At 68.3% G+C, this 53315-nt stretch carries 71 protein-coding genes and 1 tRNA gene (2 of these 72 running past the window's edge); 50 read left to right on the forward strand and 22 right to left on the reverse strand.

Translation table 11 applies throughout. The features are described 5' to 3' along the window. Positions 1-95, reverse strand: the 5' portion of a protein-coding gene (locus ACQEUU_RS37360; RefSeq protein WP_433075473.1) for a hypothetical protein. 85 nt of this gene lie to the left of the window's left edge; the window shows 95 of its 180 coding nt (coding positions 1-95); it begins with the start codon at positions 93-95; its stop codon lies beyond the left edge, outside the window. Positions 96-582: 487 nt separating this feature from the next. Between ACQEUU_RS37360 and ACQEUU_RS37365 the strand changes: the two genes are divergently transcribed. The 16 genes from ACQEUU_RS37365 (at position 583) to ACQEUU_RS37440 (ending at position 13283) form a co-directional block, all read left to right on the forward strand. Continuing rightward, a complete protein-coding gene (locus tag ACQEUU_RS37365) occupies positions 583-1131 on the forward strand; it encodes a 3'-5' exoribonuclease domain-containing protein (protein ID WP_433075475.1) in 549 nt (182 codons plus the stop codon). Continuing rightward, positions 1128-1394, forward strand: coding sequence for a hypothetical protein (locus ACQEUU_RS37370; protein WP_433075478.1), 267 nt, complete (start codon positions 1128-1130; stop codon positions 1392-1394). The genes ACQEUU_RS37365 and ACQEUU_RS37370 overlap by 4 nt, the downstream gene beginning before the upstream one ends. Continuing rightward, entirely contained in the window at positions 1381-1539 is a 159-nt protein-coding gene (locus ACQEUU_RS37375; RefSeq protein ID WP_433075481.1) for a hypothetical protein, read from the forward strand. The genes ACQEUU_RS37370 and ACQEUU_RS37375 overlap by 14 nt, the downstream gene beginning before the upstream one ends. Beyond that, entirely contained in the window at positions 1536-1724 is a 189-nt protein-coding gene (locus ACQEUU_RS37380) for a hypothetical protein (protein ID WP_433075484.1), read from the forward strand. The genes ACQEUU_RS37375 and ACQEUU_RS37380 overlap by 4 nt, the downstream gene beginning before the upstream one ends. A 174-nt stretch (positions 1725-1898) precedes the next feature. Continuing rightward, positions 1899-2861: a hypothetical protein gene (locus tag ACQEUU_RS37385; protein ID WP_433075487.1), complete on the forward strand. Its 963-nt coding sequence runs from the start codon at positions 1899-1901 to the stop codon at positions 2859-2861. Positions 2862-2924: 63 nt separating this feature from the next. Beyond that, complete coding sequence (locus tag ACQEUU_RS37390) at positions 2925-3134, forward strand: hypothetical protein (protein WP_433075490.1); 210 nt, start codon at positions 2925-2927, stop codon at positions 3132-3134. Positions 3135-3352: 218 nt separating this feature from the next. Further along, positions 3353-4168, forward strand: coding sequence for an HNH endonuclease (locus ACQEUU_RS37395; RefSeq protein ID WP_433075493.1), 816 nt, complete (start codon positions 3353-3355; stop codon positions 4166-4168). 148 nt (positions 4169-4316) lie between these two features. Further along, positions 4317-4751, forward strand: coding sequence for a hypothetical protein (locus tag ACQEUU_RS37400; protein ID WP_433075496.1), 435 nt, complete (start codon positions 4317-4319; stop codon positions 4749-4751). Continuing rightward, positions 4723-6372 carry a hypothetical protein gene (locus tag ACQEUU_RS37405; protein ID WP_433075498.1) on the forward strand — a complete coding sequence of 550 codons (1650 nt, stop codon included), beginning with the start codon at positions 4723-4725 and terminating at the stop codon, positions 6370-6372. Before ACQEUU_RS37400 ends, ACQEUU_RS37405 begins: the two co-directional genes overlap by 29 nt. A gap of 12 nt (positions 6373-6384) precedes the next feature. Further along, positions 6385-7824, forward strand: coding sequence for a phage portal protein (locus ACQEUU_RS37410; RefSeq protein ID WP_433075501.1), 1440 nt, complete (start codon positions 6385-6387; stop codon positions 7822-7824). Then, on the forward strand, positions 7799-9661 hold the full coding sequence (locus ACQEUU_RS37415) for a hypothetical protein (RefSeq protein WP_433075504.1): 1863 nt from the start codon (positions 7799-7801) through the stop codon (positions 9659-9661). Before ACQEUU_RS37410 ends, ACQEUU_RS37415 begins: the two co-directional genes overlap by 26 nt. A 125-nt stretch (positions 9662-9786) precedes the next feature. Further along, positions 9787-10428 (forward strand): hypothetical protein, encoded by a 642-nt coding sequence (locus ACQEUU_RS37420; RefSeq protein ID WP_433075507.1) that lies wholly within the window; start codon positions 9787-9789, stop codon positions 10426-10428. 9 nt (positions 10429-10437) lie between these two features. Then, on the forward strand, positions 10438-11394 hold the full coding sequence (locus ACQEUU_RS37425; protein WP_433075511.1) for a phage major capsid protein: 957 nt from the start codon (positions 10438-10440) through the stop codon (positions 11392-11394). Next, on the forward strand, positions 11394-12533 hold the full coding sequence (locus tag ACQEUU_RS37430; protein WP_433075514.1) for a glycosyltransferase family 4 protein: 1140 nt from the start codon (positions 11394-11396) through the stop codon (positions 12531-12533). Before ACQEUU_RS37425 ends, ACQEUU_RS37430 begins: the two co-directional genes overlap by 1 nt. Before the next feature lie 12 nt (positions 12534-12545). Continuing rightward, positions 12546-12941, forward strand: coding sequence for a hypothetical protein (locus ACQEUU_RS37435; protein ID WP_433075517.1), 396 nt, complete (start codon positions 12546-12548; stop codon positions 12939-12941). A 3-nt stretch (positions 12942-12944) separates the two neighbouring features. Beyond that, positions 12945-13283, forward strand: a complete 339-nt coding sequence (locus ACQEUU_RS37440; RefSeq protein ID WP_433075521.1) for a hypothetical protein — start codon at positions 12945-12947, stop codon at positions 13281-13283. On the opposite strand, the gene ACQEUU_RS37445 is transcribed toward ACQEUU_RS37440, so the two are convergent. Continuing rightward, complete coding sequence (locus ACQEUU_RS37445; RefSeq protein WP_433075524.1) at positions 13231-13830, reverse strand: PH domain-containing protein; 600 nt, start codon at positions 13828-13830, stop codon at positions 13231-13233. The two genes, ACQEUU_RS37440 and ACQEUU_RS37445, sit on opposite strands and share 53 nt — an antisense overlap. A gap of 44 nt (positions 13831-13874) precedes the next feature. On the opposite strand from ACQEUU_RS37445, the gene ACQEUU_RS37450 reads away from it, so the two are divergent. The 11 genes from ACQEUU_RS37450 to ACQEUU_RS37500 all read left to right on the forward strand — a co-directional run bounded on the left by ACQEUU_RS37450 (position 13875) and on the right by ACQEUU_RS37500 (position 22841). Continuing rightward, positions 13875-14180, forward strand: coding sequence for an HK97 gp10 family phage protein (locus ACQEUU_RS37450; RefSeq protein WP_433075527.1), 306 nt, complete (start codon positions 13875-13877; stop codon positions 14178-14180). Beyond that, entirely contained in the window at positions 14177-14554 is a 378-nt protein-coding gene (locus ACQEUU_RS37455) for a hypothetical protein (RefSeq protein ID WP_433075530.1), read from the forward strand. The genes ACQEUU_RS37450 and ACQEUU_RS37455 overlap by 4 nt, the downstream gene beginning before the upstream one ends. A gap of 78 nt (positions 14555-14632) precedes the next feature. After that, positions 14633-15217 carry a hypothetical protein gene (locus tag ACQEUU_RS37460; protein ID WP_433075533.1) on the forward strand — a complete coding sequence of 195 codons (585 nt, stop codon included), beginning with the start codon at positions 14633-14635 and terminating at the stop codon, positions 15215-15217. Further along, positions 15217-15543: a hypothetical protein gene (locus ACQEUU_RS37465; RefSeq protein ID WP_433075536.1), complete on the forward strand. Its 327-nt coding sequence runs from the start codon at positions 15217-15219 to the stop codon at positions 15541-15543. The genes ACQEUU_RS37460 and ACQEUU_RS37465 overlap by 1 nt, the downstream gene beginning before the upstream one ends. 116 nt (positions 15544-15659) lie before the next feature. Then, positions 15660-16061: a hypothetical protein gene (locus tag ACQEUU_RS37470; RefSeq protein ID WP_433075539.1), complete on the forward strand. Its 402-nt coding sequence runs from the start codon at positions 15660-15662 to the stop codon at positions 16059-16061. Positions 16062-16094: 33 nt separating this feature from the next. After that, on the forward strand, positions 16095-20441 hold the full coding sequence (locus tag ACQEUU_RS37475) for an NlpC/P60 family protein (RefSeq protein ID WP_433075542.1): 4347 nt from the start codon (positions 16095-16097) through the stop codon (positions 20439-20441). 30 nt (positions 20442-20471) lie between these two features. Beyond that, positions 20472-20723 (forward strand): hypothetical protein, encoded by a 252-nt coding sequence (locus ACQEUU_RS37480; protein ID WP_433075544.1) that lies wholly within the window; start codon positions 20472-20474, stop codon positions 20721-20723. A 10-nt stretch (positions 20724-20733) separates the two neighbouring features. After that, positions 20734-21201: a hypothetical protein gene (locus ACQEUU_RS37485; protein ID WP_433075547.1), complete on the forward strand. Its 468-nt coding sequence runs from the start codon at positions 20734-20736 to the stop codon at positions 21199-21201. Between the two features lie 63 nt (positions 21202-21264). Continuing rightward, a complete protein-coding gene (locus ACQEUU_RS37490) occupies positions 21265-21741 on the forward strand; it encodes a hypothetical protein (RefSeq protein WP_433075550.1) in 477 nt (158 codons plus the stop codon). Between the two features lie 171 nt (positions 21742-21912). Further along, positions 21913-22437 (forward strand): hypothetical protein, encoded by a 525-nt coding sequence (locus ACQEUU_RS37495; protein ID WP_433075553.1) that lies wholly within the window; start codon positions 21913-21915, stop codon positions 22435-22437. 86 nt (positions 22438-22523) lie between these two features. After that, the gene (locus ACQEUU_RS37500) at positions 22524-22841 is read left to right on the forward strand and encodes a hypothetical protein (protein WP_433075555.1); all 318 of its coding nucleotides are present in this window, start codon (positions 22524-22526) and stop codon (positions 22839-22841) included. Here the strand turns inward: ACQEUU_RS37500 and ACQEUU_RS37505 are convergent. Together ACQEUU_RS37505 and ACQEUU_RS37510 are read right to left on the reverse strand one after the other, a co-directional pair. Next, positions 22793-24037 (reverse strand): tyrosine-type recombinase/integrase, encoded by a 1245-nt coding sequence (locus tag ACQEUU_RS37505; RefSeq protein WP_433075558.1) that lies wholly within the window; start codon positions 24035-24037, stop codon positions 22793-22795. The genes ACQEUU_RS37500 and ACQEUU_RS37505 overlap by 49 nt on opposite strands. Further along, entirely contained in the window at positions 24037-24612 is a 576-nt protein-coding gene (locus ACQEUU_RS37510; RefSeq protein ID WP_433075561.1) for a helix-turn-helix domain-containing protein, read from the reverse strand. The genes ACQEUU_RS37505 and ACQEUU_RS37510 overlap by 1 nt, the downstream gene beginning before the upstream one ends. Before the next feature lie 77 nt (positions 24613-24689). Between ACQEUU_RS37510 and ACQEUU_RS37515 the strand changes: the two genes are divergently transcribed. The 10 genes from ACQEUU_RS37515 to ACQEUU_RS37560 all read left to right on the forward strand — a co-directional run bounded on the left by ACQEUU_RS37515 (position 24690) and on the right by ACQEUU_RS37560 (position 34648). Then, on the forward strand, positions 24690-24917 hold the full coding sequence (locus ACQEUU_RS37515; RefSeq protein WP_433075564.1) for a helix-turn-helix domain-containing protein: 228 nt from the start codon (positions 24690-24692) through the stop codon (positions 24915-24917). A 361-nt stretch (positions 24918-25278) separates the two neighbouring features. Continuing rightward, positions 25279-26055, forward strand: a complete 777-nt coding sequence (locus ACQEUU_RS37520; RefSeq protein WP_433075627.1) for a bifunctional DNA primase/polymerase — start codon at positions 25279-25281, stop codon at positions 26053-26055. After that, the gene (locus ACQEUU_RS37525) at positions 26052-27602 is read left to right on the forward strand and encodes a DUF3631 domain-containing protein (protein ID WP_433075567.1); all 1551 of its coding nucleotides are present in this window, start codon (positions 26052-26054) and stop codon (positions 27600-27602) included. Before ACQEUU_RS37520 ends, ACQEUU_RS37525 begins: the two co-directional genes overlap by 4 nt. Beyond that, positions 27599-27913, forward strand: coding sequence for a hypothetical protein (locus tag ACQEUU_RS37530; protein ID WP_433075570.1), 315 nt, complete (start codon positions 27599-27601; stop codon positions 27911-27913). The genes ACQEUU_RS37525 and ACQEUU_RS37530 overlap by 4 nt, the downstream gene beginning before the upstream one ends. Further along, a complete protein-coding gene (locus ACQEUU_RS37535) occupies positions 27910-28119 on the forward strand; it encodes a hypothetical protein (protein ID WP_433075573.1) in 210 nt (69 codons plus the stop codon). The genes ACQEUU_RS37530 and ACQEUU_RS37535 overlap by 4 nt, the downstream gene beginning before the upstream one ends. Further along, on the forward strand, positions 28116-28481 hold the full coding sequence (locus ACQEUU_RS37540) for a helix-turn-helix domain-containing protein (RefSeq protein WP_433075576.1): 366 nt from the start codon (positions 28116-28118) through the stop codon (positions 28479-28481). The genes ACQEUU_RS37535 and ACQEUU_RS37540 overlap by 4 nt, the downstream gene beginning before the upstream one ends. Before the next feature lie 79 nt (positions 28482-28560). Then, a complete protein-coding gene (locus tag ACQEUU_RS37545; protein ID WP_433075579.1) occupies positions 28561-29235 on the forward strand; it encodes a hypothetical protein in 675 nt (224 codons plus the stop codon). Then, positions 29235-30005, forward strand: a complete 771-nt coding sequence (locus tag ACQEUU_RS37550; protein WP_433075582.1) for a hypothetical protein — start codon at positions 29235-29237, stop codon at positions 30003-30005. Before ACQEUU_RS37545 ends, ACQEUU_RS37550 begins: the two co-directional genes overlap by 1 nt. Positions 30006-30112: 107 nt before the next feature. Continuing rightward, positions 30113-30448, forward strand: coding sequence for an HNH endonuclease signature motif containing protein (locus ACQEUU_RS37555; RefSeq protein ID WP_433075585.1), 336 nt, complete (start codon positions 30113-30115; stop codon positions 30446-30448). A 330-nt stretch (positions 30449-30778) separates the two neighbouring features. After that, a complete protein-coding gene (locus tag ACQEUU_RS37560; RefSeq protein WP_433075588.1) occupies positions 30779-34648 on the forward strand; it encodes an NlpC/P60 family protein in 3870 nt (1289 codons plus the stop codon). A 124-nt stretch (positions 34649-34772) separates the two neighbouring features. Here the strand turns inward: ACQEUU_RS37560 and ACQEUU_RS37565 are convergent, their stop codons facing one another. Together ACQEUU_RS37565 and ACQEUU_RS37570 are read right to left on the reverse strand one after the other, a co-directional pair. Continuing rightward, positions 34773-35015 carry a hypothetical protein gene (locus tag ACQEUU_RS37565; protein WP_433075591.1) on the reverse strand — a complete coding sequence of 81 codons (243 nt, stop codon included), beginning with the start codon at positions 35013-35015 and terminating at the stop codon, positions 34773-34775. Next, entirely contained in the window at positions 35012-35215 is a 204-nt protein-coding gene (locus tag ACQEUU_RS37570) for a hypothetical protein (RefSeq protein WP_433075594.1), read from the reverse strand. Before ACQEUU_RS37570 ends, ACQEUU_RS37565 begins: the two co-directional genes overlap by 4 nt. A gap of 182 nt (positions 35216-35397) precedes the next feature. Between ACQEUU_RS37570 and ACQEUU_RS37575 the strand changes: the two genes are divergently transcribed. Beyond that, positions 35398-35637, forward strand: coding sequence for a winged helix-turn-helix domain-containing protein (locus ACQEUU_RS37575; protein WP_433075596.1), 240 nt, complete (start codon positions 35398-35400; stop codon positions 35635-35637). A 1075-nt stretch (positions 35638-36712) separates the two neighbouring features. Here ACQEUU_RS37575 and ACQEUU_RS37580 read toward each other — a convergent pair. From ACQEUU_RS37580 to ACQEUU_RS37590, 3 genes are all read right to left on the reverse strand, one after another. After that, positions 36713-37342: a hypothetical protein gene (locus tag ACQEUU_RS37580; RefSeq protein ID WP_433075599.1), complete on the reverse strand. Its 630-nt coding sequence runs from the start codon at positions 37340-37342 to the stop codon at positions 36713-36715. Then, positions 37339-37938: a DUF6907 domain-containing protein gene (locus ACQEUU_RS37585; RefSeq protein ID WP_433075601.1), complete on the reverse strand. Its 600-nt coding sequence runs from the start codon at positions 37936-37938 to the stop codon at positions 37339-37341. The genes ACQEUU_RS37580 and ACQEUU_RS37585 overlap by 4 nt, the downstream gene beginning before the upstream one ends. Before the next feature lie 79 nt (positions 37939-38017). Beyond that, positions 38018-38152, reverse strand: coding sequence for a hypothetical protein (locus ACQEUU_RS37590; RefSeq protein WP_433075604.1), 135 nt, complete (start codon positions 38150-38152; stop codon positions 38018-38020). A gap of 297 nt (positions 38153-38449) precedes the next feature. On the opposite strand from ACQEUU_RS37590, the gene ACQEUU_RS37595 reads away from it, so the two are divergent. From ACQEUU_RS37595 to ACQEUU_RS37630, 8 genes are all read left to right on the forward strand, one after another. Further along, positions 38450-39163 (forward strand): phage distal tail protein, encoded by a 714-nt coding sequence (locus tag ACQEUU_RS37595; protein ID WP_433075607.1) that lies wholly within the window; start codon positions 38450-38452, stop codon positions 39161-39163. Positions 39164-39196: 33 nt separating this feature from the next. Further along, positions 39197-41014: a hypothetical protein gene (locus ACQEUU_RS37600; protein ID WP_433075610.1), complete on the forward strand. Its 1818-nt coding sequence runs from the start codon at positions 39197-39199 to the stop codon at positions 41012-41014. Beyond that, positions 41007-41420, forward strand: a complete 414-nt coding sequence (locus tag ACQEUU_RS37605; protein ID WP_433075613.1) for a hypothetical protein — start codon at positions 41007-41009, stop codon at positions 41418-41420. Before ACQEUU_RS37600 ends, ACQEUU_RS37605 begins: the two co-directional genes overlap by 8 nt. A 151-nt stretch (positions 41421-41571) precedes the next feature. Continuing rightward, positions 41572-41913 carry a hypothetical protein gene (locus ACQEUU_RS37610; RefSeq protein ID WP_433075616.1) on the forward strand — a complete coding sequence of 114 codons (342 nt, stop codon included), beginning with the start codon at positions 41572-41574 and terminating at the stop codon, positions 41911-41913. After that, on the forward strand, positions 41910-42119 hold the full coding sequence (locus tag ACQEUU_RS37615; RefSeq protein WP_433075619.1) for a DUF7620 family protein: 210 nt from the start codon (positions 41910-41912) through the stop codon (positions 42117-42119). The genes ACQEUU_RS37610 and ACQEUU_RS37615 overlap by 4 nt, the downstream gene beginning before the upstream one ends. Beyond that, entirely contained in the window at positions 42091-42432 is a 342-nt protein-coding gene (locus ACQEUU_RS37620) for a putative phage holin (protein ID WP_433075621.1), read from the forward strand. The genes ACQEUU_RS37615 and ACQEUU_RS37620 overlap by 29 nt, the downstream gene beginning before the upstream one ends. Position 42433: 1 nt before the next feature. Continuing rightward, the gene (locus tag ACQEUU_RS37625; RefSeq protein WP_433075624.1) at positions 42434-43156 is read left to right on the forward strand and encodes a peptidoglycan recognition protein family protein; all 723 of its coding nucleotides are present in this window, start codon (positions 42434-42436) and stop codon (positions 43154-43156) included. A 116-nt stretch (positions 43157-43272) separates the two neighbouring features. Further along, entirely contained in the window at positions 43273-43626 is a 354-nt protein-coding gene (locus ACQEUU_RS37630; RefSeq protein ID WP_433071679.1) for a hypothetical protein, read from the forward strand. Between the two features lie 305 nt (positions 43627-43931). On the opposite strand, the gene ACQEUU_RS37635 is transcribed toward ACQEUU_RS37630, so the two are convergent. The 4 genes from ACQEUU_RS37635 to ACQEUU_RS37650 form a co-directional block, all read right to left on the reverse strand. Next, positions 43932-44336: a helix-turn-helix domain-containing protein gene (locus tag ACQEUU_RS37635; RefSeq protein ID WP_433071677.1), complete on the reverse strand. Its 405-nt coding sequence runs from the start codon at positions 44334-44336 to the stop codon at positions 43932-43934. Between the two features lie 64 nt (positions 44337-44400). Beyond that, the gene (locus ACQEUU_RS37640) at positions 44401-44724 is read right to left on the reverse strand and encodes a hypothetical protein (protein WP_433071676.1); all 324 of its coding nucleotides are present in this window, start codon (positions 44722-44724) and stop codon (positions 44401-44403) included. A gap of 209 nt (positions 44725-44933) precedes the next feature. Next, positions 44934-45455 (reverse strand): class F sortase, encoded by a 522-nt coding sequence (locus ACQEUU_RS37645; RefSeq protein ID WP_433071674.1) that lies wholly within the window; start codon positions 45453-45455, stop codon positions 44934-44936. Between the two features lie 170 nt (positions 45456-45625). Continuing rightward, on the reverse strand, positions 45626-46504 hold the full coding sequence (locus ACQEUU_RS37650; protein ID WP_433071672.1) for a hypothetical protein: 879 nt from the start codon (positions 46502-46504) through the stop codon (positions 45626-45628). A gap of 397 nt (positions 46505-46901) precedes the next feature. On the opposite strand from ACQEUU_RS37650, the gene ACQEUU_RS37655 reads away from it, so the two are divergent. From ACQEUU_RS37655 to ACQEUU_RS37665, 3 genes are all read left to right on the forward strand, one after another. Further along, positions 46902-46976: transfer RNA gene (locus ACQEUU_RS37655), tRNA-Met, on the forward strand. Positions 46977-47218: 242 nt separating this feature from the next. Then, positions 47219-47479: a DUF2283 domain-containing protein gene (locus ACQEUU_RS37660; RefSeq protein ID WP_433071671.1), complete on the forward strand. Its 261-nt coding sequence runs from the start codon at positions 47219-47221 to the stop codon at positions 47477-47479. Between the two features lie 40 nt (positions 47480-47519). Further along, positions 47520-47729 (forward strand): hypothetical protein, encoded by a 210-nt coding sequence (locus ACQEUU_RS37665; RefSeq protein WP_433071669.1) that lies wholly within the window; start codon positions 47520-47522, stop codon positions 47727-47729. A 50-nt stretch (positions 47730-47779) separates the two neighbouring features. Here the strand turns inward: ACQEUU_RS37665 and ACQEUU_RS37670 are convergent, their stop codons facing one another. Then, positions 47780-48028 carry a hypothetical protein gene (locus tag ACQEUU_RS37670; RefSeq protein WP_433071667.1) on the reverse strand — a complete coding sequence of 83 codons (249 nt, stop codon included), beginning with the start codon at positions 48026-48028 and terminating at the stop codon, positions 47780-47782. Between the two features lie 146 nt (positions 48029-48174). Here ACQEUU_RS37670 and ACQEUU_RS37675 point away from each other — a divergent pair, with 146 nt between their 5' ends. After that, a complete protein-coding gene (locus ACQEUU_RS37675; protein WP_433071665.1) occupies positions 48175-48399 on the forward strand; it encodes a hypothetical protein in 225 nt (74 codons plus the stop codon). A 21-nt stretch (positions 48400-48420) separates the two neighbouring features. Here the strand turns inward: ACQEUU_RS37675 and ACQEUU_RS37680 are convergent, their stop codons facing one another. The 8 genes in view from ACQEUU_RS37680 to ACQEUU_RS37715 are tightly spaced (at most 4 nt apart) and all read right to left on the reverse strand, a layout consistent with a single transcriptional unit that may run on beyond the window. Then, entirely contained in the window at positions 48421-49194 is a 774-nt protein-coding gene (locus ACQEUU_RS37680; RefSeq protein WP_433071663.1) for a phosphoadenosine phosphosulfate reductase family protein, read from the reverse strand. Beyond that, on the reverse strand, positions 49184-50119 hold the full coding sequence (locus ACQEUU_RS37685; RefSeq protein WP_433071661.1) for a class I SAM-dependent methyltransferase: 936 nt from the start codon (positions 50117-50119) through the stop codon (positions 49184-49186). Before ACQEUU_RS37685 ends, ACQEUU_RS37680 begins: the two co-directional genes overlap by 11 nt. Further along, positions 50107-50808, reverse strand: coding sequence for a hypothetical protein (locus ACQEUU_RS37690; RefSeq protein WP_433071659.1), 702 nt, complete (start codon positions 50806-50808; stop codon positions 50107-50109). The genes ACQEUU_RS37685 and ACQEUU_RS37690 overlap by 13 nt, the downstream gene beginning before the upstream one ends. After that, entirely contained in the window at positions 50808-51728 is a 921-nt protein-coding gene (locus ACQEUU_RS37695; RefSeq protein WP_433071657.1) for a hypothetical protein, read from the reverse strand. The genes ACQEUU_RS37690 and ACQEUU_RS37695 overlap by 1 nt, the downstream gene beginning before the upstream one ends. Next, positions 51728-51958, reverse strand: a complete 231-nt coding sequence (locus ACQEUU_RS37700; protein WP_433071656.1) for a hypothetical protein — start codon at positions 51956-51958, stop codon at positions 51728-51730. The genes ACQEUU_RS37695 and ACQEUU_RS37700 overlap by 1 nt, the downstream gene beginning before the upstream one ends. A gap of 4 nt (positions 51959-51962) precedes the next feature. Then, complete coding sequence (locus tag ACQEUU_RS37705; RefSeq protein ID WP_433071654.1) at positions 51963-52856, reverse strand: hypothetical protein; 894 nt, start codon at positions 52854-52856, stop codon at positions 51963-51965. Further along, entirely contained in the window at positions 52853-53251 is a 399-nt protein-coding gene (locus ACQEUU_RS37710) for a response regulator transcription factor (RefSeq protein ID WP_433071652.1), read from the reverse strand. Before ACQEUU_RS37710 ends, ACQEUU_RS37705 begins: the two co-directional genes overlap by 4 nt. Continuing rightward, positions 53248-53315, reverse strand: the 3' portion of a protein-coding gene (locus ACQEUU_RS37715; RefSeq protein ID WP_433071650.1) for a type I-E CRISPR-associated protein Cas6/Cse3/CasE. The gene runs 544 nt beyond the window's last position; only the last 68 of its 612 coding nucleotides appear in the window; its start codon lies off the right edge, out of view; its stop codon occupies positions 53248-53250. Before ACQEUU_RS37715 ends, ACQEUU_RS37710 begins: the two co-directional genes overlap by 4 nt.

Genomic DNA, 53315 nt, shown 5'->3' on the forward strand with positions numbered 1-53315 from the left:
GTGAGGAACGTGATCTGGCCTGTGTCGCGTGCGTCGTTGGCGAGGTGGCCCAGGATTTTGCGGGCCTGTTCGACGCCGATCTCTTCGCCGTTCATGATGCAAGCTTAAGGCACCTTAAGGAATCTGTCTATAGGATCCTCCGGCTGATCCCCGGAGGTAGAGAGCCCGGCGTCCTCGTGCGCCGGGCTCTCGCCATACACGAGGAGAAAACATGCGAGTCCCTGGACGCTTGTGGATCTGGTGGCATCGAGCCCAGAACCGCTACGCTGACGCCCGCGCCGCCCTGTCCGGCTACTGCAACCATCGCCCGTGGTCGCCCCGCCCTGGCGCGGGTGGAGGTTACGCTCACTGGCGGTGCGCGCTGGACCGTGGTCACGAGGGCATGCATCGTGCCCGCAACTACGTCTGGTCCGACGATGGTCGTACGAGCTACATGCCGATCCCTGTCGGCCGCCCCATGCCCAGCCAGCCGTGGGAGCGCAACATGACGCCGACCCGCAGGCAAGAGCGCGAGCGGGCCGCGTGCGTGGAGGAGCAACTCGCGAAGCGACGGGCGGCGCGTCCGGCGGCAGGTGAGCGCTGATGCGGATCTTCTACGACACCGAGTTCATCGAGGACGGTCGCACGATCGACCTCATCTCGATCGGCATGGTCGCCGAGGACGGACGCGAACTGTACGCGGTCAACCGCGACATGCCGCACAAGCGGATTGCCAAGCATGAGTGGCTCAGGGCCAACGTCGTTCCGTCGCTGCCACGGATTCATGGCGACCGCCGCCACTACGTCAGTACTCGGCGCAACCCGCTCGCCCTGGACTTCGAACATCCCGACATGCTGAGCCGCGAGCGCATCGCCGCCAAGGTAGAGCGGTTCATCCTCGCCACACCCGATGTCGAACTGTGGGCCTGGTACGGCGCGTACGACCACGTCTGCTTGGCGCAACTCTGGGGCTGCATGATCGACCTGCCTGACGGGGTGCCGATGTGGACGAACGACCTCAAGCAGGAGTGCATGAGGCTCGGCAACCCGCAGATGCCCGAGCAGGCGAGCGGCGTCCACAATGCCCTCGCTGACGCCCGGCACAACAAAACGATGGGAGAGTTCCTCTCCAGCCTGGCGAGGCAGCAGTGAAAGTCTCCACCGACGCCCTCATCTCCGCCCTGCTGCATCCCCGCCTCTATCTGTGCGGCGACGAAGACGGCGGCGTGGCGCTCCAGTGCCGCGACCACTTCGACGGCGGCAGGCACCTCGCCTACATGCCCGGCCTCGGCGCGTACGAGGACCTGAAGGTCCCGACCGTGCCCACCATCGCCGCGCTTATCGCGGAAGCGGCCAAACACCTGTCCGCCCACCACCGCGACACCAGCGAAGGCGGCTCCGATGCCCGAGCCTGAAGACCCGATCACGCAGCTCGCCGCTGGAGCCGCCCAGCTCCACGAGCTGTACGCCAGCTTCGTCGCCGCGGGCTTCACCGAGAGCCAAGCCCTCTACCTTGTCGGCCAGGCGCTCGCAGCCTCCATCGGCGGCTCTGCGTCGTGACTCAGCCCGCCATGATCGTGCTCCGCCCCGGAGACAAGGTCCTCGTCGCCCTCACGGAGGACCCTGACGCGGACGCCTGCAAGGCCATGCTCACCGAACTCCGCAGGGCGTTCCGCGGCTGCGACTTCACGATCCTCACCGGCGTGTCCGCGGTTGCCGTTCAGCCCGGAGAACGCCCCGCATAGCCTCTCGCGCCGGGAATCGGTAACGCACAGTCAACCCCCATTCGGCTGCGGAAAGTCTCACTCTCCCGTAGGGCGGACACCGCAGAAACGCCCCATCGGACGCCCTGGCCATCACTCACCGTCACACCCACTAGGCCCACCCTCGGGCCGCGCAACCCCGAGGAGGAAGCCTTCGTGCGAACCCGCATCTTCCGCGAATCCGACGTCAACCGTGACCCCGAAGGCAAATTCGCCCGCAAAGGCTTCGCGGGCGCGAACAGCCCTACCGCAGACGTCCCTGACTCGCCCAGCCGGCACGGCACCGGCCGCGGCATGCCCAGCATCGTCGCCGGCGCCGACATCCGCACCCGCAAGGGCGACGAGATCGCGCTCGACATGCATCACGATGGCACCGTCACATTCGCGGTGAACGGCACGTCCGTCACCCATGACAAGGCGACTGCGTCCACCCTCATGGAGCGGATCGGGGAAGCGTCCGCCTACGAGGAAGACTTCGAAGCCTGGGTGAAGAGCACCCCCACCGGCCCGGACGGACGGCCCGGCACGCCGCAACTGGCAGCGCTCGTCCGAGCCGAAGGCGACGGCGCCGTCTCCGTACGTCTCGCCCCGACTCCCGGAATGTCCGCAGAAGCGCTCCGCAACACCCCGCCGATCAACCTGTCAGGGGACGACCAGAGGAAGCTCGGAGAGGGGTACGACCGCGCCCGAGCCGCGACCCGCCTCGACACCGGCCCCGGGGAACTGGACGTCTTCCTGGGCGACGGGAAGACGTTCGGGTTCCGGCACGTCGGCAACGACGGCGAACCGGTCGAGGTCGAGTTCAACGCCCGCTCCATGGCCCGCCTCCAGCGCGCCATCAACGTCGTCTATGAAGGGTTCGACGAGGACGACCCGGACGGCCCCGACGACGGCGTCACCGAAGTCGACATCAACACCAACGCGGGCAAGGTCCGCGTCCAGCTCGACGGCGAATGGCGGGGCGACGGGCCGGGAGACAGGCTGTGGATCCTCCCAGCCGATCACGACAACTGGGGGATCGTGGTCAGCGGAAACCGGCAGGAGGCGTTCGGCGAAGCGCTGGAAGACCTCGAACTGCTGGCCGAAGGTGAAGGCTGGTACGACCCGAGCAACAGGTAGGCCCAGCCTTGCGGTGACTATCGCACACGCGTTCGGGCATAGGCCTATGCGAGGTGATCACACATGGCACGCAAGAGAGGAAACGCCGCACCGCTCAAGCAGTACTGGCTCACCGGAGCCGGGGCTCGCCGCGTGCGCTGGAACACTCCAGGCGACCACCGCCGCTGCACAAAGGCCGTCAAGAAGTACCTCGGCCCGAGGGCTGCCGCCTACTGCGCCACCCTGCACAAGCAGGCTACGGGGGTGTGGCCTGGCGACAGACGGAACCGCTGATCGCCCGAAATTTGTCGGTGTGACCTGAGATGATGACGTGACACCCGAATAGAGGAACCCCGGCCGGCGTATGTGAGAGTCCGCCAACCGGGGTTCGTGCCAACCTGATGGAGCAGGCTGACATGACCGAGGCTACAGGGCTGTGCCCTGAGTGCAGCACACCTCTCGTACGTAAGGGCTATGGCCCGCCACCCAAGTACTGCTCGACCTCCTGCCGTGTGCGCGCATCCAACAAGAGGCGCGAAGTCGATGGACGTGCCGCCGCATACGCAGAGAAGGCTCGCCTCCGACGAGAGGCCGAGCGTCAGGCCGACGCGCGCCCCTGCCCCTACTGCGGCTCCCTGATGACCCACAAGCGCCGCGTCCAATGCGGGGCTCCCGAGTGCGCCAAGAAGCACAACACCGCCAACCAGAGACGCCAGCAGTTGAAGCACAAGGCCGAGAAAGGCCAGTGGCTCACAGACAAATACCAGGTCACCCGGACCTGCATACAGTGCGGCATCACATGGAAGACGCGCCCAGCCCGAAACGCCAAGTACTGCTCGAACACCTGCCAAGCAGCCTACGAGCACGGCCCTGAGCGCCTGGTTGACCCTCCACCGGCTTGGTTCCGAAAGAAGCTGCGCAAGGCCGCCAAAGCCGCGCGAGGGACACGCAACACCCGTCCGTGGGTGGTAGGCAACTGCGCACGATGCGGCGACCCCTTCACGACCGCGCTCACCAGCGACCTGCCCAAGTACTGCTCCGTCCAATGCAAGGCGCGAGACTCAGCCTCACGCCGCAGAGCGCTCACAGCAGGCGCGAAGATAACCTTCGTCCGCCGCTGGTACATCTACGAACGCGACCGATGGACGTGCCACATCTGCGGCGACCCAGTCAACAGGGGAGCGACAGCGCCCGACCTCGACGCCCCTGTACTTGACCACGTGATCGCCTTAACAAGGGGCGGAACGCACACCGAAGACAACCTCCGAACCGCGCACTTCTACTGCAACAGCGTCAAGCGCGAACTTGACCTCGCCGAACTGACCTGAAGACCCTGGGGAGGGACCCGGATGCCCGGGTCAAATTCCGCACCGGCATGTATACCGCTGGAGATCGCTCCCAAGTTTTGATGCCCGCGAGGGGTGGCTGAGAGCCGCCGAGAGCGCCTGTAGCGCCTGACCGTCTCGGGGGGTTGTCATGGGTGCTCGCGGGCCGGTAGGGAAGCGCTCGAACCAGCGGCACGGCCATCGGACGAAGGCTGAGCAGGAAGCAGTCACGAAGGTGCCGGTTGCGGGTGCTCCGCTAGACGCGGAGGAACCGGACGAGTCCTGGCACCCAATCGCGCAGCGCTGGTTCCGCTCGCTGGGGGCGTCGGGGCAGCGGGTCTTCTATGAGGCGAGCGACTGGGCGACTGCGCGCTACATCGCGGAGGCGATGTCCCGCAACCTGGAGGCCGGCCGGTTCTCGGCGCAACTGTTCGCCGCGGTGATGTCCGGGATGTCGAGTCTGCTGACGACGGAGGGGGACCGTCGCCGTATGCGGATCGAACTGGAACGTTCGGTGCAAGCCGATGCCGACGAGGAGGCGGCTGTGGTTGCTCTCGATGAGTATCAGCGTCGTCTCTCCGGCTGACCGGCTCGTCACGCTCCCCGAGGGTCTCCCCGATCTGACGCTCGGCTGGGAGGTCGTCCGGTGGGCGACGAAGTATCTGAAGCAGCCGAACGGGCCCCGCGCGGGCCAGCGGTTCGAGTTCACCGATTCGCAGATCCGGTTCCTGTTGTGGTTTTACGCCGTCAATGAGTCTGGCGAATGGCTGTTCCACCACGCAGTGCGGAGGCTCGCCAAGGGCAGCGGCAAGAGCCCGTTCGCCGCGTTGTGGGCTCTCGCCGAACTCACGGCACCGGTACGACTGAAGGACTTTGACCCGAAGGTGCCGGGCGGATGCGTCGGCCGGCCGGTGGAGATGCCGTGGGTGCAGATCGTGGCGACGGCGGAGAGCCAGACGAAGAACACGATGCGGATGGTGCGGGCGTTTGCACCGAAGGGCTCCCGGTTGGTCCAGGAGTTCGCGCTCGACCCAGGGAAGACGCAGTACTTCAAGGCGCCCGAGGGAACGCTGGAGCAGATCACGTCGTCGTTCACTGCGGCTGAAGGTGCGGAGGCAACGGCGATCGTTGGCGACGAGACGGAGCACTGGAAGCCCAGCAATGGCGGCACCGAGTTGTCCTCGACGCTCGCCGACAACCTGGCCAAGTCGGGTTCGCGCATGATGACCACCTGTAACTCGTGGATACCCGGCATCGGCTCGATCGCTGAAGCCGATTGGGATGCATGGGTGGCACAGGAAGAGGGTCGAACGCGCAACGAATCGCGCATTCTGTACGACGCGCGAGTGGCCCCGCCGGACACGGACATGGCCGATGAGGTGTCCCTGCTGCGTGGGCTGCAGTTCGTGTATGACGACTGCTGGTGGGTCAATCATCGGGCGATCGTCACCCGTATCTGGGATCCGCGGGCCAAGCCGGACGACTCCAAGCGGAAGTATTTCAACTGGCCGACTGCGGTTGAGGACGCGTGGCTGGAGCCGCAGGCGTGGAGCGCCATCGCAGACCCGACCCAGGTGGTGGCGGACGGTGAGGAGATCGTCGCGTTCTTCGACGGCTCCAAGAGCCGTGACGCCACCGCCCTGATCGGGTGCCGGGTGTCGGACGGCCACGTCTTCACGATCGGCGTGTGGGAGCCGGACGCCGCTCACGACACCGAGTCGGTCGTGCCTGTCGCTGCGGTGGACGCAGCGGTGGAGCAGATGTTCGACCGATGGAAGGTGCTCGGTTTCTTCTCGGACGTGAAGGAATGGGAGGGGTTCGCGAAGGTCACGTGGCCGAAGCGCTATGCCGACCAGTTGCTCGTTAAGGCCGTCCCCGCCGGGAAAGATCCGCAACTGATCGCCTGGGATATGCGCGGCCACCTGTACGACTTCACGCAAGCGTGCGAACTCACCGAGACAGAGATTCTCGACCAGCACTTCACTCACGATGGCGACGCGAGAGTGGCGCGCCATGTCGGCAACGCCCGCCGCCGGCCGAACCGGTACGGAGTGTCCATTGGCAAGGAGTCCCCGGACTCGCCGAAGAAGATCGACGCAGCGGTGTGTGTGATCGGCGCACGCATGGTCCGCCGCCTGCTGCTCGGATCGAAGGAATGGCAGAAGCGCCGCAAGCCAGGCAAAGGCCGTGTCGTCATCATGCGCTAGGAGGGGGTTCTGTTGGTTGCCGTCATCCCCGAACTTCCGCTGCTGACGCTCACGGACGATGAGACGGCACTCCTCGGCGCGCTCCGCGGCGAGCTGCTGTCGCACCGGTTCGGCCTGGAGTTGCGGGACTGCTACTACAACGGTGAGCAGCTGATCCGCGACCTCGGCATCTCGATCCCGCCACAGCTCAAGGGCTTGCACACGGTCATCGGGTGGCCGCAGATCGGCGTGGACGCGCTGGAGAACCGCCTGGACATCGAGACGTGGCGGTACAAGGACTCGCCGGACGACTCGGGCGAGCTTGAGGAGATCGCCGAGGCGAACGATCTGATCGCCGAGTCTGAGCTGGCGCACCTGGATTCGCTGATCTACGGCCGATCGTATGTGGCGGTCGGGTCGGCGGATGACGATGACATGCCTCCGCTGATCTCGGTCGAGTCGCCGCTCGACATGACCGTCTTCTACGACGCGCGCGCTCGGGCGGTGACGTCGGGGCTACGCCTGTACAAGATCGAGGACCAGGACGCGGCGGTGCTGTACCTGCCGGACTCATCGATCCACGTGGTGGCGACGAACTCCGGATGGGAGGTCATCGACCGCGACGACCACGGGCTCGGCCTGCCGCCGGTGGTGCGGATCTCGAACCGGCAGCGGACCGCGGACCGGATCGGACGGTCCGAGATCACGAACGCGGTCATGAGCGTCACGGACGCGGCCTGCCGGACTCTGATGGGGATGGAGGTGGCGCGCGAGTTCTATGGCGCTCCTCAGAGGTACATCCTCGGCGCGTCCGAGAGCGCGTTCCAGGACGCCGAAGGCAACACCAAGTCCGCCTGGGAGGCCTACCTGGGCCGTGTGCTGGCGCTGGAGCGGGACGAGGACGGCGAAGTCCCCACGGTGGGCCAGTTCGCCGCCTACGACCCGTCCGTGTACACCCGCATGGTCGACCTGTACGCGCGGATCATGGCCACCCAGCTTGGCCTGCCGCCGCACTACCTCGGCTACACCACCGACAACCCGGCGTCGGCGGACGCGATCCGCTCGACGGAGGCGCAGCTGGTGAAGCGCGCCGAGCGCAAGCAGGCATTGTTCAACACTCCGTGGGCGCAGGTTTTCCGTCTCGCCTTGCTGGTCAAGACGGGCGACCTGCCGGACCGGTCCCGCCGCATCGAGACGGTGTGGCGCAACCCGGCCACGCCGACGATGGCCAGCCAGACCGACGCCGCGACCAAGCTAGTCCAGGCAGGCATCCTGCCCGCGGACTCCGACGTCACCTTGGAGATGGTCGGCCTGACGGAAGGGCAGCGGCGGCGCGTCCACGCCGACCGGCGCCGCGCTCAAGGCCGGCAGGCGCTGACCGACCTCGGTAACGAGCTGGCCGCACGCCGGGCGGCACGCGAACAGACCGCCGAGCCGGAGGCCGCGGATGACGCAGCAGTCGAGAGCGGCTGAGCATCAGGCCGCCCAGCGTGCCTTGTCGGCGCGTGTGGCTGAGCAGCTCGGCCCGCTGTGGGACCTGATCCGTCTCGGCGCGTTCGCCACCACCGTCCCGCTGTGGATCGAGGCGGTGAAGGAGCTGCTGGAGGCGTTCGCTCGCATGTCGGGGACGCTCGCCGCCGACTACTACTCCGAGGAGCGGGACATCGCCCGCGCCCGCGGGGTGTTCGTGCCGGCCCCGACCGTGATCCCGGACGGGAAGGCGGACGCGTCGCTGCGGTGGGCCACCAAGGACCTGTGGATCCCCGAGGACGACGGTCCGTCGCCGATCGGGGAGCGCCTGGCCGCCGCCGAGAAGAAGGCGGAAGGCGCCGCGCAGAAAATCGTGGCCGACGTCGGGCGGGACACGATCGCCGAAGCGATCCGCGAGGATGACGAGGCCATCGCCTGGGCGCGCCATACCGGCCCGGACGCGTGCGCGTTCTGCGCCTTGCTCGTGAGCCGCGGGCCGGTCTTCCATACGCGCGAAACCGCAGGTGCCGGGGCTAATCGCCGCTTCGAGGGGGCGGGCGAGTACAAGTTCCACAACAACTGTGTGCCGGGAGACGTGCTAGTCGATGGGCCTGCCGCAGAAGTTGGCTATCGACGGTATTTCAAGGGCGAAATGGTCATCGTCCGCACCGCCGCTGGCCACGAGTTGCGCATCACCCCGAATCACCCGGTACTGACCGATCAGGGATGGGTTCCGGCGGGCCTCCTCGGCGAAGGCGATTATGTAGTCAGCAGCCTCAATGCACAGGGGGGCCTGCTTGCGGTCCCAGACGAACACCATGGCCCATCCCTGATTGAGGATGTATGGGGTGCGCTCAGCGTGCTCGGGCTTACGCGCGTGCCAGGTTCCGCCGAGGACTTCCACGGCGACGGGACCGATGGCGAAGTCCACGTTGTACGGGCCCACCGCCTTCTGGGGAGTCACGTCAAAGTCCGAAGCTTGCAGGTACTTGGCGAATTGGAACTCTCGGTCGCTGGCGTGAGAGAGAGTCCGTTCGCGCTGCTGGGCGTGCTTGATGGCCTCCTCGGGGGAGACGGCACGGCCTCGGATGGCCTCGTGCGCTCTCTCGGCCTGGCGTTTCCGCTCCTCGGGCGTGAGCTTGCTCGCGCGAATAAGGCCAGCTTCCCGGCTTCCCCTGATGGGCACCCCGGCCTCTATGAGGCGGTTGCGGATCACAGTGCGGGCCACTCCATACCGCTGAGACAGCGCGAGTTCACTTTCGCCCGCCTTATAGGCGGTGATGATCTCGGTGACGTTCAGAGGGGCGCGCCGAGAGCGACGCGGCAGTCCACGTTTCACGATTTCGCGCGACAGAACGGAAGGCGACACCCCCGTCGTCGCGTAGACCTCGCGCCCGGTCATGCCGGAAAGGTGGGCGTCAATGGCCCGATCGAGGGCGTTGGCACTGGTCCGGTGCGGCCGATGCGGTTCGATCCCTCGGGCTTTCACGGCCTTGTGGATGGTGCTGACGCTTATGCCCGTCTCGGCAGAGACCTCCTTGAACGTCTTACCGGACGCGTAGAGCGTGACCGCGTTATCGAGGTCCGCAGGGTTGATTTCGACGGTCACGTATTCAATCTCCAGACGCGTGAAGGCTGGTATCGGGCTAATGGCGTAATTGTATCTAATTGCGACTGCACCGTGTATCCGCTGTTCGAGGGGCAGATCTGGGAGCCGCCTCAGTACGTCCTGGGCTGGGACGACCTGTATGCCCGCTCCACGGGCGACGCGTATGGCACCAAGGCCAAACTCCGTGCCTGGCGTAAAGCGTTCGAGGGGCGCGGCGAAGAGCCCGCATAGAGCCCCCTTTCAAGCTTCCGAAAGGCCGCCACCGTGCGGCCTTCCGGCGTTCCGACCCCGCCTCCGCGGGGTGATCACCCCATGGCGCGGCGCCGCGACGGCCCGGCCAGCAACGAGAGGCCGCGATGGCTGACGACAACACCACCGAGCAGCACGCCCCCGAGGACGCCACGTCCGAGGAGGAGACCGTCGACAACGCCGCACAGGAGCCCGCGACGGGCACCGACGAAGCAGGCGACGACGACAAGCTCGGCACCCCCGGCAAGGCTGCCCTGGCCAAGGAGCGCAAGCTCCGCAACGACGCCGAGCGCGCCAAACGCGAAGCCGACAGGGCGCGGCGTGACCTGGAGAAGCAACTCCAGGAGTATCGCGACAAGGACAAGAGCGACACCGAGAGGGCGCTCGCCAGGGCCGAGAACGCGGAAAAGCGCGCCGAAGCGCTTCTGGAGCGGGCTGTCCGCGCCGAGGTGCGGGCGCTGGCCTCCGGCCAGTTCGAGGACCCCGAAGACGCGATCACCTACCTGCGGGAGAAGTTCGGCGGCTACTCCGACGACGGAGACATCGACGCCGGCCAGATCAAAGCCGACCTGGCGGATCTGCTCGACCGCAAGCCGCACCTGGCGAAGAAGGCCGCCGCCGAGCCGGAGAAGCGGCGCCCGCCTGCGCCTGACATGACGCAGGCGTCGAGCGCCAACAAGCAACGTTCGTCAAGCCCCGCGGATGAGTTCGCGGGGTTTCTTCATTCGCGGCTCCGTAGCCGCAAATAAGGAGTCTCCATGGCTACGACCGACCCGATCCTGCTGTCGGATCTCAATGATTCTCTGCTGCCCCGCACTCTGACTGGGCCGATCTTCGAGAAGTCCGTCGAGCAGTCCGCGGTCATGCAGCTGGCGCGTCGCGCCCCGCTGGCGATCGATGCCACCACCAGCATCCCCGTGCCGATGGATGTCCCCACGGCGGACTGGGTCGGCCAGGGCGCGCGTAAGCCGCTGTCGTCCGGCGGTATCGACGTCAAGCAGATGACCGCGAAGAAGCTGGCCGTCCTCATCCCGGTCGCGGAGGAGGTCGTCAACACCAACGCCGCCGGCCTGTGGACGCAGCTGCAGAATGACCTGCCGACCGCGTTCGCCCGAGCGTTCGACTACGCGGCCATCCACGGCAAGACGATGAAGGGCGCGTCCGGCCCGTTCCCCGACTACCTGATCGAGACCACGAAGTGGCAGGAGCTCGGCACCGCCACCCAGACCAACGGCGGCATCTACGCCGACCTGGTCAACGGCATGAAGCAGATCGTCGACGACGACTGGGACATGACCGGTTTCGTCGCCGACCCGCGGCTGAAGCCCGAGCTGCTGCTGGCGGTGGACGCCAACGGCCGGCCGATCTTCGTGGACACGACCACGCCTGGCACGAACGCGGCGTCGGCGGGCACGCTGATCGCCGAGCCGCTCGCCTACTCCCGGTCGGTGTCGGGCAAGCACCGCCGCCAGTCCACCTCGACGGACTCCGGCCTGCGGGCCATCGGCGGCGACTGGAGCCAGGCGGCGTACGGCGTCGGCATGGACATCACGGTCCGCATCTCCGCCGAGGCGACCTACGTGGACGAGGAAGGCGGCGTCCACTCTGCGTTCCAGGAGAACCTGGTTCTTCTCCTGGCGGAGGCCTACTACGGCTTCGTCGTCGGCGATGTCGAGGCGTTCGTGAAGTACACCACGAACGGCTACATCTCCTGATGCCGCCGCGTCGCAGGACGGCGGAGGGTGACCCTCCGCCGAAGCGGACCCGGCAGGTCAAGCCTCCGAAGTCGCCCGCCGAGCCTGCCGAGCGGCCCGCCGCGGCGGATGCCCGTCCGGCCGAGTGGCCTGCCCTTCAGGGGAAGGCCGACAGGCCGAAGCGGATCGTCGTCCGCATCCACTCGGCGCCGCCGCACCACAACGCGGGCGGCGAGTGGGCGCTGTTCTCGATGCTGCGACCGCTCGCCCAGCGCGGGCACGACGTGCAGGTGTGGCTGTCGAGGTACGGGAAGGCGCGCGACCCGTACCACCTGGACGGGATCATGGTGATCCCGCTGGCGGCCCGCCTCGACTTCGGCTCGACGGTGCGGCACGCCGACGTGGTCATCTCCCAGTACGAGAACGTGCCCGCCGCCGGCGCGCTCGCGAGAGGGTACGGGATTCCGTTCGTCGTCGTAGCCCACAACCCGGCGCCGGCGGTGTTCCGGAACATCGGAGCCGGGTCGACGGCGCTCACCGTGTACAACAGCCTGCATCTGCAGGCCGAGGCCGAGTCGCTGTTCGACGAGCGGCCGAAGTGGCTGAAGCCCGCCCGGTCGATCGTGGTCCGCCCGCCGGTGTTCGCTGACGACTACGCCACCACTCCCGGCCAGCTCATCGCGATGAGCAACCTCAACAGGGAGAAAGGCGCCGAAACCTTCTGGAAGCTGGCCGCGCGCATGCCCGAACACCGCTTCTTGGCGGTCGTGGGCGCCTACGGCCACCAGATCGTGCGCGACCTGCCGAACGTCGAGGTGATCGGGCAGGTGCCCGGCGACCAGATGCGCGAGCAGGTGTACGCCCGGACGCGCGTCCTGCTGATGCCGTCACATGCGGAGACGTGGGGCCGTGTCGGGGTGGAGGCACTCGCGTCCGGCATCCCGGTCGTCGCGGCACCCACGCCTGGCCTTTCGGAGAGCCTCGCTGACGCGGGGATCTTCTGCGAGGCGGGCGACGTCGACGCATGGGAGGCATCCCTGCGGGCGCTCGACGACCCTGCCGAGTGGGCCGCCGCCTCGGAGCGTGCTCTCCAGCGGTCGAAAGAACTCGACCCGTCCGCTGATCTCGCCGCCTGGGTCGAGGCGATCGAGTCCCTGTAGGGAGGGGTGGTCGTGGTCAACGCTGTCGATCTGGCCCTCTACCTGGACGTGCCGGAGATCAACGAGTGCCGGGCGAACCTGCTGATCGAGCAGGCGACGGCGCTCGCCGAATCCGTCGTCAAACCGCTGCCGGACGGGGCGTCCGCGGTGGTGCTGGCCATGGCGGGGCGGGCGTACGCCAACCCGCAGGCAGTCTCCTCCGAGACGGTCGGCCCGTACACGGTTCAGCGCCCGCAAGCAGGCCTGTACATGACCAAAGCCGAGACCGCGGCACTGAAGCGTCTCGGCGGGCGGGGCGGGGCGTTCACCATCGACCCCACCCCGGCGGAGGCGACGCCGGCACCGACGTGGCCGTGGGACATGGACGGCGACGGCTGGCCAAATTCCCGCCAGTGGCAGGAGATCTGACCGATGCCGCTGCCCTTGCCCGCGGGGGAGACCGTCGTGCTGCTGCGCCGCACCCAGACGGGCCGGGACGGTCACGGCAACCCTGTCTGGTCCGTGGCCGAGCTCCCCGTCGAGGGGTGCGCGGTGTGGCCGACCGGCTCCACCGAGCAGAATCACGGCCAGGACCAGACGAGCGAACGCCTTACCGCGCTCGCCCCGTACGGCACCGACGTTCGCTCCACCGACCAGATCCGGGTCCGCGGACTGGTCTACGAGGTGCAGGGGTTGCCGTCGTCATGGCGTAGCCCGCTCACCGGTACCCGTGCTGGGGTGGAACTCCGTTTGGAGCGTGTCCGGGGATAGTCGTCCGCACGGATATCGGGCCGAGAAGCTGCGCTTTCGCCACCTCGAACTCAGCTTGGCTCATCGCGCCGGCTTGGACGAGGTGCCAGAGCTTGGTGAGCTGGTCACCTATGCACTGCTCCTGCGGGAGCGGGCTGGCCTGTGGCGCTGGAGCGGGTGGTGGCGAGGTCTGGCGGTTGCGGATGGCCTCGGCGATCCGGCTGCCATCCGGGTTGTATATCTGCTTCAGCTCGGCTCGGTTTCCGGACGCGTGCACGGTGAGGGTGCCCTGCGAGAAGCCTGATCTCCACTCCACCGATGTGATCTTGTCGATCGGGAAGTCCTCGCTGGCCTTATTCACCCATCCGTCGCGGACAAACAGCAGGCGCTCGCCAGTGAGAGCGAGCAGCCCAAGTCCACCGCCGTAAAAGCCGCCGGCTAAGTACTGGACGAACTCGCCTTCCCGTAGGTATCCGGCGAGTTTGCGGATCTCGCGGCGGGCGCCGAACTTGGTCTCCATTCGGTCGGCGGCGGCCTGGATGTCGGGTCTGAGTGCGTCGTAGGCCATGCCTGCTCCCTCGTGTCGGTCCCTGATGCCCCCGGGAGGTCACTGTGGCACCGAAAGCGCGTTTCCGCCCCGACTACAAGGGAATCGGCCGGATCCTCACGTCGAAGACGATGCAGGGTGCGATGGAGCAGCGGGCCGAGAGGGTTCGGGATCGCTGTGTCGCTGACGCGCCCGAGGACACTGGCACATACAAGTCGAGCTTCCGGGTCGAGACGGGTATCCGGCCTGGTCCGAAGCCGCGCGCTGTATCCAAGGTCGTCAATGACGACCCGGCTGCTCCGTACGTGGAGTGGGGCACCTCCCGCACGCCCCGCTACCGGGCGATGGGCAGAGCGGCGGGTGTCGAGTGATCGACGTCGAGGCGGCGCTGATCGCCTGGCTCGAAGGCACCCTCGACGACGTACGCGCCTCCACGGAAACCCCATCCGACCTGGACGACCGGCTGCCGTGGCTACAGGTGGTCCGCCTCGGCGGCCCCTACGACGGCTTCCGCCGAGACCAGCCTGCCGTGGACATCTCAGCTTTCGCCGTTACGGGTCCGGCTGCCAGCGACCTGGCCCTACAGGTACAGAAGGCGCTCCACACCCAGCTGTGGGGTGCCACGACGGGCGGCGCCGTCTTCTCGCGGGTGGAGACCCGGACCGGCCCGCACAAGGTGCCGTACGACAACCCGAACATGCGTCGCTACGAGGCGACCTACGCGTTCGTGATCCGCCCCGCCTAGCCCGCATCCACTCCAGCCCTCGGACCGTCGCGGCCGAGGGCTTTTGCATGCCCTACCTGGGAGATCAGGAGATCACCAATGGCAACCATTGTTCGCGCCGACGATCTCGCGCTCGTCGGCTCAAACGGCGGAGCCTGGGTGGCTCCGCTCGGCACCGCCCAGCCGACCGACCCGGCGGAGACGCCGAGCGGGCTGTGGCTCCCGATCGGCGCCATCTCGGACGACGGCCTCACCAACGGCGTCGACGAGGACTCGGAGTCGTTCACGCCGTGGGGCCTCAACTCGCCGTTCAGGACCGTCACCACCTCCAGCGTCAGGACCTTCAGCTTCACCGCGTGGGAGACGAACCGGCCGATCGTCAAGAGCCTCCAGTACAAGATCGACGTGGCGGAGCTGGTGCCGGACGGCGAAGGAGTGGTGACCTTCGCCGAGAGCGGCGTCTCCTCGCCCGACCGCCGGGCCTGGATCTTCGACGTGTATGACGGCGACGTCTGGGAGCGGTTCTACATCCCCGAGGGCGAGATCACGGAGAGGTCCGAGGTCACCTACGCCCAGGGCGAGATGGCCGGCTACGAGTGGACCATCTCCACCTACCCGGACGCGTCAGGAAACCTGGTTTACCACGCCTACATGGCGCCCCAGGTGGATGAGGTCAGCTCCTGATGGCAACCCCCAAGAAGGTCATCACCGAGGCTGGCAAGCCGGTCTCCCATTTCAGTCTGCGCCAGCGTAAGCGCGAGGCGACACAGGAACCGTTCACCTTCGACGTGGACGGCGAGTACTTCACCATGCAGCCGCCTGCGGACGCGGACTGGCGGGTCACCGCTGATCTGTCCACGGGCGAGAGCAGCCTGCGGGACTTCGTCAAGGAGCTGCTCGGCGACGACTACGAGCGGTTCTGCAAGCTCGAAGGGGTGTCGTCCGATGACATCAGCGCCCTGATCGAGGCTGCCACTGCGCACTATCAGGGAGTCAGCCGGGGGGAATAGCGGGCCTCGCCGCGCTGCTCGCCGAGCATTACGACGACGTCGAGGCCGACCTGTGGATCCACTGCGGGAAGACGGATGTGCGGGATCTATGGCGGCCAGGCGGTGGCGAGTCCCGTATGACGTGGCGGTTGCTCGGCAATTTGATCCGCCACCTGCCGCCCGAATCGGCGACCAAGACAGCGCTGCGCAACAAGATGGGAGACGCCGAGATCGCCCGGTCGGCGAAGGGCGCGGACCCGTCGTGCGGGCAGTGGTCGCAGACGGAGATGCTGCTCGCCTCGCTCATCGATTCGGTGCGCTGGCTGCTGCATGTGACGCTCGTCGCCCACGGCGGCAAGAGCAAGAAGCCTGAGCCGACCCCGCGGCCAGGTGTGAAGACGAAGGGCAAGAAGAGCCGCCCAGCCCTGTCGGCAGCGCAGGCCGAGGCCGTCTACCGCCGCATCCACGGCGCCCCCCTGAACGGGACATGGCAGCAGACCAAGCCGGGTCGTGTCACCCACCTGCCGCGCTCGGAGTAGCCCGGCCACCCACCAAGCGACAGGAGGTGGCTGGTGGCCGAGTTCGTGGCGGGCGAGGTTGTCGTCCCGGTTGTGCCGGACGCGACCGGGTTTCAGAAGACGCTGCGTAAGCAACTGGTCCCCGGCGCGTACCAGGTCGGTCAGGAGATCGGCAAGGAGATCGGTCGCGGCATCTCCGACAGCCTGAAGGGCGTCTACGAGCCGCTGCGGGAGCAGACGCGCCGGCAGCAGCAACAGGCGCCGAAGGATGGCGCCCAGGTCGGCGGGGCGTTCGCCCGGGGCGTCAAGTCGGCGATGGAGGCGGCGTTCCGCTCGCTGCCGAAGGTCGAGCTCGACGCAGACTCGTCCGAGGCGCAGCGCAAGGTCCAGGATCTCCGCACCCGCATCGAGACCCTGTCGGGCAAGACGGTCGGCATCGACGTGGACGCGGCCACGGCGCAGGCCGAGGTGGCGGCGATCCAGCGGGAGTTGTCCGCCCTCGACGGGCGGGACGTGTCCGTCGACGTCCGGGCCGACATCACCGCAGCTCTAGCCGAGCTGGCGACGGCGCAGGCTGCCCTGTCGGCGATCGACGGGAAGACGGTCAACGCCCGCGTCGACGTAGACATCTCTGGGGCGCTGTCGTCGATCGGCGTCATTTCCGCGGCACTGGCTGGCCTGGCGGCGATCCCGGTGGGGGCGTCGCTGGCGGCCGGGCTCGGCGCGCTGACGGCCCCGCTCGCCGCGGCGGGTGTCGGTTTCGCGGGCCTGGCGGCGGTGGCGGTGCCGAGCGTGTCCCGTATCGGCGAGGCGCTGAAGCAGCAAGAGCAGGCACAGAAGGCGGCCACGTCGGCGACGTCGGGGGCGGCGGGTGCTGCGCAGCAGGCGCAGATCCAGGCGATCAACCTGGCGGCGGCCGAAGAGCGGGTCGTGGACGCCAAGCGCGCCGCGAAGCTGGCCGAGGAAGGCCTGACCGCAGCGCGGCAAGAGGCCAAGCGGGCGGCCGAGGATCTTGCACGGACGGTCGCGAACGCCGCCCTCGATGAGGAGTCGGCGGCGCTCGCCGTGGAGGAGGCACGACAGCGGCTCGCCGAGGTCGAGGCTGACCCCAAGGCGGGCGAGCTGGAGCGCAAGCGGGCCGAACTCGCCGTACGGCAGGCGAAGCAGCGGGCCAAGGACGCCGAGGCTCGCAGCAAGCGGCTCCGCGAGGAACAGAAGGCCGCCGACAAAGCCGGCATCGAGGGCTCGAAGCAGGTCATCGCCGCCCGGGAGAAGATCGCCCAGGCGAACAAGCGGGTCGAAGACTCCGAGCGCCAGCTGCGGATCATGCAGCTGCAGCAGGCCGCCGCAGCCCAGCAGTCGGCTGCGGCGAACCGGTCGGTGGCGGCAGAGGTCGTCAAGCTGTCCCCGGCGGCGGCAAAGCTGGCCAAGCAGTGGAAAAGCTTCTCCAAGGTCTACGAGGACTGGCAGAAGTCGCTGGAGCCGAGCATTCTGCCCCTGTTCGGGCGCGGCCTGTCGCTGGTCCAGTCGCTGCTGCCGAAGGTGTCTCCGCTGGTGCGGGGCGTGTCGGTGGCAATCGGCGGCTTGCTTCGAGAGATGCAGGAGGGCCTGAAGAACCCCTTCTGGACGAACTTCATCGCTGACATCACCGCCGCGGCGCCGAAGGCGATCTTCGGGCTGGGCAAGTCGTTCGGCAACATCGCTACCGGCATCGCCGGGATCATCAAGGCGTTCTTGCCGTTCATGCCCACCGTGGTGGGCGGGATCGAGGCCGCCACGGCGGCGTTCTCCAAGTGGGGTCAGGGCCTCAGCACGTCGGGAGGCTTCCATGCCTTCATCACCTACGTCCAGCAGAACGCGCCCAAGGTCATCGAGATCGTCAAGAACATCGCGATCGCCATCGGCAACCTGCTGTCCGGCCTGTCCGGTCCGGGCGCTGGAGCGCTGGACGTGATCGTGTCTATCTCGCAGGCGCTGGCCGGCCTCACCCCGGGCGAGCTCCAGGCGATCGCCGCTGCGGCGGGCGCCGTGTTCGTGGCGTTCAAGGCGTGGCAGGGCATCACTACCGTGGTCAACGGCGTCCGGGCGTCCATTCAGACCGTGTCGTCGATCGTCAACGGCGCCAGGGCCGTGTGGGGAGGCCTGGGCAGGGCGGCGCAGGCCGCCGCCGGGGTGGCCAGGACCGCCGGGGCAGGGATCGCCGCGGCGGCCCGCACCGCGGGGTCGGTCGCCTCCAAGGGGGCGACGGCGGCGTGGACCGGCATCCAGACCGCTGCCACCCGGGCCGGGGCCGCGGCGCGGACGGCGGGTACGGCCATTGCTTCGGCTGGGCGTGCCGCGGCTACGGGGGCGGTGGGGCTCGGCAAGGTGGCGCTCGGCTATACCAGGATCGCCACGCAGGCGCTCGTGGCCAGGGCGCGGGTCTTGGCGACGGCGGTGGCGCAGAGGGCTGTCGCGGCGGCGACGCTCGTGTGGGCTGCTGCGCAGCGGGTCCTGAACGTGGCGTTGAAGGCGAACCCGATCGGGCTGATCATCACCGCGATCGGGCTGCTCGTCGCAGGCCTGATCTACGCCTACCAGAACAGCGAGACGTTCCGGAACATCGTGCAGGGAGCGTTCCGCGCTATTGCGACGGTGGCGCAGTGGCTGTGGACGAACGTGCTGCAGCCGATCTGGAACGGGCTGGTGTTCCTGTGGCAGAACGTCATCGCGCCGGCGGCCGTGTGGCTGTGGCAGAGCGTCCTCAAGCCGGCGTGGGACGGTATCGCTGCGGCGATCGAGTGGGCGTGGACGAACATCATCCAGCCCGCTATCGCCGCTCTGGTGCTGTACTGGCAGACGATTCTGGGACCGGTCATCACGTGGCTGTACGAGAACATCGTCAAGCCCGCCTGGGACGCGATCTCGACCGCGATTCAGTGGGCGTGGCAGAACATCATCCAGCCTGCGGTGGCGGCGTTGGTGCTGTACTGGCAGAAGGTTCTCGGCCCGGTCATCACGTGGCTGTGGAACAACATCGTCAAGCCCGCTTTCGACGGCATCGGAGCGGTGATTAAGTTCGCTTGGAACAACATCATCAAGCCCGCCGTGGCGGCTCTCGTCCTGTACTGGCAGACGATTCTGGGACCGGTCCTTACCTGGCTATGGGAAAAGATCATCAAGCCTGCTTGGAACGGCATCTCCGAGGTCATCAAGGTCGCTTGGGAGAAGGTCATCCAGCCCGCGGTCAAGTCGTTCGCGGCGTTCATCTCCGAGAACCTGCCCGATGGGTTCAAAAAGGGCGTCGCGATGATCGAGAAGGTTTGGAACGGGCTCAAGGAGGTCGCGAAAAAACCCGTCAACTTCGTGATCGAGACGGTCTACAACCAGGGCATCGTCAAGCTGTGGAACACCGTCGCCGACGCTCTCGGGCTGAAGGACCTCAAGCTCAGCCCGTTGCCGGCGCTCGCCCGCGGCGGCATCCTGCCCGGCACCAGCTCGTACCGGCAGGGTGACGACCAGCTTGTGGCGATGCGCCGCGGCGAGGGCGTGTACGTCAGCGAAGCGATGCGCGACCCGTACGAGCGCGCCCGCCTGCACGCCGTCAACAAGGCCGCTCTGCACGGTAAGTCGCTGTCGCCGTTCCAGGGTTTCCAGGGGCTGGCGGGCGGCGGCATCGTTGGCGACCTGCTCGCGTCGGGGGTGAGGTTCGCCGCCGAGAAGCTCATGAATCCGATCCTTGACCAGGCGTCCAAGGCCATGGGCGGCTCCCCGTGGGGGAATATGCTGCTGGCCTGGCCGAAGAAGATGGTCTCCGACGTGATCTCTTTCCTGGAGAAGAAGGAGTCGGAGGCGGGTGGGCCTGGCGCGCAGAAGGCGCTGGCGTTCGCGAGGGCGCAGATCGGCAAGGACTACAAGTGGGGTGGCACTGGCCCCAACGTTTTCGACTGTTCCGGCCTGACGATGCGGGCCTGGCAGGCGGGTGGACGCGGCGACATCCCGCGGACCAGCCAGCAGCAAATGGGCTGGGTCAAGCAGATCGGCAAGCCCGTGCCGGGGGCGCTCGGCTTCCCGCATCCGGGCCATGTGTGGATGTACGTCAACCCGAACACGATCATCGAGGCACCGCAGACAGGGCTGAAGGTGCGGCAGGTGGCGGCACGGGCCGCGCAGCTCGTCGGTGTGCCGCCGACCGAGTACGACTCGGGCGGCTTCCTGCCGACCGGGCACAGCCTCGTGTTCAACGGCACGGGCAGGCCGGAGCCGGTGCTCACCGACCGGCAGTGGCAGTCCGTGCGGGGCGGCGCTCAGGGCGGCGACGGGTCGATGCTCAACGTGGAGAACTTCCATGCCACCCCCGAGCAGTCGCCGGCCGCTATTGCGCGCGAGTTGTGGTGGCTGTCCAAGGGCCGTCCGCGCTGACTTCCATCCCCGATAGGAGGCGGTTTCGGCATGCCCTGGAACCCCGACGACGGCCAGACGTTCGGCGAGTGGCTGCGAGGTGGTGCGCCTCTCGGTGACGGGCGCACCGCCGACGTGGTGACCGGTGAGCGGACGTGGCGCACCCGCGACCAGGTGAACGAGGGACGCACTGAGGCGGGGGAGCGGTTCAAGACCGTCACCGATCAGCTCGGCAACCGGGTAACCGAACGCACCGACGCCAAGGGACGCCAGCGCAAGGACGTCAAGATCAGACTCAGATAGGAGGCGTCCTGTGGCGCTGACGCAGGATGGCTGGTTCAACGACACCATGATCAAGGCGTTGTCGAACGACATCGCGCTTGATCTCTCGGACACCACGCCGGGCGTCTTTAAGGGTGCCCTTTACGAGGTGGCGGCCAGCCCGAACTTTTCCCAGGCCAACCCGGCATACGGCACTGCCCCGCTCGACTCCGACGAGTCTTCCGGTCCGGGCTATACGGCGGGCGGCGAAGACCTGACGGTGACCGGCTTCGCGGAGGTCTCCGGCGCCGCCAACAAGATCGGTTGGCAGTTCGCGGAGGTCGAGTGGACCGAGTCCACGATCGACGCGGGCGGGCTGCTCATCTACGTGCCGTCCCTGTCGAACCGGGCCGTGCTGCTCAGAAGCTTCGGCTCCGAGTACTCCACGGCCGATGGAGTCTTCAGCGTGTCGTTCCACTCGGACGGCGTGTGGCGGCAGGTACTCCGCAACGCCGCCTGACCTTGGCCTTTTTCGACTTCTCGCCCGCCTTGCGCGGGCTTTTCGCATGTTAGGAGGCCGGAAGTGGCCAAGGCTGGATATTCCGTCGTGACCGGGGCGGCGGTGTCGCTGTCGGCGTCCACCGCCAAGACGGTGCTCGGCGTACTGGCCCCCTCGGAGTTCGGGCTGGATCTGAAGAAGGTCTGGTTCGGGTTCACGGGCGTGACCGCCAACGAGGCGCCCGTGCTGTGCGAGGTGTGTGTGGCCACGTTCGCGACGAACGCGCCCGCCACCAACTCGACGACTCTCACCACCTCCGTACGGCAGGTGTACGGCAGGGCGATCGACCACGGGGTGACGGCGGCCCGGAACTGGACGTCGGAGCCGACCGTGCTGACCCCGATCGCCGAGTTCCCGCTGACCCCGAACGGCGGCACACTGCTGTACGACTGGCCGCTCGGCGACACCCCCGACTGCGCCCCCAGCAACGGGTTCGCGCTCCGCTTCACCGCCGCCGCCAGCGTTTCGGTGCGGGCCAGCATGACGTGGGAGCGGTGCTAGGTGCCGATCGCGATCGACTCCTCGTCTCCCGCGATCGTCTCCGGCACCACACCGCGGACCACGGCCAGCTTCACCGCGCCGGCGGACAGCCTCTTGGTCGCTTTGTGTGCGTCCAACTCGGGAGCGGTCACCCACACCGTCAGCAGCACGGGCCTGACGTGGACGTCCAGGGTGAAGCGGGCGATCCCTGACTCGGGTGCGAACGGCGCGGCGGTTGAGATCTTCACTGCGGTGGCGGCGGCTTCGGCGTCCCGGACGGTCACGCTGTCGAGTAGCGCCGGCGGAGACATCGTCGCGCTGAAGGTGCTGGCGATCACCGGGGTTGACTTGGATGCGCCCATCGGTTCGGTGGGAGAGGGGTCGTCGTCCACGGCGAATCTGACGGTGACCGCCTACACGTCTACCGCTATCGGCTCGCGCGCTGTGGGGATCGCCTCTGACGAGGAGTCGGACAGTTCTCCGACGTCGTCCGATACGGGATTCCCGTGGGCGGTGTCGTTCGTCTACTCGGGTATCGCCGTCCACAAGGCGAGCAACACGTCGTCTGCGGGCACGTCGGTGACGCTGAACTTCAACGGCACCGGGGACTCTAGGGCGTGGAACTGGGCCGCCTTGGAGGTTCTTCCCCGGCCGGAGACGCCGAGGGCTGTCACGTTGAGGCCGACGAGCGCAGTCCACCGCGCCGCCAGCTGGTAGAGAGGGGCTGACCGGTGGCCCGAGTTGGACGCTCCTATTCGAATCGTCCGCGCCTGTCCCGCCATCCCCGCAACTGGGGCTGGTCGGTGTCGCTGCCTGAGTTCGAGACGCTCTCGGAGTGGCCCGCCGTCACGGTGGTCACCCCGAGCGCGAACATCTTCCTGGCGCCGTTCGAGACCGTCTCGGAGTGGCCGGGGCTCGACCTCGCCTACGACCAGAATCTCGTCCTGCCGCCGTTCGAGACGCTCTCGGAGTGGCCCGCGCTCGACGTGCAGGTGCCGATCCTGCCGGGCGACGCCATCACCGGCAACTACCAGATCGAGTACAACGCAGGCGCATCTACCTTGGTTAACGCCTATACGGCGGCATCTCCGGGCACTTCTGGGGCACATGGCCCATTTTGATCTTGGAAAAACAGATTCATCGCACTGCGGGCACGCTCGGAAGCGTTCGGCATCATGTGAACATATGTCCGCAACGTGAAGCCAGGATCAAAGTGCCCCAGGTACTCGCTCACTGTCTTGATATCGACGCCCGACGCGAGCCAGGCGCTTGCAGCGGTATGCCTGAGGACATGCGTGCCGAACTCTCGACCCGAGGGCACGCCGGCCTTGCGCCGAGCCAGCCGCCACGACTCGCCCACGTTGTTGCCCCACATCGGATCGCCGCGGCGGCTCGTGAACAGGAGGCTGGCCGTAACCGGCTTGCCCTCCGGAATCCGCCACGGCAGGGTCACGGGCACCGGCTTGTGACGCTGGATACGCGACGACACTCGCAGGCCGACGAAGTCGGGCAACGGGACGTCTCGCATCTTTCCGTACTTCGGGAGCGCGAACACGAGCCGCCCCTTGGAGAACTTCACCTGTCGGCGCACATGGACGACGCGGCCGAGGAAGTCGATGTCCTCAAGGGCGAGCCCCAGCAGTTCCCCCTGTCGCAGTCCGCAGCCCGCGCCTATGTACGGGAAGCCCTCGTACCAGTCAGGTAACGCCTCGTCGAGCGCTTGCACCTGAGCCAGTGTCAGGGGGACCACCTTCCGCTCCTCCGGCTTCGGCACCCGGACAGACTTAGCCTTGAATGGGTTACGGCTGATGATCCGGTCGTCAATCGCCGCGTTGAAGATCGCGCCCAGCGAAATTGCGTTGAGCTGGATCGTTGACGGCGCAAGGTGGGGCTCCTGTTCCTTGAGCCACTGCTGTATGCGCGACGGAGTCTTAGCCAGGGCTCCTATCGGGAGCTTCCCGATAGGGCGAGAGAAGGCCCACATCTCAAGCCGCATCCTGGCCTTGTAAGCCGTCTGAGGATCACACCCCATGTTCGCGACGTAGCGTCGGCCGTACTCGGCGAGCGTCACGGCACCGGCGTGTGGATCGACATAGGAACCGTTGGCCAGGCTCGCCCTGATCTCCGCGTCTCGCAGTTCGGCGGTCGGCAGCTTGGCAAACGACTCCTTCTTCTGGTTGCCGTCCTCGTCGCGCCACCGCACCTGCCAGCGCTCTTTGCATCCATGGTCCCGCGTCTTCGCGCGGGCGGGCTTGCACGAGCACCTCGGGTCACCGGCTTTCGGGTGCGTCTTGTGCCACCTGTCGTAGATCGCCATCAGGCCTCCCGCCATGGCTCGGGATCGCGCCGGCGCTCACTCTCGACATGCGCCGCTTGCGCCTGCGGATCGTCCGGGTAGAGGCGACGGCCGATCTCCTCGACGCCCTCCCGCCTCTTGACCAACTCCTCGTTGCTCCGCTCGCCGAGCATCTGATACCGGCGCTTGCCCTTCGGGCGGGCGTGCATCTGGAAGTCGGCGAAGTCGTCGTCGTCATACGGGTGCTTGAGCGGCTCCTGTCCGTCCGCCCACCGCCATGCCCGCCAAGAGGAAACCTCGCCGGCAACCGTGACCTCGGTGGAGGTCTGGTCGGCCACGGGCGGCAGTAGCAGGGCGTTCGGGTTCACGCCCAGCACCACCGCGAGCGCGACCAGGTCGTCAACGTCGATCTTCCGGTCACCCTTCTCCATCCGAGTGATTCCGCTCTGCTGGATGGGGCGGCCGTGGTCACTCAACAGCTTGGAGAGCTGGGAAGTGGAGAGTCCGCGTACCCCTCGAAGTCGCCGGAGGTTCGCGGCCACGTGCGCGCCGCTGGGGCCAACTTCGTTGACCTGTCGCCTGTCCATCGATGCCATATAAGCAGCGTCCCACACGAGCTTGACATGATCCAGCCTGAGCTGACACGCTGCGTAATACGCATAGATACGAATCAATGCTGGAGCACCGAATGTCTACTAGAGCTAAAACTGTTGACGAGCGCCGAAGCCTCGCCAAGCCTGCGGAGGTTGCCGAGTACCTCCAGGTGAAGGAGGAGACCCTCGCCCAGTGGCGGTATCGGAAGATCGGCCCGCCGTGGACGAAGGCCGGTAACGCTGTCCGCTATCGCTGGCCTGACGTGGAGAGCTACCTCGATAAGCAGGCGCAGGGCGGTGCCGCCTGATGCACCCGCCCGACAACGAGAACGGGCCTCGGGAGGAGCACCCCGAGGCCCGCACAAACACCCATCAGGGCGCTAACGACGACACCCTCACGGTACAGACCGAGTTGCCGTTGCGCTACCCACTCGCTCGGGTCTCTCTGTACGAGCCGCACGCTGGCAGGCGGACATGGTGGTTCGCCTATCGCTGCCCGGTCTGCTCGTACGGGCACCGGGGCGAACTCCGCCGCGCCACCGATGAGGAGTCGGCGAGAGCCGCCGTGCAGGGCGTCCGCCGCGCGCGATGCGGGCCTCGGGTGTGGCTCGCTGTCCGCAAGACCTACCGAGGTGCCGCGGCTGACTCGGAGGTGGCCGCGTGACCCGGATGCTCGATGCTGCCCTGTCGTACATCGCCCGCGGCTGGCCGGTGTTCCCGTGCGAGCCTGGCGGTAAGGCCCCGCTGGGCGTCCTGGTCCCGCGCGGCTTCAAGGACGCGACCCGTGATGTTGAGCATGCTTCGCGCTGGTGGACGTCGTTCCCCAACGCCAACGTCGCGATCCCCACGGGCGCCGACACGTTCGACTGTCTCGACGTCGACGTGGAGCCGAGCGGCAGCGGCTACGGGGCGTTCAACCGACTCAAGCGGGCCGGCCTGGTCCCCGATCCGATCGCCATCGTGGCCACGCCGCGCGGCGGCATGCACGGCTGGCTCGTCGGCAGCGCCCAGGCGTCCGGCAGGCTCGCCAAGCACCACATCGACTTCAAGGCGCGCGGCGGATACGTGGTCGCCCCGCCCTCGGAGGTCAACGGCAGGCCGTACACGTTCGTCCACCAGGGGACCGGCGTGGGAATGCTCAACTGGTCAGCCGTGCGAGACCTGCTCGACCCGCCCAAGCCTGTAGCCGCACCCGCCTACATCGGCCCCAAGCGGGGCGACTACGGCATCCCCGGTCTGGCCGTGTGGCTGTCGACCCGCACCAGTCACAGGAACGACTCGCTGTTCTGGGCGTGCTGCCGCGCCATCGAGAACGGCGCCGGCGAGGCCGACCTAGACGAGCTGGTTCGCGTCGCCGTCACGCTGCCCGGCGACGACGAACTCACCGAACGGGAGGCCCGTCGCACCGTGCGCTCCGCCCTCAGGACCGCCCGGAGGACCGCATGAGTCTGCACCTTGTCGGAGAGCCGAGCGACGACTCAGAGCTGACCCCGCCCACGCCGCTCGACGGTGCCGACGTGCTCGGCCGGGTGGAGAAGTTCGCAGGCCAGTACCTCAGCCTACCGAACGAGCACTGTCTCCCCACGATCTCCCTGTGGGCGGCTCACACGTACGTTGCGGAGAAGTTCTACACGACGCCTCGCCTGATCTGCAGTTCGGCGGAGCCCGAGAGTGGAAAGACCCGCGTCCTGGAGGTGTTGAACCACCTGGTCTACAAGCCCGAAATGATCCTCTCCCCCACCACCGCAGCCCTGTTCCGCATGCTGTTCGACGGTCCGATGACGCTCTTGTTCGATGAGACAGACACGATCTTCAACGTCAAGAACGCGGGCAATTTCGAGGACCTTCGCGGACTGCTCAACGCTGGCTACAAGCGTGGGGCCACCATCCCGCGCTGCGTGGGCGACGCGTCCAAGATGCGGGTCCAGCGGTTCAAGGTCTTCGCCCCCGTGGCGCTGGCCGGTATCGCGGGCGGTATGCCAGCCACAATCACCACTCGGGCCATCACGCTCCACATGCGCAAGCGGGCCGCAGGTGAGCACGTCGAACCGTTCTACGAGGAGGACGCGGAAGAGGAGGCCAGGCCGATCGCCGCGGACCTGGCCGCGTGGCTGGAGCCGTTGGCGGAGGACCTCGGGAAGGTCCGCCCCGTGATGCCCGCAGGTGTTGTGGACCGCCCTGCGGAGGTCTGGAAGCCCCTTCACGCCATCGCCGATGCGGCTGGCGGTGAGTGGCCGGACCGCGTCCGGGAGGCATGCAAGTTCTTCGTCCTCGACCCGAGTCGCCGGCCGCTCTCGCTTGGCGTCCGGCTGCTGGGGGACCTGCGGGAGGTCTTCACGGTCCGGGATAAGGACGGGAAGATCATTAAGCGTCATGAGCGGGTGCGCACCGAGGAGATCCTTTCGAGCCTGGTCGCCATGGAAGAGGCGCCCTGGGGCAACCTCTACGGCAAGCCGATCGACGCTCGCAGGCTGGCCGCAGAGCTGCGCGGCTATGAGGTCCTGCGTAAGACGTACAAGGACTCTTCGGGTAAGGCGGTCAAGGGCTACATGGTGGCCGGGCACGCCGACAAAGAAGGCGTGAGCGTTGGCCTGGGGGACGCATGGATGCGGTACCTGCCCGCTCAACCCGACATTCTCGGTAACCCCGGTAACTCAGGTAACCACGCAGATCAGCCGGTTACCGACGAGGAGCCGGTTACCGAAGATGCGGTAACTGCCGATCCTGCGGTAACCGTTCTGACCAGCGAAGTTACCGCCGTTACCGGGGTTACCGAGAAAACCGGTCCGAGCGTTCATCCGAACCAGATGCAGGTCCCCGGCACCCCACCGGCCGATCCGGTCGAGCCCACCTCGGCGAAGCCCGCCCGCCGCAAGTGCGGGGCCCCCGGATGCCGGAAGAACGTCCCCAAGACCGCGCGGGCCGACGCCCGGTTCTGCTCGCCCACCTGTCGTAAGCGAGCCAACCGCCACAAGCCGAAGGACGCCTCATGACCGAGAGCCGAGCGATACAGGCCGCCGCGAAGCTCATGAACGTCTCCGAGCGCTCCGTCAGGTACGCCCGATATGTGATCGAGCACGGCATTCCCGAGCTTGAGCAGATGGTCATGGCTGGCACGCTCACGATCTCTGCCGCCGCCATGCTCGCGGAGGAGACGCCCGAGCGGCAGCGCGAGGTTGTCGCCACCACCCCGCCACGCAAGATCCGAGCGTTGCTTACTCGGGAACGCGCGGCAAATTTGCCGGAACCTGAGCCGTGCCCGCACTGCAACGGCACCGGACGCAAGCCGAAGGAGACCCCGTGATCCCGTTCCATGGACCGCTACCCAAGCCGGAGGACTACGGCCTGACGCCCGAGCAGTTCGCCCCTCTCCTGGAACAGGTCCTCGACGAATGCGCCGAGATCGCCGTTGACGGCATCATGGCCGGTCTCGATCGAGACCCGCGGTTCTCCCCCCGTATCGCGCTCGCCCTCGCCCGCCGACTCCAGAGGCGGTACGGCGGCACGTGACCCAGCCCCACATCAGCCTGCGGACCCTGGCCATGGTCGTCGACCGCGCCAGGGTCCGCCGTGCGCTGCTCAACCACCGGGCAGACCCCGGCAGATACGCCGAGCTGTCCACGCTCGCCGAACTCCTCGTCGCCGACACCCTCGCCAACCAGGCAGGTGTAACGGATTACACCGAAGTGGCCATTACGGACACCCACGAGGAATCGTTGCTCCTGACGGTCGCGGAAGCCGCGGCCATCGCCGGAGTCACGAGATCAGCCGTCTACCGCGCCATCAGTGAGAACCGCCTCACCGCAGCCAAGACGAACCCCCACCTCATCACCCCGGCCGCCATCGCGGCCTACACGAGACGGGCCGCCTGACACGCAGGAGGCCCCCGTGACCGACCCCGGACAGACGTTCGCAGCCTGGCTCGGTGGCCGGCGCCACACTCGCACCCGCATGGGTAACGCGGCCTCGCCCGGCGCCATCCCCGAAGGCACCGACCTACAGGCCCGCGCACAAGCCATCGTTGACGACCAGCTCGCCGACGCCCGCGAGCAGTACGCAGACCGGATCGACAGCATCCGATCCCGGACCGGCGCCACCGACCAGGCCCGCCGAGTCGGCCTCGCCCGCGTCGTCGACACCGCCAAGCAGCGGCAGGCCCAGCTACGCGAACGCGCCCTCTACGGCGTGGAAGAGACCAGGTTCGTACTCCAATCCAGGCTGTACGGCAGCGGCGGGCGCACCCCGAACAACCTCGAAGCCGAACGCCGCCGACAGGCCCAGCTCGACGCCGCCCGGCTCGACGACCCGCGCGAGGCCGCCCACGCCTACAAGATCGCCCACCGCAACGGCGACAAGATCCAGTGTCAGGCCATCTTCGAGCGGGCCTCGACGCTGCAGAGCGCCCCCCTCGGCGGGAAGGTCTGGACGCCCATCGTCAACGAGTACGTACGGCACAACCCGCAGGCAGCCGAAGACCTCGCCAAGCTCCGCAGCCTGCCCGACCTCAACAACCCGCGCACCCGCATGGCGTTCGAGGCCCAGTTCATCGTCCCGGTCCCCGACGAACTCGCCGGCCTGTCCGATGGGCAGATCGAGCAGCTCGCCGCATCCGAGATGGCCGACTGATGGCGCACGTCAACCACGCCACCGCACAGCGCGCCCTGGCCGTCGCCCGTGAACACGGGCTCGACATCCCGGCCGCCGTCGACGACGCCGAGCGCGCCGCCGCCGTCATCGCCCACGTTGGCCGCACGCCGGACAGCCCCAGCGTGCCCGCCGACCCCCAAGCGATGCGCCAGGCCCTCGCCGAGCACGCCGACGCGATCCAGCACGCCCGCGCGACCGGCCGCGCCGCCGCCGACCTCGCCCGCCACGTACCGGCAATGGTCGTGCGGACCATCGCCGAGGCCGCCCCCGCATGGGTGAACGAACTCGCCGGCCGGTTCGCCAACGCCCGCGACGACCTCGCCGACGCCCTCGACGGCATCCCGCCCGGCGTCGACGACACCATGCTGCATCGCATCCCCGCCGCCGCGTTCGCGGCCTGGCAGCGCGCCGCAGGCCACGCCCGGCAGCTCGACGACCTCACGGCCGCGCGCAACCACATCGCGTCCGCGGCAGGCGAGCAGGGGACAAGGGACCGCGACCTGTGGGCCGTCGTCGAGCTCCCGCCCGTGGGAGACGGTCGCCTCTTCACCCACCAGCACGCCCCCGCGCTCAGGCAGTGGCGAGAGAACAGACGGCAGCCCGTCCTCAAGTGGCGAGCCGTCCTCGACCACGAGCCGTTCGCCGTCAGCCTCGCCGCCGTGGGCGAGATCGAGCAGCGCGTGGGCCTCTGGCAGGAGTGGAGCGACGCAGCCCAGCGACGCCATCAGCGCATCTTCAGCAGGGCCTAGCCATGCGCTGGGCCGCCGCCACCCGCAACGCGCAAGCCCCATGGGCCAGCACCGTGCAAGCCATCAGACGCAGCGACCAGAGACGCCCCAAGGCAAGGGAGAACCGCGTGCCCCGCAAGATCCAAGACGACCCCAGGCCACGCATCGAAAGCCCTGGCTCGTGGCGCTCAGCACCTCGGCCAGTCGACTGGCTCGCACGCGTCGAGTACGTCCTACAGCGCGACCAGGTGTGCCAGTGGCCCCAAGGCTGCGACGTGACAGAAGACCTCGAAGTCGACCACGCAGGCAAGCCCGACGATCACCACGTGGACAGGCTGCGAGCCCTCTGCAAGGCACACCACAGGTACAGGACCAACCAGCAGGCCAGGGCACGCAGGCCCAAGATGCGACGCGATCCCGAGAGGCATCCAGGGCTCATCTACGACGACGACGACGCAGCATGAGCACCCGGGCAGGCACCCCGACACCCCCGGCGCCATCCGGGCTCAGACGGTATAGCGCCTGTGATCCCTCCCAGGTTTTCACCCCCGTGAGCAGCACACAGCACCCGAGATGTCCGGTTGTGTCCGGTATGGGTGGGGGAATGCCCTCATGCCCGATAAATCCGGGCTCTGAAGGTGTAGCAGCCGCCCCTCCGTACAGGTCTGGGCTCATGGCCTGACCTGCGGTAATCCAGCGCTACGGCGCACCTCAACCCCCCATAACTAGGCGTTTTTCCAGGTCAGAGCCCTAAAGCGTTACAGCGTAGGGCCGACTCCAGGAGGAGTTGAGCAGTGGCGGAGTTCGAGGCCGGCGAGGTCGTTGTCCCGGTCGTCCCGGTGGCCGATGGCTTCCTGAAGAAGCTGAAGAAGGACCTTGTCCCTGGCGCGTACAAGCTCGCCCAGGAGATCGGCCGCGAGATGCAGCGCGGCATCCATGACGGCCTCGGGGATGTGTTCGAGCCCCTCAAAGAGCAGGCGCGCAAGCAGCGGGCACCGGCGCAGAAGGACGGGGCCGAGGTCGGCGGGGCGTTCGCGTCGGGCTTCAAGAAGCGGCTACAGGCGGCGCTGAAGAGCCTGCCGAAGGTCGAGCTGGACGCGGACGCGAGCGCGGCGCAGAGGCGCGTTCAGGAGCTTCGGACGCAGCTTGCCACGCTGGCCGACAAGCGGATCGGTGTCGACATCGACGCCGCGGCGGCGACGACGCAGCTCCGCACGATCCAGGCGCAGTTGACCGAGCTGGAGAACTCGGAGGACATCCAGGTCCGGGCGGACGTCACCGCGGCGTTGACGTCGTTGCGGACTCTCGACGCCGAGGTGTCCAAGCTCGACGGCCGCCGGATCGATGCTCAGGTGGATGTCGATGCCGCGGCGGCTCAGGCTGCGCTGGCGGGCGTGCAGGCGTCGGTGGCTGCTCTGGACGGGCGTAGGGCCAACATCCGGGTTGATGTCGACGCCGGCGCCGCTCTGGCTCAGCTCGCGCTCGTTTCAACGGCGCTGGCCGCTCTGCCCGCCGTGGCCGCAGCGGGTCTCGGTGTCGGTGGTCTGGCGGGTGCGTCTGCCGCCGCCGCTGTGGGTGTTGGCGCCCTGGCCGCGGTCGCCATTCCGTCGATCACCCGCATCGGGGAGTCGCTGAAGGCCCAGGAGACGGCACAGAAGGCGGCATCGGCGGCGACGTCGAGCGCGGCGAGCACAGCGGCTCAGGCGGCACAGCAGGCGTTCACGCTCGCGGGTGCCGAACAGCGGGTTGTCGACGCCAAGCGCGCGGCCAAGCTCGCCGAGGATGCGCTGACTCAGGCCCGCATCGATGCGCGGCGGGCCGCCGAGGACCTGGCGAACGCCACGAGAAACGCCGCCCTGTCCGAAGAGGACGCCGCGCTGTCCGTGCTCGAAGCCCGTCAGCGGCTCACCGAGGTGGAGAAGGAACACGCCGAAGGCAAGGCCGGCGAACTCGCGTTGCAGCGCGCCGAGCTGGCGGTGAGGCAGGCCGAACAACGGGAGAAGGAGGCGCGTCTCCGCAACAAGCGGCAGATCGCCGACCAGAAGGCCGCCGACAAGGCGGGCATCGAGGGCAGCGCCCAGGTCATCGCCGCCAAGGACAAGATCGCTCAGGCGGACAGGCGGTTGGAGGACGCCGAGCGTCAGCTACGGCTCGTACAGCTGCAGCAGGCCGCCGCCTCGAAGCAGGCCGCCGCCGCGAGCAGGGGCGTGGCCGCCGAGGTGGTCAAGCTGAGCCCTGCCGCCGCCGCCCTGGCGAAGCAGTGGCAAACCTTCTCCGGGGTGTACGAGAGGTGGCAGAAGCGGCTGGAACCGAGCGTCTTGCCCGCTCTCGGCAAGGGCTTAGAGTTCGTCGCGGCGCTGCTACCGAAGCTGTCGCCGCTGGTCAAGGGGACCTCTGACGCCCTCGGCGGGCTGCTCGACTCGGCGACAAAGGCCCTCGGCGGCAAGTTCTGGACCGGCTTCTTCAAGGATCTTTCGACGGCTGCCCCCGCCGCCCTATCGGGGCTGGGGAAGTCATTCGGCAACATCATCACGGGCGTCTCGGGCATGATCCGCGCGTTCCTGCCGTTCGTGCCCACGATCGTGGGCGGCATCGAGAGGGCCACCGCGGCTTTCGCCAAGTGGGGGAAGGGCCTCGGGCAGTCGCAGGGCTTCAAGACCTTCATCGACTACGCCCGCACGTACGGCCCCATGGTGTGGAAGGTCATCAAGGATCTCGCCGCGGCCGGCATGAACGTAGTCCGGGCACTGGCACCCCTCGGCGGTACGGCCCTGGCAGGCCTGTCCGGTCTGGCGGGCGTGATCGCATCCATGGACCCGAAGGTCCTCCAAGCGGTCGTGCTCGGGCTGGGCGGTCTTGCCGCCGGGATCAAGGTCGCCAGTACGGCCATGGGCGTCTTCAACAACGTGTTCCGCGCCAACCCGATCGGGCTGGTCATCACCGCTCTCGGGCTGCTCGTGGCCGGGTTCATCTACGCCTACCAGAACTCGGAGACGTTCCGGAACATCGTGCAGACCGTACTCCAGGCGGTCGGCGAGGCTGCGACGTGGGTGTGGACGAACGTCCTGCAACCCGTGTTCAACGCCCTGGTGGCGCTGTGGCAAAACGTGGTGGCACCGGCCGCGACGTGGCTGTGGGAGAACGTCATTAAGCCCGCGTTCGACGGCATCGGCGCCGCGGTGAAGTGGGCGTGGGAGAACCTGATTCAGCCCGCCGTGGCCGCTCTGGTCCTGTACTGGCAGAAGGTTCTCGGCCCCGTGATCACGTGGCTGTGGAACAACATCTTCAAGCCTGCTTTCGACGGCATCGGCGCGTTGGTGAAGGCCGCGTGGAACAACGTGATCAAGCCTGCCGTGGCTGCTCTCGTCGCCTACTGGCAGAACATCCTCGGGCCTGCGGTGAAGTGGCTGTGGGAGAACGTCGTCAAGCCGGTGTGGAACTTCATCGGGGATGCCATCAAGGCGGCCTGGGAGAAGGTCATCAAGCCTGCCGTCTCGGCGCTGTGGACGTTCATCTCCGAGACCCTGCCGAACGGTTTCAAGCGCGGGGTCGAGCTGATCGGCAAGTTCTGGGACGGTCTGAAGAAGATCGCCTCGGCGCCGGTCGAGTTCGTCGTCAACACCGTCTACAACAACGGCATCCGCGCGGTGTGGAACGCGGTGGCTAAGGCGCTTGGCCTGGCCGAGCTGCCCGCCTTGCAGTTCAAGGGCTTCGCTCGCGGCGGCATCCTGCCCGGCACGAGCAGCTACCGGCAGGGCGATGACCAGCTTGTGGCGATGCGGCGCGGCGAGGGCGTGTACGTCAGCGAAGCCATGCGCGACCCGTACGAGCGCGCCCGCCTGCACGCCGTCAACCAGGCGGCGATGGCCGGCCGTTCGCTGGCCCCGTTCCAGGGCCTCGCGGGTGGCGGCATCGTCGGCGACATCCTCGCGAACGGCGTCCGCTGGGGTGCGGAGAAGCTGCTCAACCCGATGCTCGACCAGGCGTCGAAGTTGATGGGTGACAGCCCGTTCGCTCAGATGCTCGTCGGCATCCCGAAGAAGCTCGTCGCCGACGTGATCACCTTCCTTGAGGGGAAGGAGGCCGCCCAGGGCGGTCCCGGCGCACAGAAGGCGCTGGCGTTCGCCCGGCAGCAGATCGGCAAGCCGTACTTGTGGGGCGGCACCGGGCCTGCCTCGTTCGACTGCTCAGGCCTGACGATGCGGGCCTGGCAGGCCGGCGGACGCGGCGACATCCCGCGAACCTCCCAGCAGCAAATGGGCTGGGTGAAGCAGATCGGCAAGCCCGTGCCGGGGGCGCTCGGCTTCCCGCATCCGGGCCACGTGTGGATGTACGTCAACCCCAACACCATCATCGAGGCCCCGCAGACCGGCCTGAAGGTGCGGCAGGTGGCGGCGCGGGCTGCGCAGCTCGTCGGCGTGCCGCCGACCGAGTACGACTCGGGCGGCTACCTGCCGACCGGTCACAGCCTGGTCTACAACGGCACCGGGGCGCCGGAGAGGGTCTTGACCGACCGGCAGTGGGAAAGTCTCGCTGGCGGCACGCAGGGTGGCGACGACCTGTACCGGGGTCCGCTGGTGGAGAACATGTACACCACGCCCGAGCAGTCGCCGGCCGCTATCGCCCGCGAACTGTGGTGGCTGTCCCGGGGGCGCCCTCGCTGATCGGCGCGGCCTCCGCTGCCCCCCTCCCCAGGGGCCTGCGAGCAGCGGAGGCCAGCTTGGATGCCCGGCCCTCGCGACACTCAAGGGCTGGCGGCGCGAGGGCCGGGCGGTCTAGTGGGGCTGCTCACCACAGCCTGTGCAGGTACATCGAGAAAGCCGCCTTCATCAGCGGCAGCGGCAACGGCTCTTGATTGAGCAGGGCGGGCACCGCTTCGAGGACGCGCCGCTCCTGGTCGTTGCTCGGGGAGATGCCGTAGCGGGAGTGCCGGCCGCCGTTCTCGTACACGTAGTAGAGCCCGTTCTCCACCTGCAGGTCGTAGTGGGGTCGCGGGATGGGCTTCCGTTCGATCCTCGCGGGCCGCTTCATGTCGGGTCGCCCGTACGGAACAGTGCCTCGGCGCCGATCAGATCGGCGACGACCCGCAGCCGCAGACCTTCCAGTCGCGCCTGCCGCTCGTCGTCAGCGAGGGCGGCCGTACCCGAGTCGTGGGTGACCTTCAGGCGCCCGTCCGGCAGCTTCTCGACACGGCATTCGGGGATCTCGGGGATCGGCCTATCCTCGGACATAAGTCGCGCACCTCCGAATGTGCGATCAAGGCCCCGTCCTGGCGCGCGAACGCCACGGCGGGGCCGAACTGCGTCAACGCCAGTCTCTCGCTGACTGCTTACCTCTGCTACCTCTGATTGCCTCTCCAGAGGTCTGCACCCGCCTGCGGAGTGCATATGTGCAGGTCAGTAGCGTTTCAGGTATGGAGATTCGGCCGAACGCCTACATGTGGCGGCAGGTTGCGGACGAGATCAAACGCCGCATCGAGGCGGGCCAATACAGCCCCGGCATGCCGATCCCGGCAGAACGCCGGCTCGCCGAGGAGCTGGGCCTGAGCATCAAGACCATTCGCCGCGCCGTGGCCGAACTCCGGGATGAGGGCGTGCTGGAGACGCTCCCGCAGAAGGGCACCTTCGTGGTTGACCGCGAGGCCGAGGCGTAGCAGGTGGCGAAGGGTCCGGCCCGTACGCGGGGGACAGAAGTTCATGATCAGAAACACTAAACTCAAGTTTAGTGTTTCTGATCATGAGTCCGGCCCGTACGCGCGAGGGCTGGAAGCTTCCTGGCGTCGGGAAGCTTCGGCGACAGGGGTACGGACCGCGCCGTACCCCTGTCGCCGCCACCGACAACCGGAGTTGTCACGCGCGTCCGCGCTCGTCCGCGTCCGCGCGTCCGCGTTGGGGCTCCCGTTCACGCGCTCGGGACATGAACATGAAGATCGCGGGTTAGTTACCCGGCATGACACCCGCTCGACGCGCTCCCAGAGCCCTCGCGGGGTCGAGCGCGGTCGGCCTCACTCGGCTAACTGACCTAACTTCCGGCAGCTCGGCGAGGCTGCGAGGCGGAGTGAGGTCCGGGTTAGTGATCCCACCCGAGTTAGTCGCCATTCGCGCGACCGGTCGCCGATCCGTACGTACGGGAGCGCGGCGCGTACGCGGCCCGTGCCCGCAGCTCGGCGGCGGACGGTCGCCCCGTACCCGTACGGGCGACCGGTCGCGACCGGTCGCCGAGGTGGTCGCGACCAGACCGCGACCGGTCGGCGACCGGAAACCGCGGCATAGCCAGCACGAACGCCGAACGCCTCGCGAGTCACCCCCGACTGGCCGATCGTTCAGGGGAAACCGGCGTCCGGGTCGGGGGTCGAGTCGGGGTCGAGTCGGGGGGACTGGCCGAACTCGGGACACCCCGGAACGGGTGATCCGAGGGTGCGCACGCCGAGGTCAATTCAACGGTCAATGAACGGGTCATCAAGCGGGTCATCAAAACCTTGCATGACCGGTCGCCAACTCGGTCGTCACTCGACGACCGGACCCGCGACCGAACCGAGGCCCAAATTCCCGGCTTGACCTGCACCGACACGAAACCGATGTGACGGTGTTGTTGACGGTCTTGATGACCCCCGCGTTGACACTCCACGGTCGCGCCCACCGACACCGAGCCAGACACTTTCCTGACACATGAAGTGGCCGGCGCCGCACCGCTGACGAGAGCGGTACGGCGCCGGCCGTTGGACGCGCTTAGGAGGTCTGACCCCCCGCGTCGGTCATCGTCTGGTCGAGCTGCAGCACGAGCGCGGCCAGCCGCCGCGCCTCGACCGGCGACAGCCACAGCGTGTTGTGCGGCGTCATGACCGCAATGCACGCCGGGGCGCCGATCTCTCGCTGATCGATGCCCACCTGTATAAGGCTCTCCCGGACCTCCTCGATAGCGAGGGTGTCGCCCACCGCCACGAGCAGGTCATGCGCGCGCCCCCAGTGCGGTTCGGTCTCGTCGTGGGGAGCCTCGCACCAGGACGGGCATCCGGCAGCCTGCTTCGCGCTGGCCACCGCCTCGGAGCGGGCTCGGGCCGTTTGCGCCAGGATCGCCAGCGCCAGGGCCTCAGCGTCCTCAACCTTCACCGAATCCAGGCCGTCGCCCAGGTCGATGGTGGTGCCCACGTAGGCAGGCCGATGCTCATCCGGGCAGTAGTTGATGCCGACGTACCTGTTGGCGGTGCCGGGCGTGGGGATGTCCGGACCCATACAGAACGTGGTGTCGTCGTCGACCCGGCAGTGCTGGACGCACCACGGCTTGCAGTCGGGCCGCCGCGGCACCGTCAGCCCGTTCTCGGCTACGGCGTTCAGGAAGTGGACGTTCGTCTTGCTCATGCCGACGCCTCCTTCGCCTCGACGCCCTCGGCGCGGCAGGCGACACACTCGGCGTTGCCGCAGTGCCCGTGCTCGTCGAACGGCAGGACCGCGGGCCGCCACCCGCCGCGCGCCGAGTGGACGTGAGCGAGCATCGCGTGGGCGACCTTCTCCGCCTCGTCGAGCGTGAGGTGCCAGGCGTGCTTGCCCTCCTGGTCGCTCAGGTGGACGCGCGGCTCCCGCTCGCGGTAGCGCCGCTCCATCCCGACCTCGATCTCCGGAGGCGCCCAACCGGTCGGGTGCATGGGCACCGGTTCCTCGGTGACGAGCGGAACCCAGGTGCCGGAGGCGTAGTGGGTGCGGTCGTCGGGGTGGTCGCTGGCGCGGTGCGGCTCAGCGACGCACCACGGCGGGCACGGGTCGTCGTCGAGCCAGGCCGGGGCGGGCAACTGCTCGCCGGCGAGGATGGCGCTGTTCTGCCGGTCGTAGGCGCGCATCTCTTCCTGCCAGGTCGACAGGTAGGTGTGGACGGCGTCACGGCCGGCGCTCTCCGCCTCGGCGCGGATCTTCGCGGGGATCTCGCGCTCGGGCTCGGGCGATGTGATGTGATTACTCACGGGTCTCTCCCTGGTCTGATCAGGTGATGGGATCAAGGGCGGGTCCGGGTGGTTGCACACCTGGCCCGCCCGTCTTGCGTTAGAGGCTCTGGCGGATCTCGGCGACCTTGGCCAGGAACGCCGCCGCCTGCTCGGGCTCCATGAACGAGGCGAAATCCTCGACGCCCTCCTGAGTGAAGTTCTCGTCCGTGGCGAGGGTGTAGGCGTAGCTCATCGGGTCTCCCTGGTCGGTCCGTCTTGCGATGTCTCCATGATGGCATGTGATGTCTAATACGCATAGACCTTTGTCGAACAGGATCGAGATTCTTTTGCTGTCTGGGCACACGTCGGGCACATGACAGGTTGATCCTGGTAGAAGTCCACACACCCGCATAGAGGGAGTTATCCCAGCTCACGCGGGTGTGTCGAACGTTTGTGCAGGTAGAGACGCTGCCTCTAAAACTTCCAGATCGAATACAACGGTACTCTTTTCGGCGGGTACGGCAACCAGTACCAGATCGTCGCAGGCAGCGTGGAGGGCTGGGAGGACCTGCCCTCCATGGACTCCTCCAACGTGGCCCGCCCCACCTGGCACGGCTCCTGGCCTGGCCGCTTCTACGCGCAGGAACGCCAGGTGACCGCCACCATCGCGGTCAACGTCGGCGAGGGCGGCGACTTCGCCGGCGCCGTCGCCGCCCTGCGGCATCTGCTCACCCCGCCGGTCGGGGAGACCGGGGCGCCGCTGGTCATCTCGGGCCGGGACGAGATCCTGATGGCGCCCGAGGCGGTCGTCGACACCAGGGCGATGCCTACCCAGTCGTTTCATGTCGGCTGGGTGCCGGTCGCCGTCAGGTGGATCTGCTCGGATCCGCGCCGCTACAACGTGATCAGGTCGGGTGTCGCGGTCCCGCCCGAGGCGACTGTCGACATCACGAATGCGGGCAACGTCGCCACCCACCCGCTGCTGCGGGTCGACGGCCCGGTGGTCAACCCGAGCCTGGCCAACACGACCTTGAGCCGCACTCTCGATTTCGTGCTCACCCTGGCCGAGGGGGAGCGGCTCGTCATCGACACCGACGCCGGGAACGCCACCGTCGATGGGGAAAGCGTCCTGTCCACGATGACCGGCACCAGTGCCCCGGTCGGCGACTTCGTGTTCGAGCGAGGCGTCAACTCGATCACCTTCGCGCCCGACTCCGGCGGCGACGCCGGACTCACGGTCCTGTACCGCGACGCCTGGCTGTAGCCACCACCACAAGCCGTGCAAGGGGGTGGCCTCTTGCCGGCCAGGGTGCGGTCCTCCACGAGCGGCTACGCGCTGATCGAAGACGCGGTCGTCGTCGACCGGCCGTCCGGGACGCGGTCCGGGGACGTGCTGCTCGCGGTCCACTTCAACGACTTCTCGACGGAAGGAACGGGAGCGCCTCAAGGCTGGCAGCCGCTCCTGTCGTGGTTCATGGACGGGTTCGTCGCCGTCCGTGTGTGGCGCAAGACCGCCGGCTCGTCGGAGCCGTCCACGTACCGTTTCCGGCAGGAGGATTTCGCGGTCGGCACCGTCCACCTGCTGTGCCTGGCCGACGTCGACACGCAGATCTCGCCCAAGGTGAGCGTCGATCTGGTGCTCGGCGAGGACGCCCCGACCCCGAGCGTCCAACCGGCCGCCGGGTCGCACCTGGAGGTTCGCGCCGCGTCGGTGTTCCCGTACGTGGGGCAGGAGCTTTCCTGGTCGCCGCCGCCTGGGTACGCCTCCCGTGGGTCGGTGAACGCCGCCCATCTGCTGTCGTCGTCGATCGCCACCCGGCAGGTCAACTCGTCCGCCCCGTCTGGGGTGAAGACGTTCCAGTTCACGCCGCAGGAGCCGCGCTTCGGTGTCGGCGTCTCGGTGTCGTTGGCGTCGGCGACGTCGGAACCGGACACCGGCCCACCGCCGCCCGCTTTCACTCCGGGCCGCGGCAGCGCGCTGTACCGGTACGTTTTCACTCGCTGGGACGGCACCTACCTGGACGACCTGGAGCTGTCCGGCGTCACCTTCGACCGGAGGATCGGGCAGCCGGGAACCTTCTCGGCGTCCGTGCCGCTCCCGAACTCGCGGATCGTGCAGCGGGTACGCCGGGTCATCCCGTCCGACCCCGCCGAGCTCGCGGCGGGGCCTGGTGTCGTCACGTGCGTGATCCTGCGGGACGGCGACCCGTGGGGCGAGTACTGGATCACCATGGCGTCGGTGTCCCGGTCGGGCCGCTCCGCCCCTAGCCTGCAGCTTTCGGGGTCGACGGTGGACGCCTACATGACGCAGGTCGAGATCCAGCAGGAACTGTCCTTCGAGGGCGAGGATCAGATCGACATCGCCCGAGCGCTGATCGAGGACATGCAGGGCCGCGAGCATGCCAATCTGCGTCTCATCGCGCAGGCGGGCAGTTCGGGTGTCGCCCGGGACGTCCTCTACGCCGCCAACGAAGGCTCCTACGGGCAGAGGCTGCAGGAGTTGGCGCAGGCGGACAACGGCTTCGAATGGGTCGTCAACATCGCCGCGGGGACGTCGCAGATCGAGCGGCACTGGGTGTGGGGTGCACCGAGGCTGGGCGACGGCACCGTCAAGCACGTCTTCAGCGACTCGCCTTACGGTGGCGACATCCTGGACTGGTCGGAGGAGATCGACGCACTACGCGGCGGCACCTACTGGCGGGCCCGCGGAGACGCCGTCTCGGAGGACGCGTCCACGTCGGCGGAGCCGCTCGTGTCCGAGCCGGTGCTGGCCGAGGCGCACCTGGCCGCCGGCTGGCCGCGGCTCGACCGTACGGTCACCTTCCCGCGCGAGTCGGTCGAGGGCACGCTCGACGACTACGCCGCCTACTGGGCGGCGAACGCCCCCGGCGCGCTCAGGGTGGACCAGATCACCGTCGCGTTGGGAAAGCAGCCGACCTTCACGCCCAACAGCCTGGGCGACACGGCGCGGATCTTCCTGCACAACGACTGGCACGGCCAGCAGTCCAGGACGCGCCGCATCATCGGCATCTCCATCACCCCTCCGTCGCGCGAGGGCGGCAAAGAGATCGCACAGTTGACCTTCGAAGGGATCGAGGCCCCGACCGGTGGATAAGTTCTCAGGCAACATCGCCGACGACGTGGCCAAACTCCGCGCCGAGGTCAACGAACTGCGCGCCCTCGTGCGGCAGCGTCAGCCGCTCACCACCGCGTCGCAGGGCTGGAAGATGACCGACATGGCGATCCCGTCCGTGGGGCCGGGAGAGATCCAGATCGGCAGCAACGGCGGCGAACTCTTCGTCGCGACGGAGTCCGGGACGCAGCGCCTCAACCAGCTCAACGTGCCGGTTGCGACGCCGCCGTACCCGGCGAGCTTCAACAGCCCGGCGACCATCGGCAGCAACCCCACCGCGCAGAACTACAACGATCTGCGCGCCGACGTGGTCAACCAGTTGTTCAACCCGCTCCGCGACGTGATCAACAAGCTTGCCACGGCCGGCGTCTGGGCGCCGCCCTCCTGATCTTGGGCCGTCTCGCGCGAGGTCTGCTACGAGGATGCGCACCTCGCAAAGGGAGCGCAGACGGCCCAACCCTTCGTGCCGCCCGCCGCGTTGAGGGTGCTCGGGGCGGGCGGCACACACCTACTACCAGCAGATATGTGGAGGATGCCGAGTGGAGTGGACGCAGATCCCCGTCGTACAGCTGGGGGCATTGGGCGTCCTGCTCGCCGTCCTCTGGCTCGTCTTCCGGGGCCACCTCGTCCCCGCGACGCTCGTGCCCCGCTCCACGCTTGAGGACGTACGGGCGGACAGGGACGCCCGCCTGGCCGAGGCGAACGCTGACGCGGCCGAGTGGCGGGACCTGTACAGGCGCGAGTGTGAGGCGCACGAGCTGACCCGTAAGGCGCACGCCGAAGAGGTGCGGGCGGCGCTGCTGGCCTCCACGGAAGGAGCCCAGGTGGCTGCCGCACTCCTGGCTGAGATCCGGTCCCGGCAGATCGGGGCCAGCCCGTGACCGACCACGATGACGAGAGGGTGCCGGACATCGACGAGGCCAGGCAGGCGGCCGACGAGTCCCGGCAGCGCGCCGAGGACGACCTGAGGCGAGCGCGGGAGCAGGCACGCCACACCCTGTCGGTTGCCGCTCGGTTGCGCCGGCTGCGGGAGGCGAACGGGTTCTCGGAGCTTTTCGATGAAGCGTTCGGGGGTCGTCGTGGGTGACCTGCTGTATTCGGCAGGGTCGGCGCTGCTGATCGTGTCGGCGCTGCTCGCGGTGGCGTGCGTGGCCGCGCAAGCCCTGCTGGCCCGCTGGTGGGCGACGCCAGGCGGCAGGCACGTGATGGCGTTCCAGTTCGTGCTGGCCGCCGTGCTGACGTTGTGGGCGCTGAGGGTGTGGATCCCGGACAGCGACCTGATCCGGGTGCTGCGATCTGTCGCCTTTGCCGGCGTCCCTGTCGTGCTGGCGTGGCGGCTCGGGATCATCTTCAAGACCTGGCGCGGCAAGCGCCGCGAGCATCGGAGAGAGGGGGCGTGAGATGCAGATCGTGAAGCGCTCGGAGTTCGGGTGGGGTGCCACTGGCGCGAGCTCGGCCAAGCCCACAAGGGGGCTGGTCATCCACTACGACGGGTCCAACCAGCGGTTGGAGAACAAGCCGCACGGGGCATGCGTCGTCTACTGGAAGAACACCAGGTCGTTCCACCGGGGGCCGTCCCGGCAGTGGGTGGATATTGGCTACAGCTTCGGATGTTGTCCCCACGGCGTGATCTTCGAGGGCAGAGGCGAGGGGCGCGCTCAGGCTGCGCAGCCTGGCGGCAACACCACCTGGTACAGCGTCACCCTCATGTCTGGGCCTGACGAGACGCCGACCGAAGCGCAGATCGAGGCCGTCCGCGAGCTGCGCGCCTACCTGATGGGCAAGGGGCTCGGCGCGGCGGTGAAGGGCCACCGCGACTTCTACTCCACGTCGTGCCCGGGAGACCGCCTGTATCGGCTGGTCAGGGACGGCACTTTCGCCAAGCCCCCGAAGGGGTCCAAGACCACACCCATCAGCAGCGAGGAGGGCGACGTGTCCGCTCAGGACGTCATCCACGGCAAGCACATCGTGATGAACAAGGGCGAGGACGCCGAGAAAAAGGTCAGCCTCGCCGCGTTCCTTCAGGAGATCGAGACGGAGCAGGACCAGACGCAGGAGCGTCTGGACCGGATCGAGGCGAAGCTCGACAGCCTCCTGGTCAAGCTCGACGACGCGAGCAAGTAATCGGGATCGTTTCCGGCTCCTCCCGCAAGCGATCCCGACCTGCGGTTTTAAAGCATCCCCCTGCCCGGCTTGCATTCGCGGCCGGGCTTTTGAAGTCCCCTCGAAGGAGCACCCTCATGCAGTTCAAGATCTTCGGCCGCGAACCTGCGGCGATCTCGTACGGTATCCAGTCGCTTCTGGCGGTGGTCGTCGCGTTCGGTGTGATCACGGGCGAGGCTGCCGACTGGACCATGACCATCGTGAACGGCGGGCTGGCGCTGCTGGTCGCACTGACCACGAGACCCGTGGTCGTGGCTTCTATCACCGGTGCCGTGTCCACGATCCTGACCGGAATCGTGTCCTTCGGGCTTCCTGGCCTGACGTTCACCACCGTGCAGCAGGGCGTCATCATCGGCGCTCTGACCGCGTGGCTGGGACTCTGGCTCAGGCCGAACCAGTCGCCGAAGGAGACGGCGGTCACGAACGCCTGACCGCCCCTTGGACGCCCCACCTTCCCCGGGGCCACACGAGAGAGCCCGCCGTTCCCTTCGGGGCGGCGGGCTTTCTCGCATGCATCGAGCGCGGCCCGTGGTTACGCTAGGGGTGGCTGGTGACAAGAGGTACAGGGAACCTCTTCCCGTCCCTGCGGGATAGCCAGCCCATAGACCGGCCAGCGTGCTGGCCCGACTCTCCCGGCGTCCGCGCCAGGGAGACAAGCGGCTCCGTTGAGCCGCACACGACGGAGAGGCCCACCGTTCCCTTCGGGGAGCGGTGGGCCTCTTTCGCGTGTCTGGGGTTAGGTCTGATCGCTGTAGACGATGGACAGGCCAGGCACCTCTTGCGCGATGCGGGCGGCTACGGCGCGATGCCAGGACGGTGGCCACGGGCATTCGGGCGGGCAGTCGGCCTCGGTACGGGGGATCGCCATCGCCGCGTCCGGGGCGTCGTTCAGCAGTTCGATCGCGGCTGACACCTGCTGTGCGGCTGTCGCTTCGAGGTTCTCGATCGTGAGCCGCACTCCGTCCGGGATGGGGTACTTGCCCTGCTCCCAATGCCGCACGGTGCGCGGGGAGACGCCAAGGTGGTCGGCGAGCCAGTCCCCGGTCACGCCGAGGAATTCGCGGACAACCTTGAGTTCGGCGTCGGTCATCCGCTCGTCTTCGGGCATGCCGGGCGGGTCGATGTAGGCATGTTCGGTCATGGGCGAGCCCCTCTCAAGCGGAAGCCCCCGGGGCGCGGACCCGGGGGCGTGTCGAGTGCGGTGGTCAGGCAGTCTCGTGCTTGGCGGCGATCTCCCAGAAGTCGATCCCCTCCACGATGGCCTTGAAGTCGAGCCGGTCGTCCTCGTCGGTCGGGTAGCCGTCAAGGTTGACCTCGTCGCGGTAGTACGGGCCATAGAACTCGTCGCCGCTGAGGGAGATGCCCTCGGGGAGCGCCTCGTTGATGGCGGCGCGGTAGTCGGTGGCGATGGCGTCGGTGTCGTACTCGCTGGCGAACTCGCCGAGCGCCTCGACGACGGTCTGCTCGACAGTGAGGGAGTAAGCCTCGACGCGGTTGTTCCAGGTGCCGTAGGAGGTGGTGGTCGTCATGGCCGGTTCCTTCCGGTGTGGTCTGGGGCTGCTCCCCTGACCTGTTGAGAACAGCTTAACTGCCTAAAATAGGAAGTGCAAGAGGTAGGAGAGAAAGAGAGGAGCCCGCCCCTCCCATCGGGAGAGGCGGGCCCATCCGTGCTGTACGGACCTACGGCGGTGTCATCGTCCCCACGTCCTGCTCGGTGACGGGCAGCATGGCCACCTCCTCACACCTTGTCGGCGAAGATCGTGACGTTGTCCCGGTAGTGGCCCGTGGCCTTGTCGAACGAGCCTCCGCACGTGATCAACCGGAGGGCGGGGTAGTCCGGGTCGTTCCAGATCGCGTCATGGTCGAGCTTGTCCTTGTCGGTCTGAGTCTTGCCGACGACCTTGAACCGGTAGGTGCGGCCATCCTTATCCGTCACGAGGATCTGCGCGCCACGCTGAAGGCCCTTGAGGCGGTAGAACACGTCGGGCTCGGACTCGGAGTCCACGTGCCCGGCGATCACGGCTGCGCCGACCTCTCCGGGGCGCGGGAACGGGTCCTTGCCGGCGGGCACCTTCGGCGAGTACCAGCCCGCGAGGTTCTCGCCGCCGGGTGGCGTCTCCATGTCCTTGCCCTTCAGCCCGACCTTGATGATCGCGGCGTCCACGTCGATCGAGGGGATGCGGATCCGCTCCGGGTCGGCCACCTTGACGATCTTCGGGGGCTTGCTGGTGACGGTGCGACTCGCGGGAGGATCATCCACCACAAGGCGCGGCTGAGGCAGCTCAGGAGAGCCGGACGCGGCACACCCGGACGCGAGGGCTACAGACAGGGCTACGGCGGCGAGAAGACGCACAGGGGGCTCCAGGAGGACGAGGCTTTGAGGGCGGCTTTGGGGCTGCCGTTGCAGCAACGGCAGCCCCAAAGGGAGGGCTACTTCTTGGCAGTGCCGCCGAGACCGGTGTCGATGCGCACCGGCAGGTAGTCACGACGGATCACGATCGTCCGCTCGGTCTCCGTCTCGGTGACGGTCGGGACCGGGGTCGGCTCCTCCGTGGGCTCCTCGGTCGGGACCTCGGTGGGCGTCTCGGAAGGCGCGGGGGTCGGCTCGTCAGTCGCCGTGGGGGTGGGCGTCGGGGTCGCGGTGACGCACTCCGGCACCCGCACCAGGCCGCGGTGCCAGCGCGTCCAGTAGGCGCCGGTACGCGCGTCGGCGAGCACCTTCTCGGCGGCGGTCACGCTGTCGTTGGCCTTGACGAGCGCGGCCTGGGCCTTCAGGAAGGCGTCGATCAGCTCGATCTTGGCCTTGGCCTCGGCGTGGAACTGGGACTGCTCCGGGTCGGTGACGATCGCCTGAAGGCGCAGCAGTTCCTTGTCCCAGGAGCCCGCCCACTTGTCGGTCTTCGCCGGGAGAGCCTTCTCTCTGGTCTCGAACGCGGCCTTGGCGGTCGCCTGAGCACTCTTGGCCTCGGTGAGCGCCTTCTCGGCGGCGCGCACCGCCGCAGCCTTGGCCCGCCAGTCGTGCGACCTGGCCCACCACTGCACCGCCAGAGCGCCCGAGCCGTAGCGGGGGCGGAGGTCGCGCTGCACCTTCGACCGGCCCGGCACGGCGACAGGGCCGACAGGGCGGTTACCGACCACGCGGTAGTGGAACTGGGCATCCCACCGGGTGGGGTTGTTCAGCGACAGGGGAGCGCACCCGTCAGCGACCGAGACGCTCGGCTTCGGGACGGTGACGGCGTTGGCCGGCGCGGCGGAAAGGCCAACCGCCATGACGCCTGCGGCGAGGAAGGCCGCGATCCGATTGGGCATTTGAGGGTTCCTCTCGGGATGCCAGCTCTCGGGTGGAGCTGGTCGCCCCGGCGCGGCACTCCATTCCGTCCATCCGGGCGCAAGGGTGCCTACCGGTTTATCCATAGTGGCGCATTAGCGTGGCGGACTACTACAAGACGGATAAGAGAGGCGTAAGGGAGGTGTCGTCTTGTACCGTGGATTTCACCCTGGGGGGCGCAAGCTGGTTGGGGATGGCATGCCAGGACCCAGCGCCTGCGAGGAGAACCACCCGCGTACACCCGGACTGATCACCCGGGAGCGCGGAAAGGCTCGGATCAGGACCCCAGGCCGCATGGATCGGACCCCTGACGGGGCGGGTGGCAGCCCAGGCGCCTGGGCCTGTGAGGTTCGAGTCCTCACCCGGTCCCGAGAGCAAGCCTGCATAGCTCAGCCGGTGAGAGCACCGCCCTCATAAGGCGGAATGGCCCAGGTTCGACCCCTGGTGCAGGTACGGCCCCATGGTGTAACAGCAGCACACCCTGCCTGTAGCTGACTCGTCCTAGGCAACGAGCGACGCCACCGACCGGACGCGGGAGATGGTGAACAGGAGCCGCCCGAGGGTGGCGTCAGGGAGGAGCCGGTTTAAGTCCGGCGGGCTAACCCCGTACGGGGTCGAGTCGCCAGGCATGGCCGCTCGGCCCCTCTTCAACTGCCAGATTGGGAGTTGCTGGCAGCATCTGGGAGGTGGGAGCAATGCGATTCGACTACGACATGGACGCCGACGCCCTATACGTGACGATCACCCGTGAGCCTGTCGCCGCCACCCACCCAATCGAGGACCTGACCTCGGTGGACGTGGACGCGGAGGGAAGCCCGGTCGGCATTGAGGTGATCGCCCCCGTCCGGGCGTGGGCGATCGACAAGGTGCTAACTCGCTACCAAATCGCCGACGACGACCGAGACCTGCTGCTTGCCCACTACGGGAGCGGACGCTTCTCGGGCGCGGACTGTTAGGGCCACGCCAGACCGTCTGGCGGGCCTAGACGGGACCCGCATGTCCAGAACGGACAACACCATGCCGTCCCGGCTCCAGCGCGAGGACGGCAAGCCCTGGTCGCACGTCGGCGGCCACTGGACCGGCATGCGCTGGTACCGGAAGATGAGCGAGCGCGTCGCCCGGCAGAAGGTCAGGCTCGCCCTCCACGCCGGACATGAGCCGGAGCCGACACGGCACCGAGGCAACGCCCGCTGGATGACCTGGTGACAACGAGAAGCCCCGCCCTCCTCCGGGAGAGCGGGGCTGTTTCGTGCCGCCTAAGCGCGCTTCCACCGCCACGTCGTCCGCGTGTACTGGACGCACTTGTACCGCTTCTTCGTCACCTTGGCGTACCCGTACTTGCTGCGGGCCGCCTTCGGGCAGTACGCGCCCGGCGTGACGCAGCGCCAGACGTTGCCGTCCCTCTTGTACGTGCACGCCTGGGCGCTCGACTGGACGGACACCGCCGCAGGGGCGTGGACGGCAGCCTGAGCGGCGGCCGGATCGAGAGCGGACAGAGCAGCCACCGCGACAGCGGCAGCGACGAGACGAGGACGCATCCTGGACCCTTTCGTCGATGAGAAGACGCAGGTGAGACGACCGGGACGCGCCGGCGGTTGTCCGTGAACCCCGTTCTGTTGGCGCTCCAGGCAGCGGTCTAGGATCAGGCGGCATGGCCTACGACCTGCCCGAAGACCTGATCGCGCTGAAGCGCGCCTTCCTCGCCGCCGAAACCCGCCTCGCCAGCCTGAGCGAGACCGGCAGCAGGGAGGACTGGCAGGCCGCCTACCAGGAGTGCCAGCGGCTCGCCGTAGAGATCGACCGCCACCCGTACTGGGCGACCGTGGACAACCGCCACAGCGCGTGGATGGCGCTCCAGGCTGCGGCCAAGGCATAGACGTGAACGCCCGCGCGCCCATCAGGGCCACAGGTGACGGCGGGCAGCCCGAGCGGCAGCAATCACATCCCCGAAATAGGTGTCCTCCCAATGGACGCCGTCGCCGCCGTACACCGCAGACCGGGCCGGAGGCGCCGAGCAGAGCGGATGCACCCGCAGCCAGCGCCGATCGTAGGCCCCGCCCACTGCCATCGCGTACGCCGGATGCACCGGCAGACCCTCCCTGTACAGGTAGGCGAACACGTCCGTCGCCTCCCACCGGCCGATCGGCCGGCACGTCCCCTTCGTGACCAGTCCGCGATGGCCGACGCTGATCCGCCGCATCCGCGACTCCTCGGCCCGCACCCCGGACACGTACCTGCCGGTCAGCTCCTCCTTGAGCACGTCCTGATGGTCGGCGTGCGCATCCATGTGCCGCTCGGCGTAGCCCGGTTCGCCCCGCTTCGGGTTCCGCAGCTCCACCTCGATCTCCTCGTAGCGGGCCTGCGGGTGCACGGCGAGGAAGGCGTCCCGCACCTGCTCGCACTCGGGCATCTCGAAATGCTTCGACCGCACCCACACCAGGCGGGCGTCCGGCGCCACCTGCAACGCCAGATGGGCGCTGGTCACCGAATCCTTGCCCCACGACGTCGACACGTAGTAGTCGCCGCCGGCGGCGAACTCGGCGACCGCGTGGCGTGCCTGATCGGCGAGCCGGTCCAGGCGCGGGCTGCGCGACAGCACGTCGTCATAGTGTTCGAGTCGCGCCCACGTCTCACGGTCGGCGGCGGTCAGCCGCGGCGAGTCAATCAGCATGGTCTGCTCCTCGGATCGCCGCCGCGGCTTTGCGCCGGTCGCCCTTGACGAAGGTGAGGACGAGCTGGTGGCGGCGGGTGGTGGTGCGGGCCGCCTCCCACGCCGGGCGCATCGTCTTGCCCAGCAGGCCCGCGGGGGTGACCAGGACTTGCTCGTTGATCAGGTGGCAGCCTGCCTGCTCGAACGCGGCGACGGCGTGGGCGGGCAGCCCTCTCAGGTGGCCGCGATGGTCGCGCACGTCGGAGATCACCCACGTCGCCAGCCGGTCTTCCTTCAGCAGCCGCACCGCTGCGGCGATCATCTCCGCGTGGGCGGCGACGAAGCCGGGCCAGCGCATCGCCGACAGATCCCGAGGATCATCGGAGTAGCGTTCCCGGTTATGGTACGGGGGGCAGGACAGCAGGTAGTCGTAGCCGCCCGGCAGGCGCGGCAGCACCTCCCGGGCGTCTCCCTCCACCCACACGGTGCCGCCCTGCGACAGCGCCGACCGCTCCCATTCCAGGCCGCGCGCCCGGTTGGCGCGCACCTGCTCGGCGGACAGGTCGACGCCGGTGTAGTGCAGCCCGAGATGCCCGGCGACCAGGCCGCGGACCGGCCCGCCCGCGCACGGGTCGAGGACGTGCCCGCCCGGCGGACAAAACCACGTGTAGAGGGCCTCGGCCAGGTGCGGGTCGAAACGGGACACCCCGCCGGAGATCCTGCCGTGCCTGCCGGTGGCGATCATCCCGGCGGCGTGCGCCCTCGCAGCGGTGTCGTCCACGCCGAGCCCTCGCCACCACGCCACCCGCTCCCGCCAGCGGGACGTCGTGGCGTCCAGCACCGACCACGGCAGCGCGCCGTGCACGTCCATGGCCGGATACAGCGACAGGTCATTGGCGTGCCATCTGCCGTGCTCGTCTCGCGCCCCGTGCGCTACCCGCGGCATGGCATCTCCCTGCTCGGATGGTGGTACGGGGCGCGGATCGCCTTCGGGACGCCGTCCGGGTCCGGCCAGACGCGATCCCGCCACCGCGTGACAGCCTCCTCGTCGCGCACCACCTCCCAGCGGAGGACCCGCCCGTTGCCGTGCCGGGTCAGCCTGCCCAGCCCCCGCACCCGCCCCAGCAGCGCCGTCAGCGCCTCCACGTCGGCGAGCGCCCACCACGACACCTCACGGGCCAGCACCCCGGCATGGACGGCGTTACGGGCCTTCTGCGGCCCCGCCGACAGGTGCACCTTCCGGTCCGGGCTGAAGCGTGTCATCGCCTCCCCGTCCGGCTTGCGCCGCACCTCCACCACCGTGTGCTGCCCGTCGAAGACCGCAGCCGAGCACGCCCACCCCCACACCAGGCCGGGCGAGGCCAGCGCCAGCGGATGCACCCCGCCGGGGGCGGGAGCCGTCCACGTCGCCAGCGGAAGCGCGAAATCCGCCACGCTGTCGCGCCCCATCGGCGGCAGCGCATAATGCCCATGCTCGGCGACATGCTGCTGGTAGGCGCTCCACGACAGCGGCCCGTCCAAGTGCGGCGGGCAGGCGTCCAAGCCGATGACGGGCTCGGCGAGATGAGCGACGACACGGACCGGCTCCCACCTCGGGGAGCCGGTCGTGTCCGTGATCGGGACAGCGGCGAGCATCAGCCGACGACCTCGCTGAGCAGCGCCAGGATGGCGTCGCGCCGCCCCCGCAGGTGCGCCTCGTACGCCTCCCGCAGCGACGCGATGTCCACGCCGGCGAAGTCGGCTTCGACGGCGCACGTCCCGTACCCGGTGGAGCGCTTCCCGCCGAGGGCGAGGACGCGCCTGCCTGACACGACGGGCATGGCCTCGTCGACCGCCACGGCGAGAGCCGCCACATGGCCCGGCGTCGGACAGGACAGGGTGAGCCCTCCCCACAGCACCGCCCCCGGCTTGATCACCTGCAAGTCGTAGATCATCTGCGTGGTGGGGGGCGCCACCAGATCGCCGCCGAGCAGCTCGATGTAGCGGTCCACCGCCGAGCCGCGCACATCGTGCCGGGTGCCGAACGCCTCACCCCGCATCGCCCCGCCCGGCAGCACCGCGTGCGGATGGCCGGCCAGATGCCCCGGCAGCCGGAACGCGTTCTCCGCGCAGACCACGTGCACGTTGTCGACCCACAGCGTGCCCGCCGTGATGTCCGACCTCGCCGAATACCCCATCAGCGACAGGGCGGGAAGGTCCGAAGACACCCGCCGCGCCAGCGCCAGATCGACCTGACTGCCCGTCTCCGACAGGGCGCCGCCCGACCACAGCAGATCCACGACCGTCTTCGGCAGCGACTGCTCGGCCACGTCCAGGACGCGGGCCAGATGCCACGCCAGAGCCGACCGCAGCGTGTGCCGGAGGCTGTTACCGGACACGTACGGCACCGCCACCCGGCGGCCGTCCGGCTGCAGCACGTCCTGCGTGCGCAGCAGCTGGGTGTTGCCGGACGTCCCGGCGCCGTGCGAGATCGGGTCGAGCACAGTGAGCGTGAGCGGGATGTGCACATCCGGCAGGGCGTGCAGCCCTGCCAGGCCGGTGTCGGTGACGGTCATCAGAACGGAATCCTCTCGGTCGGGTCATCGTCTCCCGCAGGCGCGGGCTTGCGGGCCTTGCGGTCCATCCGGGCGACCGCCACCACGTACACGGCGTCACGCCGCATCAGCTCCGCCCACGCCCCGAACACCTCCGGGGCGGACAGGCTCCCGCCGAGCGCGACGATCTCCTCGCTGGTCTTCGCCAGCAGCGCCCCGTCGATCTCCAGCTTGGCCGCGGTCTTCGACACCGCCTCAGAAAAGGACGCCGTCGAGGTGCCCGTCTCCAGCGCGGTCCTGGCCCGCGTCCACACGTTCTTGCCGAGGTTCTGGGTGACGCCCGGCGTGTCCAGCAGCGCATTCACGAACCTGCTGCCCCAGCCCAGCAGCGTCTGCTGGTCCGGCAGCCCCGTACCTGTCGAGGTATTCACTCAGGTGCTCCTTGTTGATGAGGAAGGTGACGAGATGGATCAGCGCTCCGGCCCGGAACGGGGCGAGCGCGCCTGCGTGGTGCCGCCACACCGGCAGCGTGTCGGCGGTCAGACGGTGCACGGGCGGCGCGAGATGCTCGATCTCCTCGGCGGTGAACCCCGCCTCCCGCAGCCGCACCACATGGGCGAGGACGTGCCGGAACTCGGCGGGTGTCGCTGAGATGTCCAGGGCGTCCATCCGCACCCGCCAGCGGCCCGGCCCGTGGTTGACGTGCGCGTACGGCAGGACGTGCTTCTGGCCGGACTCGGCCACGCACACCAGCCAGTCGCCGGCGGGCGGGTCGGCGAGGGTGTCCACGACCGCCCGCATGTCCGCCCTTGACGTGAAATGCACGTGATCGGCGGCGAACGCCGCCTTCGGGTGCGAGGCGGGCAGCACCCGGTCCGTGCGGGTCAGGATGGTCCACATGCGCACCTGATCCATGCCCTTGCCGGTGCACGACCAGGCGCACGCCTCGCACACCCTTGCCGAGCGCGCCCGCAGATGGCCAGGGTCGACGAAGCTCTTGCCTTCCAGCCACTTCTTCGCCGGGGCGCTCTCCTCGACGTCGCGGGCGCACATGGCGCACACCCCCGGGGTGGCGGTGACGCCGAGCGTGGCACGGCGGGGACGCCCGGCCAGTTCCCACACCATGACCGGCGCGGTCGGGTAGCTCATATCGCCTGCTCCGTCCTCGTCGTCTGCAGGTAGCCGAGCCGGAACGCGGTCGCCACGATCTGCGCCCGGCTGCCGCGGCCCCGGCACCCCCACCGCTGGCCGACGTCCCGCAGCGTCGACTTCACCGTCTCCTCGGAGACGTGCAGCCGGGCGGCGATGTCGGCGTTCTCCAGCCCGTGCGACACCAGCTCGATCACTTCCAGCTCGCGGCGTGTGACCTTCGGGTGGGTGCGCAGCCAGTCGGCGACCTCCGCTGTGGCCCGGTCCAGCCTGGCCCTGGCCGCAGACAGCGCCTCCTGCATCTTCTTCGGGGCGCGCCCCTCACACGGAGGGCAGAAAAGCCGGTACGCGGCGATCGGCTTGGCCCCGCAGCCGGGACAGCAGCGACCGCTCACGACGCCTCCCGTACGACGAGAAGCCCGCACCCGTACCCTTTGGCCGGGCCGACCCCGGCCAGCA

This window comes from Nonomuraea sp. CA-218870, from assembly GCF_050936535.1.
Lineage (GTDB): Bacteria > Actinomycetota > Actinomycetes > Streptosporangiales > Streptosporangiaceae > Nonomuraea > Nonomuraea corallina.

Bases quoted from the DNA above. Each gene is read 5' to 3' on its own strand.
- ACQEUU_RS37640 (WP_433071676.1), bottom strand. From the start codon at position 44,724: ATGACGACCACCACCTCCTACGGCACCTGGAACAACCGCGTCGAGGCT.
- ACQEUU_RS37660 (WP_433071671.1), top strand. From the start codon at position 47,219: ATGCGATTCGACTACGACATGGACGCCGACGCCCTATACGTGACGATC.
- ACQEUU_RS37460 (WP_433075533.1), top strand. From the start codon at position 14,633: ATGGCAACCATTGTTCGCGCCGACGATCTCGCGCTCGTCGGCTCAAAC.
- ACQEUU_RS37525 (WP_433075567.1), top strand. From the start codon at position 26,052: ATGAGTCTGCACCTTGTCGGAGAGCCGAGCGACGACTCAGAGCTGACC.
- ACQEUU_RS37675 (WP_433071665.1), top strand. From the start codon at position 48,175: ATGGCCTACGACCTGCCCGAAGACCTGATCGCGCTGAAGCGCGCCTTC.
- ACQEUU_RS37685 (WP_433071661.1), bottom strand. From the start codon at position 50,119: ATGCCGCGGGTAGCGCACGGGGCGCGAGACGAGCACGGCAGATGGCAC.
- ACQEUU_RS37445 (WP_433075524.1), bottom strand. From the start codon at position 13,830: ATGGCCTACGACGCACTCAGACCCGACATCCAGGCCGCCGCCGACCGA.
- ACQEUU_RS37690 (WP_433071659.1), bottom strand. From the start codon at position 50,808: ATGCTCGCCGCTGTCCCGATCACGGACACGACCGGCTCCCCGAGGTGG.
- ACQEUU_RS37515 (WP_433075564.1), top strand. From the start codon at position 24,690: ATGCTGGAGCACCGAATGTCTACTAGAGCTAAAACTGTTGACGAGCGC.
- ACQEUU_RS37375 (WP_433075481.1), top strand. From the start codon at position 1,381: ATGCCCGAGCCTGAAGACCCGATCACGCAGCTCGCCGCTGGAGCCGCC.
- ACQEUU_RS37520 (WP_433075627.1), top strand. From the start codon at position 25,279: ATGCTCGATGCTGCCCTGTCGTACATCGCCCGCGGCTGGCCGGTGTTC.
- ACQEUU_RS37440 (WP_433075521.1), top strand. From the start codon at position 12,945: ATGCCGCTGCCCTTGCCCGCGGGGGAGACCGTCGTGCTGCTGCGCCGC.
- ACQEUU_RS37575 (WP_433075596.1), top strand. From the start codon at position 35,398: ATGGAGATTCGGCCGAACGCCTACATGTGGCGGCAGGTTGCGGACGAG.
- ACQEUU_RS37415 (WP_433075504.1), top strand. From the start codon at position 7,799: ATGACGCAGCAGTCGAGAGCGGCTGAGCATCAGGCCGCCCAGCGTGCC.
- ACQEUU_RS37505 (WP_433075558.1), bottom strand. From the start codon at position 24,037: ATGGCGATCTACGACAGGTGGCACAAGACGCACCCGAAAGCCGGTGAC.
- ACQEUU_RS37365 (WP_433075475.1), top strand. From the start codon at position 583: ATGCGGATCTTCTACGACACCGAGTTCATCGAGGACGGTCGCACGATC.
- ACQEUU_RS37570 (WP_433075594.1), bottom strand. From the start codon at position 35,215: ATGTCCGAGGATAGGCCGATCCCCGAGATCCCCGAATGCCGTGTCGAG.
- ACQEUU_RS37620 (WP_433075621.1), top strand. From the start codon at position 42,091: ATGAAGCGTTCGGGGGTCGTCGTGGGTGACCTGCTGTATTCGGCAGGG.
- ACQEUU_RS37695 (WP_433071657.1), bottom strand. From the start codon at position 51,728: ATGACCGTCACCGACACCGGCCTGGCAGGGCTGCACGCCCTGCCGGAT.
- ACQEUU_RS37590 (WP_433075604.1), bottom strand. From the start codon at position 38,152: ATGAGCTACGCCTACACCCTCGCCACGGACGAGAACTTCACTCAGGAG.
- ACQEUU_RS37580 (WP_433075599.1), bottom strand. From the start codon at position 37,342: ATGAGCAAGACGAACGTCCACTTCCTGAACGCCGTAGCCGAGAACGGG.
- ACQEUU_RS37635 (WP_433071677.1), bottom strand. From the start codon at position 44,336: ATGACCGAACATGCCTACATCGACCCGCCCGGCATGCCCGAAGACGAG.
- ACQEUU_RS37510 (WP_433075561.1), bottom strand. From the start codon at position 24,612: ATGGCATCGATGGACAGGCGACAGGTCAACGAAGTTGGCCCCAGCGGC.
- ACQEUU_RS37470 (WP_433075539.1), top strand. From the start codon at position 15,660: ATGACGTGGCGGTTGCTCGGCAATTTGATCCGCCACCTGCCGCCCGAA.
- ACQEUU_RS37625 (WP_433075624.1), top strand. From the start codon at position 42,434: ATGCAGATCGTGAAGCGCTCGGAGTTCGGGTGGGGTGCCACTGGCGCG.
- ACQEUU_RS37650 (WP_433071672.1), bottom strand. From the start codon at position 46,504: ATGCCCAATCGGATCGCGGCCTTCCTCGCCGCAGGCGTCATGGCGGTT.
- ACQEUU_RS37400 (WP_433075496.1), top strand. From the start codon at position 4,317: ATGGGTGCTCGCGGGCCGGTAGGGAAGCGCTCGAACCAGCGGCACGGC.
- ACQEUU_RS37390 (WP_433075490.1), top strand. From the start codon at position 2,925: ATGGCACGCAAGAGAGGAAACGCCGCACCGCTCAAGCAGTACTGGCTC.
- ACQEUU_RS37565 (WP_433075591.1), bottom strand. From the start codon at position 35,015: ATGAAGCGGCCCGCGAGGATCGAACGGAAGCCCATCCCGCGACCCCAC.
- ACQEUU_RS37465 (WP_433075536.1), top strand. From the start codon at position 15,217: ATGGCAACCCCCAAGAAGGTCATCACCGAGGCTGGCAAGCCGGTCTCC.
- ACQEUU_RS37530 (WP_433075570.1), top strand. From the start codon at position 27,599: ATGACCGAGAGCCGAGCGATACAGGCCGCCGCGAAGCTCATGAACGTC.
- ACQEUU_RS37425 (WP_433075511.1), top strand. From the start codon at position 10,438: ATGGCTACGACCGACCCGATCCTGCTGTCGGATCTCAATGATTCTCTG.
- ACQEUU_RS37665 (WP_433071669.1), top strand. From the start codon at position 47,520: ATGTCCAGAACGGACAACACCATGCCGTCCCGGCTCCAGCGCGAGGAC.
- ACQEUU_RS37545 (WP_433075579.1), top strand. From the start codon at position 28,561: ATGGGTAACGCGGCCTCGCCCGGCGCCATCCCCGAAGGCACCGACCTA.
- ACQEUU_RS37405 (WP_433075498.1), top strand. From the start codon at position 4,723: ATGAGTATCAGCGTCGTCTCTCCGGCTGACCGGCTCGTCACGCTCCCC.
- ACQEUU_RS37550 (WP_433075582.1), top strand. From the start codon at position 29,235: ATGGCGCACGTCAACCACGCCACCGCACAGCGCGCCCTGGCCGTCGCC.
- ACQEUU_RS37705 (WP_433071654.1), bottom strand. From the start codon at position 52,856: ATGAGCTACCCGACCGCGCCGGTCATGGTGTGGGAACTGGCCGGGCGT.
- ACQEUU_RS37680 (WP_433071663.1), bottom strand. From the start codon at position 49,194: ATGCTGATTGACTCGCCGCGGCTGACCGCCGCCGACCGTGAGACGTGG.
- ACQEUU_RS37630 (WP_433071679.1), top strand. From the start codon at position 43,273: ATGCAGTTCAAGATCTTCGGCCGCGAACCTGCGGCGATCTCGTACGGT.
- ACQEUU_RS37420 (WP_433075507.1), top strand. From the start codon at position 9,787: ATGGCTGACGACAACACCACCGAGCAGCACGCCCCCGAGGACGCCACG.
- ACQEUU_RS37480 (WP_433075544.1), top strand. From the start codon at position 20,472: ATGCCCTGGAACCCCGACGACGGCCAGACGTTCGGCGAGTGGCTGCGA.
- ACQEUU_RS37430 (WP_433075514.1), top strand. From the start codon at position 11,394: ATGCCGCCGCGTCGCAGGACGGCGGAGGGTGACCCTCCGCCGAAGCGG.